This is a genomic window from Pseudomonas sp. HMSC057H01 (assembly GCF_001836405.1).
GTDB lineage: Bacteria > Pseudomonadota > Gammaproteobacteria > Pseudomonadales > Pseudomonadaceae > Pseudomonas > Pseudomonas aeruginosa.
In genome coordinates this window covers 1-41,125 of record NZ_KV828450.1, presented here as the reverse complement: position 1 = coordinate 41,125, position 41,125 = coordinate 1, and the positions used below count along the sequence as shown (strand labels likewise).

Sequence of the window (41,125 nt, the reverse complement as noted above, 5' to 3'; positions counted from 1 at the left end):
GCGGATAACGCCGCTGGCGTTATTCGCCCTACCCGACAGGCAGCGCCGCCCACAAAGTCACTGCGGGCCGTAGGACGAACAACCGCTCGCGGTTATCCGCCGGAACCTGCATGTCACCGATTGCGCCCACCCGCGATATCACGCCCCTCCTTCGAGCCTGGCCAGGCGCTCCTCCAGCGCCGCCAGGCGCGTCTCCAGCTCGGCGATCCGCGCTTCCGCATCGGCCGACAGAGCGGCCGGCGCGGCGCGTTCCGGGTCGCTGCCCATCGCCTCCACGGCGGCCTCGAGGTCGGCCTGGCTGCCGAGCAGATGCATGTAGCGCTCCTCGCGCTGCCCGGCGCGACGCTCCAGGTGCACGGCCAGGCCACGGCCGGCGAGGCGTTCCAGGTGGTGGCGGATCTGCTCGACGTCGTCGAAATCGTGCAGGCGGTTGCTGCGGGTGAGCAGTTCGCTGAGGGTCTGCGGACCACGCAGGAACAGCAGGCCGAGCAGCGCCACCTGTGGCGCCACCAATTCCAGGCCCTTGCCCAGGGTGTGCTCCCAGCGGTCGGCGCGGCTGCCCATCACCAGCCTGACCAGGCCGCGCCCCTCGAGCTGGCGCAGGCTCTGGCCGACCTGGCCGGGCGTGAGGTTCATCACCGGATCGCGGCTGGTCTTCTGGTTGCAGGCCAGGACCAGGGCATTGAGGGTCAGCGGATAGGTTTCCGGAGTGGTCGCCTGCTTCTCGACGAGGCTGCCGAGAATCCGTGCATCGACGGCGCTCAGCGGGTCGTCGACGAACGGCGAGTTGGGCTCGGTGGACATCGCTACATCCCTATGCAAGGAAAAAGGCGCCTAGCCTAGCGCGAGTCGCCGGGGATGGCACGGAGCGTCATGTAAATAAAACCCATGAGGCGAGCCCCGACCTGCGGGGCCCGCCGTCGCGCACGGGCTCAGCGTACGGCTTCGAACAGCCCGCTGGCGCCCATGCCGCCGCCGACGCACATGGTCACCACGCCGTAGCGCAGGTTGCGCCGGCGCAGTTCGCGGACCAGATGACCGACCTGGCGCGAGCCGGTCATGCCGAACGGGTGGCCGATGGCGATGGAGCCGCCATTGACGTTGTACTTCTCGTTGTCGATCTCCAGCCGGTCGCGGCAGTACAGGCACTGCGAGGCGAAGGCTTCGTTGAGTTCCCAGAGATCGACGTCGGCGATCTTCAGCCCCTTCGCCTTGAGCAGCTTCGGCACCGAGAACACCGGACCGATGCCCATTTCGTCCGGCTCGCAGCCGGCCACGGTGAAGCCACGGAAGAAGGCCTTCGGCTCCAGGCCCAGCGCCAGCGCTTTCTCCAGGCTCATCAGCAGGGTCATCGAGGCGCCGTCGGAGAGTTGCGAGGCGTTGCCGGCGGTGACCGAACCGTCCTCGGCGAACGCCGGCTTCAGCGAGGCCAGGCCTTCGAGGGTGGTGTCCGGGCGGTTGCAGTCGTCGCGGTCGACCACTCCGTCGAGCACCTGCTTCTCGCCGCTGGCCTTGTCCTCCACCGCGTAGCGGGTGGTCATCGGCACGATCTCGTCGGCGAACAGCCCGTCCGCCTGGGCTCGCGCCATCCGCTGCTGGCTCTGCAGGGCGTAGGCATCCTGGGCCTCGCGGGTGATGCCGTAGCGACGGGCGACGATCTCGGCGGTCTGCCCCATGGGGTAGTAGATGCCCGGCACCTCCCTTTGCAGCAGCGGGTTCACCAGGTGGTCGGTGTTGACGCTCTTCAGGGTCAGGGTGATCGACTCGACGCCGCCGGCGACGATCACCTCGCTGCAACCGGAAGCGATCTGGTTGGCGGCGATGGCGATCGCCTGCAGGCCGGAGGAACAGTAGCGGTTGAGGGTCATCCCCGGCACCTGGATGCCGAGGCCGGAGAGCACCGCCACGTTGCGCCCGATGTTGTGGCCCTGGGCGCCTTCGTTGGAGCCGGCGCCGACGATGCAGTCATCCACCAGCAGCGGGTCGAGGTCGTTGCGCGCCAGCAGCGCGTCGACACAGTGGGCGGCCATGTCGTCCGGCCGGGTCAGGTTGAACTTGCCGCGGAAGGACTTGGCCAGGCCGGTCCGGACGCTGTCGACGATCACCACTTCACGCATGGGGGAACCCTCGCTGTTATTGTCGGGCGGCCGCCGGGGCAGCGGCCGGATCGAGCGAGGATAAGGCGAGGCAATCGCGCGAGGCACCGATCATTCATCCGGCGTATGCGTCGCCATCCCCTGGAGAGGACGGCGCCGCATTCCGGCAGGCCTCACTTGTCCTTCTTGTACGCCGCCTCGATGGCGTCGTTGATGGTGCGCAGCACCTTGACCCGGGCGAAGCGCTTGTCGTTGGCTTCGACCAGGGTCCAGGGCGCGATCTCGGTGCTGGTACGGTCGACCATGTCGCCCACCGCGTCCACGTACTGGTCCCACTTGTCGCGGTTGCGCCAGTCTTCCTCGGTGATCTTGTAGCGCTTGTAGGGGGTTTTCTCGCGCTCCTTGAAGCGCTCCATCTGGGTCTGCTTGTCGATCGCCAGCCAGAACTTCACCACGATGATCCCGTACTCGCTGAGCTGCTCCTCGAAGTCGTTGATCTCGCCATAGGCGCGCAGCCAGTCGGCCGGAGCGCAGAAGCCCTCGATGCGTTCCACCAGCACGCGGCCGTACCAGGAACGGTCGAAGATGGTGAACTGGCGGCGCGCCGGGATGTGCCGCCAGAAACGCCAGAGATAGGGCTGCGCGCGCTCCTCTTCGGTCGGCGCGGCGATCGGCACGATATGGTACTGGCGCGGGTCCAGCGCGTCGGTGACACGGCGGATGGCGCCGCCCTTGCCGGCCGCGTCGTTGCCCTCGAACACCGCGACCAGCGAATGCTGGCGGAAGCGCTTGTCGCGGATCAGCCCGGCCAGGCGCGCCTGCTCGGCGGCGAGCTGCTCCTTGTAGGCGTCCTTGTCCAGGTACTGGCCCAGGTCCAGGGAGTCCAGCAGGCCACGGTTGTCCAGGCTCGACACCAGCGGTGCGGCGTGCGGCTGGCGCTTGGCGCGCTCCTTGGTGGCCAGCGCGGCCTGCAACCCTTCGAGGAGGATGCGGCCGACGGTCAGGGCGCGGTAGCGCTCGTCCGCGCCTTCCACCACGTACCAGGGCGCGTAGTCCCGGCTGGTGCGGCGCAGCACGCGCTCGCCGTAATGCACGAAGCGGTCGTAGACCTCGCTCTGCTTCCAGTCCAGCGGACTGAGCTTCCAGCTGTGCTGCGGATCCTTCTCCAGCGCCTTGAGACGCTCCTTCAACTGTTTCTTGGAGAGATGGAACCAGAACTTGAAGAGCAGCGCGCCTTCGTCGCAGAGCATGCGCTCGAAGCGTTCGGCGGCATCGATGGCCTGGTCCAGCTTGGCCTCCTTGATATGCCCCTCGACCCGCGCGTAGAGCATCTGGCTGTACCAGTTGCCGAAGAAGATACCGGTCCGCCCCTTGGGCGGCAGGCGCCGCCAGAAGCGCCACTGCGGCGGCCGCTCCAGTTCCTCGTCGGAGGGACGGAGGAAGCTCTGCACCTCGATCAGGCGCGGGTCCATCCACTCGTTGAGGAGCTTGACCGTCTCGCCCTTGCCGGCGCCCTCGATGCCGTTGATCAGGATGATCACCGGGAAGCGCGCCTGCTGCTTGAGCTCGAACTGCGCCTCGAGCAGCGCTTCGCGCAACTCGATGACGGCCTTCTCGTAGGTGTCCTTGTCGATGCTGTGGCCAACTTCCGCGGATTCGAACATGGAGGTCTCCCTTAACCTGAGTCCTTCAAGGTAGCGGATCGGCGTGCGGCTGTCTGCGCGGCGCCGCGGCATGTTCGCGCAGCGCCTCGCCGCTGGCCGGCAAAGCCCCGTAAAATGCGCCATCCGCTTTTTCAGGTTCTGCCATGTCCGACTTCCAGCATGCCCAGCTCGACTGGGACGAAAACGGCCAGCCGCTATCCCGCGCCTTCGGCGACGTATATTTTTCCCGGCATTCCGGGCTCAACGAGACGCGCCATGTGTTCCTCGCCACCAACCGCCTGGCCGAGCGCTTCGCCGCGCTGGGCGACGGCGAGGTGCTGTGTATCGGTGAGACCGGCTTCGGCACCGGACTGAACTTCCTCTGCGCCTGGCAGCTGTTCGAGCAGGTCGCGCCGGCCGGCGCGCGCCTGGAGTTCGTCAGCGTGGAGAAATTCCCCCTCGCCGCCGCCGACCTGCGCCGCGCCCTGGCGCTATGGCCGGAACTGGCGCCCTGGAGCGAGGCCCTGCTGGGCCAGTACCTTGCCGTGCACCCGGGCTTCCAGCGCCTGGCGTTCGCGGGCGGAAGGATCGGCCTGACCCTGCTGCTGGGCGATGCCCTGGAGTGCCTGCCGCAGCTCGACGCGCGGGTCGACGCCTGGTTCCTCGACGGCTTCGCCCCGGCGAAGAACCCGGACATGTGGTCGCCCGCGCTGTTCGCCGAACTGGCGCGACTGTCGGCGCCGCAGGCGACCCTGGGCACCTTCACCAGCGCCGGTTTCGTCCGCCGCGGGCTGATCGAGGCCGGTTTCGCCATGCAACGGGTACCGGGCTACGGGCAGAAGCGCGAGATGCTCGGCGGCACCTACCAGGGGCCGCCGGCGAACGCCGGCAAGCCCTGGTACGCACGCCCCGCGCCCCACGCCGGGCGCCGCGCGGCACTGGTGGTCGGCGGCGGCCTGGCCGGCTGCGCCAGCGCCGCCAGCCTCGCCGCGCGCGGCTGGCAGGTGACCCTGATCGAACGCCATCCCGGCCTCGCCCGGGAAGCCTCGGGCAACCCCCAGGGCGTGCTCTACCTGAAACTCTCGGCCCACGGCACGCCGCTGTCGCGCCTGGTGCTCAGCGGCTTCGGCCATACCCGCCGGCTGCTCGAACGCCTGCGGCGCGGCCACGACTGGGACGCCTGCGGCGTACTGCAACTGGCCTTCGACGCCAAGGAAGCGCAACGCCAGGCGCAACTGGCCGCAGCCTTCCCCGCCGACCTGCTGCACGGCCTGGACCGCGAGCAGGCCGAGCGCCTCGCCGGCGTCGCCCTGCCCGCCGGCGGCCTGTTCTATCCCGAAGCCGGCTGGGTCCATCCGCCCGCGCTGTGCCAGGCCCTGGCCGCCACCCCCGGGATCACCCTGCTGAGCGGCCGGGCGGTACGCTTGCGCCGCGAGGGCGACGACTGGTGCGCCTACGCCGGCGACGAATGCCTGGCCCGCGCGCCACTCGCGATCCTCGCCACCGCCGCCGACATCCGCGACTTCCCGCCCGCCGCCGAGCTGCCGCTGAAGCGCATTCGCGGGCAGGTCACCCGCCTGCCGGCCACCCCGCAAAGCCGGGCGCTGCGCACCGTGGTCTGCGCCGAGGGCTACGTCGCACCGCCGCGTGGCGACGAACACACCCTCGGCGCCAGCTTCGACTTCAAGAGCGAAGACCTGGCGCCGACCCTCGCCGAACACCAGGGCAACCTCGAACTGCTGCGGGAGATATCCCCCGACCTGTTGCAGCGCCTGGGCGCCGACGACCTGCCGCTGGAGCGCCTGGAAGGCCGCGCGGCGTTCCGCTGCACCAGCCCCGACTACCTGCCCCTGGTAGGCCCGCTGGCCGAGCGCGCGGCCTTCGACGAGGCCTACGCGGTGCTCGCCCGTGACGCCCGCCAGGTGCCGGAGCGGGCCTGCCCCTGGCTGCCAGGCCTGTACCTGAACAGCGGCCACGGCTCGCGCGGGCTGATCAGCGCGCCGCTGTCCGGCGAACTGCTGGCGGCGTGGATCTGCGGCGAGCCGCTGCCGCTGCCGCGCGCGGTGGCCGAGGCCTGCCACCCGAACCGCTTCCTGCTGCGCGACCTGGTGCGTGGGCAGCGCGGCTGAAGCCCCGGGCGCACCGATTTGCGCTACCCTTCGAGCCTGCCGCACGCGCAGGCCATACCGGACCACCGGCTGGCTCACCCGCGGAAACAGTTGATCGACGATGGATGTACTGCTCTTCGAATCCCTGGGCATCGGCGCCGTTCTCGGCCTGCTGCTCGGCCTCACCGGCGCCGGCGGCTCGCTGGTCGCCCTGCCCCTGCTGCTCAGCCTGCACCTGCCGCTGCGCGACGCCATCGGCGTGAGCCTCGGCGCGGTCGCCCTGTCGGCGCTGATCGGCGCCATCCCGCGCGCTCGCCAGGGCCAGGTGGCCTGGCGGCCGGTGCTGGTCCTGGCGCTGGCCGGCCTGCCGAGCAACGCCGTCGGCCAATGGCTCGGCCGCTTCGTCCCGGAAGGCGTGCTGATCGTCGCCTTCTGCCTGCTGGTGCTCTGGTCGGCCTGGCGCATGTGGCGCGGCGCCGGGATGAAACGCGAGGCCAGCGACCAGGCACGGAGCCTGCCGCTGCTCGGCATCGGCCTGGCGGTCGGCTTACTGTCGGGATTGATGGGCGTGGGCGGCGGTTTCCTGGTGGTGCCGGGGCTGCTCTGGTTCACCCCGCTGTCGATGATGGCCGCCACCGCCACCTCGATGGCGGTGATCGCGCTGGTCTCCGGCGGCGGCTTCCTGATCTACCTGACCGGCGCCCACCCGCCGCTGCCGCTGCTCGGCGGCCTCGCCGCCGGCGGCGCGGTCGGCGTGCTCGGCGGCAACCTGCTGGCGCAGCGCCTCGGCGGCCCGACCCTGCAACGCCTGTTCGCGCTGATGCTGGTGGCGGTGAGCTTCTCCCTGGCGGCGCAGAAGCTCTACGGCGGGTAGTTTTCCTCGGCGGCCGGGGCACCGGGGAAGCGGCGTTATGCGCCCTGCTCGACGGTCATGCCATGTCGTCGGGCGGATATCGCTGGGTCGGCGGATAACGCCGACGGCGTTATCCGCCCTACGCGGAGGTCACGCCATGGTGCAGGGCGGATAACCGCAACGCGCTTGTCCACCAGCCTGCACCGGCAAGGCATCGGCAGGTTCGCCAGGTAAAGACCGCCGACGCGACTGTCTTTCGTAGCGAACCTGGCGCCCTCACTCTTCTTCGACGTCCTCTTCCGGCAGGCCGAACAGGTCGGCCGCGCGCAGCAGCGCGGCCAGCAGGCCGTGGCGCTCCCACTCGGGCAACGCGGCGAAGCGCTCGATCACGTACTCCGGCAATAGCGGCGGCGCTTCCGCCAGGGCTTCGTGGCCGGCCGGGTCGAGGTGCAGCCAGGACTTGCGCCGGTCCTGTTCGTCGCGCCGACGATAGAGCAGGCCGCGTCCTTCGAGGCGGTCGAGCACGCCGGAGAGCGATGCCTGGGACAGGCTGACCAGCTTGGCCAGTTGCGTCGCGGTCAGTTCTCCCTCCACCGCCAGGACATGCAGGATCAGCAATTGCAGCGGGGTCAGGCCGCCGTATCGGCTGAGACGCTTGGAGTGGATTTCAGCGGCCTGCTGGAGGCGGCGGATGGCGCGGAAAATAGCGAGCGAATAGGTATCGGCAGCGGTCTTATTACTTTCAACCATAATAAATTCTTCGTTAAGGGTCCTGATAGGCCCGGAAAATTCGTATAGAACTCCTTCCAACTGTAACGGTCCTCTGTTAGGTAAGTCATGTACCCGGAAGGAGTACGTAACCCACTTCCCCAACGGAGAACCGGTAAGGAATATGTGCGGCATATCAGGAGAGTTTCGTTTCGACAACCAGGCAGCCGACCTCGCAGCGGTCGAACGCATCACCCACCACCTGGCCCCTCGAGGCCCCGACGCCTGGGGTTTCCATGCCCAGGGCCCGATCGCCCTCGGACATCGACGGCTGAAGATCATGGACCTGGCGGAAGCTTCCGGCCAACCGATGATCGATCCCGATCTCGGCCTGGCCATGGTGTTCAATGGCGCCATCTACAACTACCCCGAACTGCGTGGCGAACTGGAAAGCCTTGGCTATCGGTTCTTCTCCGGCGGCGACACCGAAGTTCTCTTGAAGGGGTACCATGCCTGGGGCGCCGATTTATTGCCCCGGCTCAATGGGATGTTCGCCTTCGCCGTCTGGGAGCGCGATCGCCAGCGGCTGTTCCTGGCCCGTGACCGCCTCGGCATCAAGCCGCTCTACTACAGCCTCGACCGCTCGCGCCTGCGCTTCGCCTCGAGCCTGCCGGCCCTGCTCAAGGGCGGCGACATCGCCAGCGACCTCGATCCGCAGGCGCTGAATTTCTACCTCAACTTCCACGCCGTGGTTCCCGCCCCGCACACCTTGCTGGAGGGCGTGAAGAAGCTGCCGCCGGCGACCTGGATGAGCGTCGACCTCGACGGCAGCTGCGAGCAGCGCACCTGGTGGACGCTGGACTACGGCCCGCGCCCGGACGAGCGCGAGCTGACGCTCGACGACTGGCAGGAGCGCGTCCTCGACGGCCTCCGCGAAGCGGTGGCGATCCGCCAGCGCGCCGCCCGCGAGGTCGGCGTGCTGCTCTCCGGCGGGGTCGATTCGAGCCTGCTGGTGGGCCTGCTGCACGAAGCCGGGGTGGACAACCTGCTGACCTTCTCCATCGGCTTCGAGGATGCCGGCGGCGAGCGCGGCGACGAGTTCCAGTATTCCGACCTGATTGCCGAGCGCTATCACACCCGCCACCATCGCCTGCGCATCGGCGAGCACGAAGTGATCGAGCAGTTGCCGGCGGCCTTCCGCGCCATGAGCGAGCCGATGGTCAGCCACGACTGCATCGCCTTCTACCTGCTCGCGCGGGAAGTCTCGAAGCACTGCAAGGTGGTGCAGAGCGGCCAGGGCGCCGACGAGCTGTTCGCCGGCTACCACTGGTATCCGAAGGTGGATGGCGCCGACGACGCCTTCGCCGCGTACCGCGCGGCGTTCTTCGACCGCGACCACGAGGAATACCTGGCCACCGTCGGCGAGCGCTTCCGCGTCGAGGACGTCGCCGGGCGTTTCGTCCGCGACCACTTCGCCAGCCCCGGCGCCGAGGCCGCGGTGGACAAGGCGCTGCGCCTGGACAGCACGATCATGCTGGTCGACGACCCGGTCAAGCGGGTCGACAACATGACCATGGCCTGGGGCCTGGAAGCCCGCGTGCCGTTCCTCGACTACCGTCTGGCCGAGCTGTCGGCGCGCATTCCCGCCCGCTTCAAGCTCGGCGATGGCGGCAAGCAGGTGCTCAAGGGTGCCGCGCGCAAGGTGATTCCCAGCGAAGTCATCGACCGGCCCAAGGGCTACTTCCCGGTGCCCGGCCTCAAGCACCTGCAGGGCCGCACCCGCGAATGGGTACGCGAGCTGCTGCTCGACCCGAGCCAGGACCGCGGCCTGTTCCAGCCGGCGATATTCGATCGCCTGCTGAGCGATCCGGACGGCGACCTCACACCGCTGCGCGGCTCCAAGCTGTGGCAGCTGGCCGCCCTCAACCTCTGGCTCAGCGAACAGGGACTTTGAAAATGGGCCCCCAACGCAGGGGCCCGAACCAGGAGCGATCATGAAAGGCCACTTGCATCTGCCTCACCCGCACAACCAGCGCCTGCAACGTATCCAGGCGCCCACCTACGAACGCCTGCAGGCGCGTCTCGCCGAAGATCACAGCGAGCCCACCGAGAAACCGCTGAGCATCCACTGCGGCTGGGGCCGCCTGCTGATCGGGCAGACCTACCCGGACGCCGAGGAACTGGCCCGCGACCTGTTGCAGGAAGCCCCCGGCGAACGCGACATCGCGCTCTACGTGGCGGCGCCGCAGCAGGTCCTGGCCCACGCCCCGCAGCAGCTCTTCCTCGATCCCTCGGATACCCTGCGCCTGTGGTTCACCGACTACCGCCCGGCGCGCCGTCCGCCACGCGGTTTCCGCATCCGCCGGGTGCATACCGAGGAGGACTGGGCGGCGATCAACCGCCTGTACCTGGCGCGCGGCATGCTTCCGGTGCAGACCGAGCGCCTCAGCCCGCGCCACCAGGGCGGGCCGATCTACTGGCTGGCCGAGGACGCCGACACTGGCGTCGCGGTAGGCACGGTGATGGGCCTCAACCACGCCAAGGCGTTCCAGGACCCGGAGGGGGGCTCCAGCCTCTGGTGCCTGGCGGTGGACCCGCAATGCAGCCGGCCGGGCGTCGGCGAGGCGTTGGTGCGGCACCTGGTCGAGCACTTCATGAGCCGCGAACTGGCCTACCTCGACCTCTCGGTGCTGCACAACAACCAGCAGGCCAAGGCGCTCTACCGCAAGCTCGGCTTCCGCGAACTGGCGACCTTCACCATCAAGCGCAAGAACGGCATCAACCAGTCGCTGTTCCTCGGCCCCGGCCCGGAGGAAGACCTCAACCCCTACGCCCGGATCATCGTCGACGAGGCCCACCGGCGCGGCATCGAGGTGCGCGTCGACGACGCCGAGGGCGGCCTGTTCACCCTGACCCAGGGCGGCCGGCAGATCCGCTGCCGTGAATCGCTCTCCGACCTGACCACGGCGGTAAGCATGACCCTCTGCCAGGACAAGGTCCTCACCCACCGCGCCCTGCAGCACGCCGGCCTGCGCCAGCCGCAGCAGCGCCTGGCCGGCAGCGCGGAGGAAAACGCCGCGTTCCTCGCCGAGCACGGTTCGCTGGTGGTCAAGCCGGTGGACGGCGAGCAGGGCCAGGGCGTGGCGGTGGACCTGCGCACCGCGGAAGAGGTCGAGGAGGCCATCGAGGCCGCCCGCCATTTCGATTCGCGCGTGCTGCTGGAGAGCTACCACGCCGGCCACGACCTGCGCGTGCTGGTGATCGGCTACGAGGTGGTGGCCGCCGCCATCCGTCGTCCCGCCGCGGTGATCGGCGACGGTCGGCACAGCATCCGCGAGCTGATCGAGGCGCAGAGCCGCCGGCGCCAGGCCGCCACCGGCGGGGAAAGCCGCATCCCGCTCGACCACGAGACCGAGCGCACCCTGCGGGCCGCCGGCTATGGCTACGACGACGTGCTGCCCAGCGGCGAACACCTGGCCGTGCGGCGCACCGCCAACCTGCACACCGGCGGCATCCTCGAGGACGTCACCGACGCCCTCCATCCGGCCCTCCGCGAGGCCGCGATCCAGGCCGCGCGGGCCCTGGAAATACCGGTGGTGGGCCTGGACTTCCTGGTCGAGGCCGCCGACCAGCCCGACTACGTGATCATCGAAGCCAACGAGCGCGCCGGCCTGGCCAACCACGAGCCGCAGCCGACCGCCGAACGCTTCGTCGATCTTCTCTTCCCCCTCAGCCGCGAGGTGCCTTCATGACCCCTCTGCCACAACCGGACCTCAACTACCTGCAACGGGTGCTGCTGGAGATGCTCGCCATCCCCAGCCCCACCGGCTTCACCGATACCATCGTGCGCTATGTCGCCGAGCAGCTCGACGAACTTGGCGTGCCCTTCGAGATGACTCGCCGGGGAACCATCCGGGCGACCCTCCAGGGCCGCCTGAATACCCCGGACCGGGCGGTTTCCGCGCACCTCGACACGATCGGCGCGCTGGTCCGCGAGATCAAGCCCAACGGCCGCCTCGGCCTGGCCCCGGTAGGCTGCTGGTCGAGCCGCTTCGCCGAGGGTAGCCGGGTCACGGTGTTCACCGAACAGGGCGTGTTCCGTGGCAGCGTGCTGCCGCTGCTGGCCTCAGGCCACGCCTTCAATACCGAGGTGGACAACCTGAAGATCAGCTGGGACAACATCGAGCTGCGTCTCGACGCCTATACCGCCAGCCGCGCCGACAGCGAGAGCCTGGGCATCTCGGTGGGTGACTACGTGGCCTTCGATCCGTTGCCGGAGTTCACCGAGAGCGGCCATATCAGCGCCCGCCACCTGGACGACAAGGCCGGGGTCGCGGCGCTGCTGGCGGCGCTGAAGGCGGTCAAGGAAAGCGGGCAGGAGCCGCCGATCGACTGCCACCCGCTGTTCACCATCACCGAGGAAGTCGGCTCCGGCGCCGCCGGCGCCCTGCCCTGGGACGTCAGCGAGTTCGTCGGCATCGACATCGCCCCGGTGGCCGAAGGCCAGAATTCCAACGAGCACAGCGTCAGCGTGGCCATGCAGGACTCCGGCGGGCCCTACGACTTCCATCTGTCCCGGCACCTGCTGCGGCTCGGCGAGCGCCACGACATCGCCCTGCGCCGCGACCTGTTCCGCTACTACCACAGCGACGCGCAGTCGGCGATCGCCGCCGGCCACGACACCCGCGCCGCGCTGCTGGCGTTCGGCTGCGACGCCACCCACGGCTACGAGCGCACGCACATCGACAGCCTCGCCGCGCTGAGCCGCCTGCTCACTGCCTACATCCTCAGCCCGCCGGTCTTCGCCAGCGACGCCAAGCCCCGGGAAACCTCGCTGGAACGTTTCAACAAGCAGCTCGAGCATCCGGTGCACATGGAAAGCTGCACCCACGTCCCGCCAGTGGACGAAGTGCTCGACAGCAGCAACAACAGCGACAAGGGCTGAGCCCGCGCCGGCCTCCCCGCCCCCGGGGAGGCCGCCCTCCTCTCCAGCCAACTGCTAGGCTGATGGCAGGTTCCCTCGCCTGTCTCATTTCCTCCGTAGCATCATGCGTGCCGACTCGTGTCCATGGAGTAGTTGCATGTCCCGACTCTGCCTGGTCCTGCTGTTGCTCTGCTGCGCGCTGCCGGCCCGGGCGCAGCCGCCCGCACCGCTGGACGGAGAGGACCTGCGCCTATCCCTGGGCGCATACGCCGAGTACTACCGCGACGCCGGCGGCAAGGCGCGCCTGGGCGACATCCTCGCCTTGCCGGCCCAGGCCTTCGCCGCCCTGCGCGGCGACCACGCGAACTTCGGCAAGAACGCCGCGGCCTGGTGGTTCAGGGTGCGCCTGGACAACCGCAACGGCGCCGACCTGGCCGGTTTCCTGGAGGTCAACTACCCGCTGCTGGACGACCTCAAGGTCTACCTGCTGACCGCCGATGGGCGCATCGAACAGCAGGAGAGCGGCGACCTGTTCGCCTTCTCCCAGCGCCCGGTGCAGGTGCGCAACTTCTGGTTCCCGCTGCGACTGCCGCCCGGCGAGAGCACCCTGCTGCTGCGCGTGCAGAGCAGCAGCACCGTCTACGTGCCGCTGTACTTCAGCACCTACGCGGCCAGCGCGGCCAGCCAGGAAACCCTGATGGGCTTCAACGGGGCCTTCTACGGGGTGCTGTTCGGGTTGTTCTGCTACAACCTGTTCCTCTTCGTCTCGCTGCGCGAGGCCACCTACGCCTGGTACCTGCTGTACAACCTCAGCCTCGGCCTGTTTTCCGCCAGCTTCGACGGCCTGCTGTTCAAGCTGCTGCCCGGACACGTGGCGCTGGAGTCGGCCGGCATCTACCTGCTGATGTACCTGAGCTGCCTGGTGTCGATCCAGTTCAGCCGCGGCTACCTCTACACCCGCCGCGACTTCCCGCGCCTCGACCGCTTCCTCCGCGGCCTGCTGCTGGCCTGCGTGGTCCTGTTGGCCAGCGAGCCGCTGGTGGGGCTGCGCGCCTGGAACGTCCTCGCCAGCCTGACGGTGATGCTGGTATCCCTCAGCCTGCTGCTGGCCGGCGTCCACGTCTGGCGCCAGGGCCTGCGCTACGGCCTCTACTACATCCTGGCCTGGGGCGCGCTGCTGCTGTCGTTCCTGGTCACCACCGCCGCCTCGCTGGGCTTCGAACTGTTCGGCCTGTTCGGCAGCAGCGTGGTCAAGATCGGCATGACCGTGGAACTGGTGACCCTGTCCATCGGCCTCGCCGACCGCATCAATGCGCTCAAGGAGGAAGGCTTCCGCTCGCGCCAGGCGGCCGAGCAGGCGCGGGTGGAGAACGAGGCGAAGAGCCGCTTCCTGGCGAAGATGAGCCATGAGATCCGCACCCCGCTGAACGGCGTGCTGGGCATGCTGCAACTGCTCCGCGATACCCCGCTGGACCGCGGCCAGGCGGCCTACGTGGAGACCATCGCCAGCTCCGGCAGCGCGCTGATGTCGGTGATCAACGATATCCTCGACTACGCTCGCATCGAGTCCGGCAAGCTGCACCTGGAGCGCATCGACTTCGACCTGGAGGAACTGCTCTCCGACACCCTGGCGCTGTTCAGCGCCCAGGCCGTGGAAAAACGCCTGCGCCTGCACCTCGGCCTGGACAGGGGCGTGCCGCGCCGCCTCAACGGCGACCCGACGCGGTTGCGCCAGGTACTGATGAACCTGCTCAGCAACGCCCTCAAGTTCACCGCCGAAGGCCATGTCGCCGTGCGCGTGCAGCGGCGCTTCGACGAGGGCGGACGCGAGCGCCTGCTGTACAGCGTCAGCGACAGCGGCATCGGGATATCCGCCCAGGCGCAGAAGACCCTGTTCGAATCCTTCTCCCAGGCCGACTCCAGCACCACCCGCCGCTACGGCGGCAGCGGCCTGGGCCTGGCGATCAGCCGCGAGCTGGTGCAGATGATGGGCGGGCGCATCGAGGTGAGCAGCGAGCCGGGCAAGGGCACCCGGTTCAGCGTCGACCTGCCGCTCAGCCCCGCCCTCGAGGCCGGCGAAGCGGACGAACTGGCGCAACTGCTGCAACACCGCCCGGCCCTGCTGGCCAGCGAGGACAACCTGACCCTGGACTGCCTGCAGGCATTGCTGGAGCGTTGGGGGCTGCGGGTCGAACGCTGCCTGCAGCCGAGACGGCTGAACGCCTACCTGGAGGACTTCAGCGCACCGCCCCTGCTGGTCCTGGCGGCGCCCTGGCCGGGGCCGCCGTCGATCTGGCTGGACACCCTCTATGCGCAACTGGAGCAAGGCCAGCGCATCCTCCTGCTATGCCCGCCGCCGCACTGCCAGGACCTGCCGCCGCACGAAGGCCTGCGCCTGCTGGCCCTGGCCCAGCCGGTGGCGGTGAAGGCCCTGCGCGAAGCCCTGCTGGAACTGTACCGGGAGCGGCGCCGACAGCCAGGGCGGAGCAGCGAGGCGGCCCCGGACGAACGCCTGGACGCCCCATGCATCCTGGTCGCCGAGGACAACCCGGTGAACCAGCTGGTGGTGCGCGGCTTCCTCGCCAAGCGCGGCTACGCGGTGCGCCTGGCCGGCAACGGGCGGCTCGCGCTGGACGAGTACCTGCGCGACCCGAACGGCATCCAGTTGATCCTGATGGATGGCGAGATGCCGGAAATGGACGGCTTCGAGGCGACCCGCCTGATCCGCCGGGAGGAGCGTGCCCAGGGCTGGCCGCGCGTCCCGATCGTCGCCCTGACCGCGCACATCCTCGACGAACACCGCCGGGCCGGAATCGAGGCCGGCATGGACGCCTACCTCGGCAAGCCGGTGGACCGGGCGGAACTCTATGCCACCCTCGAACGCCTACTCGGCCAGCCTTCGCGACAGGCATGACAGTACGCGATGCGTCGCGCTAGCATTCGCCGCCATACCGGAGTACCGCCATGCTGATCCCCCACGACCTGCTCGAAGCCGACACCCTGAACAACCTGCTGGAAGACTTCGTCACCCGCGAAGGCACCGACAATGGCGACGAGACCCCGCTGGACGTGCGTGTAGAACGCGCCCGGCATGCCTTGCGGCGGGGCGAGGCGGTGATCCTGTTCGACCCGGAGAGCCAGCAGTGCCAGTTGATGTTGCGCAGCGAGGTGCCTGCGGAGCTGTTGCGCGACTGAGTCGCGGCATCGACCCGCCTGGCGGGGCGGGTTCGCCGCCCTGCACACCCCGGAAACGCCGGACAGCGCCCCTGCTCCGCAGGGCGAATAACCGCTCGCGGTTATCCGCCGCTTATCCGCCGTCCCCCTCACTCCTTCGCCTCACCCTCCTCCGTCTCCAACGCCGCCCTGGCGATGTTCCGGCTATGCGCGCCGAAATGCCCGATCAGCTCGATCAGTTGCGCGTTCAGCACCGCATTGTCGTGGGCCTCGGGGCGTGGCTGGTTGCTCTCGCTGAAGTCCTGCGCGGCGAAGGCCGGGCGGGCGGCCAGCCATTCGCCGATGGCGGCGTCGAAGGCCGCGGCGTGGGCGTTCGACTCGGCGGCCACCACCTCGCGCAAGTAGGTCGGCGAATAGGCCGGATAGGCACCGTCGCGGCGGGTGTCGGCGTAGGCGTCGAGCATCGGCTGCGGGCGGCCGTCGCGGAGCAGTTGGCGCAGCCAGTCGAACTGGTATTTCTCCACCGCGGTATGGCGGTTCGCGACACGCTCGATGGCCGCCTGCTTTTCCTCCGGGTAGCCGAGCAATGCCTTGCCCTCCATCTGTAGCATCGCCGCCAGGCTGGCACCGGGCAGCGGCGTGGAGTGGTAGGGCTGGGTGATGTCCTGGATGTAGTGCATGCCCCAGCCAAGGAACCGGTAGCCCCAGTAGGGATGACCGTTGGCGAAGGCGAAGCGGGACAGGCCGAAGTACTGGTAGGCACGCCATTCCGGCCAGGCCCGGGCGAGGAACGGCGCGCCGCTGTAGATCACCGCCGCCTCGTGGTAGAAGCCCATGTGGAACGGCGCCTGGGAGCTGAACTCGAAGCGCGGGTCGCCGAATGGCTGGGTGCCGAAGCCGTAGCGCTGGCCGGCCTCGCCGGGGTTGTCGCTGAACAGGTTGATGTCGTGGCCGTAGTCCGGTTCGTCGGCGGCGGTGGCCAGCACTGCCAGGGGCGCGACTCGCTCGCCGGGCTCCAGGCGGATGAAACGCCAGGCGGTCCACGGCGAGAGGTTCTGGAACACCAGCACCTCCTGTGGCTTGAGGTGCGGGCGCTGCGGCTGGTCCTGCCCGGGAAGCGGCTGGATCGCCAGCGCCAGGCGGATCTCCGGGTTGACCCGCAGCGCCGCGAGGAACGCCTGGCGCAAGTCGCCGGCCTCGCCGTCGGCGGCGAAGCGCAGGGCGTCCGGACGCGCCGGGTAGTTGCCGATATGCGCACGGGCGTAGGCTTCCTGCTCATCCAGCAGGGCGGCCAGTCCGCCGCGCTCGGCGGCGAGGAACGCCTCCAGCGGCTCCACCTCGACTTCCGGCGCCTCGCGGATGGCCGCCAGCTCGCGTAATGCCAGGTAGCTGCCCACCGTATGGTTGGACCAGGCCCACAGGCTCGGCGAGACGACCCACGCCCCCAGCAGCAGGCAACGCAACAGCAACTTCATCGGCTTTTCGCTCTTGTCTCGATTCGGTGCCGGCAAGCCTACCAATGCGGGACACCCAGGGCACTGTCCTGCCTGGACATCGGAACTCTCCGATAGCGCCATCGGACCAATGTCTATCCACGCCGGGCCGGCCCCATGACCGCCATCAATGGCGCCCAGGCGCCAGGCGGCTAGACTTTCCCGACATCAGGCACGCTGATACAAGGCACCCATCTGATGCTCCAGTCCGTTTCGCCCAAGCACGACCTGCCCCTCAAACCCGAAGGCCAAGCGGCCAAGCCAGAACGCACCGGCACCTGGGCGCCGTTCTCGATCCAGGCCTTCCGCATCATCTGGATCTGCAACCTGTTCGCCAACCTCGGCACCTGGGCCCAGTCGGTGGCCGCCGCCTGGGTGGTCACCGACGCCCACGCCAGCCCGCTGATGGTGGCGATGATCCAGGTCGCCGCGGCGCTGCCGCTGGTGCTGCTGTCGATCCTCTCCGGGGTCATCGCCGACAACCACGACCGGCGCAAGATCATGCTCTGGGGACTCAGCTTCGAGATGACCGGGGCGATGTTCGCCACCCTGCTGGCCTTCCTCGGCTACCTCGACCCGGTGCTGCTGATCATCTCCATCCTCTGGATCTCCCTCGGCGGGTCGGTGACCATCCCGGCCTGGCAGGCGGCGGTCAACGAGCAGGTGCCGGCGCGCATGGTCAGCGACGCGGTGCTGCTCAACAGCGTCAACTACAACGTCGCCCGCGCCGCCGGCCCGGCCCTCGGCGGCCTGTTGCTGAGCGCGGTGGGACCGGCCTGGGTGTTCCTGTTCAACAGCTTCTGCTACATGGCCCTGATCTGGGCGATCTGGCAGTGGCGGCGCGACGTGCCCAAGCGCAGCCTGCCGCCGGAAGGCATCCTCGAAGGCGTCACCGCGGCGCTGCGCTTCACCCAGTACTCAACCGTCACCCGCCTGGTGATGATGCGCTCCTTCGCCTTCGGCCTCTCCGCCAGCGCGGTCTGGGCCCTGCTGCCGCTGCTGGCGCACCGCAACCCGGACGGCGACGCGGCGATCTACGGCTACATGCTCGGCGCCCTCGGCCTCGGCGCGATCCTCGGCAGCACCCAGGTCTCGCGCCTGCGCCAGCGGATCGGCAGCAGCCGGCTGATCAGTCTGGCCGGCTTCACCCTGGCGCTGATCCTGCTGACCCTCGGCCTGGTAGACAACCTCTGGGTCCTGTTCCCGGTGCTGATCCTCGGCGGCGGCTGCTGGATCGGCGCCCTCGCCACCTACAACTCGGCGGTGCAGATCCTCGTCCCCGACTGGATCAAGGCGCGCGCCCTGGCGTTGTACCAGACCGCGCTGTACGGTGGCCTGGCGCTGGGTTCGTTCCTCTGGGGCCATCTCGCCGAGACCATGACCGTGCACGGTGCGCTGCTGGCCGCCGGCTGCCTGCTGCTGGCCTCGGTGATCCTGCTGTACAACTCGCGCCTGCCGGAAATGGACGCAGCCAGTATTTCCCGCGCGCCGGCGAGCATGCCCGGGCAGCCGAGCTTCGTCTTCAACACGCGGCGGGGCATGGTGCTGGTCTCCATCGAATACCGGATTCCCGCCGAGCGCACCCGCGACTTCGTTCGCGCCGCCCAGCCGCTGCGCCGCCTGCGCCTGCGCAACGGCGCGGAGCGCTGGTCGCTGTTCCGCGACGTGAGCAACCCGGAGGTCTGGCAGGAACTGTTCCTGGTGGACAACTGGATCCAGCACCTGCGCATGCTCGACCGCATGACCCTGGCCGACAAGATCGTCATCGACAACGTCACCGCCCTGCATGCCGGCGACGGTCCGCCGCAGATCCGCCATTGCGTGAGCTACGAGGCCAGCAGCTACGATACGCCGCTGGTGAAGAGCGCCACGCCGCCGGGCAACGACGAGGCGGGCGCGACGGCGGGGAGTTGAGAACGGGGCCTGGCAGTCCCCTGGGGCGGACAGCGCCAGCGGCGTTATCCGCCATCCAACGCCGGCGCGGCGGATAACCGCAAACGGTTATCCGCCCTCCGAAGCGGTCAGTAGCGCGCGATCACTCCGCCGTCGGCTTCTTGCGCTTGAGCGGCGCCATGCCGTCGGCGCTGACCACCGCCGACGGCCCGGCCTTCGGCCGCGCGGCGGGCTTGCGCTTGGCCGCGGGCTTGGCGGCGGTGCCCTTCCTGTCCTGCTTTTTCTTCTTGCTGCCGGCGGCCTTGCCCGAGGCCTTGAGCTTCTTCGGCCCCTGGTAGGCGGCCTTCAGTTCCTTGATGTTGCGTCGTTCGAAGTTCTGCTTGAGGTAGCGTTCGACGCTCGACATCAGGTTCCAGTCGCCATGGCAGATCAGCGAGATCGCCAGGCCCTCGGCGCCGGCGCGACCGGTGCGGCCGATGCGGTGCACGTACTCGTCGCCGCTGCGCGGCATGTCGAAGTTGATCACCAGGTCCAGGCCTTCGACGTCCAGGCCGCGTGCGGCGACGTCGGTGGCGACGAGGATCTTCACCGCGCCCTGCTTCAGGCGTTCGATGGCCAGCTTGCGGTCCTTCTGGTCCTTCTCGCCATGCAGGACGAAGACCTTGTGCTGGTTGGCGATCAGCCGCCCGGTCAGGCGATCGGCGGAGACCCGGGTATTGGTGAAAACGATGGCCTTGGTGTAGGTCTCGTTGCTCAGCAGCCATTGCAGCAACTGTTCCTTGTGCGCCACGTCGTCGGCGGTGATGACCTGCTGGCGGACGTTCTCGTTCAGCTCGCCGACCTGGTTCAGGCGCAGCACTTGCGGCTCGCGCAGCACCTCGGCTATCACCTTGTTCAACCCGGCGCCGCTGTGGGTGGCGGAGAACAGCAGGGTCTGGCGCTCGGCCGGGCAGGCATTGGCCAGGGCCAGCACGTCGTCGGCGAAGCCCATGTCGAGCATGCGGTCGGCCTCGTCCAGCACCAGCACCTCGATGTCCTGCAACGGCAGGTTGCCGGCGTTGCGCTGCTCGAGCAGGCGGCCGGGGGTGCCGATGATGATCTCCGGGTTCTTGCGCAGGCGCGCGCCCTGCACCTTGAAGTCCTCGCCGCCAGTGATCAGGCAGGCCTTGATGAAGGTGAACTGGGCGAAGCGCTCGACTTCCTTGAGGGTCTGCTGGGCCAGCTCGCGGGTCGGCAGGAGGATCAGCGCGCGCGCCAGGGAGCGCGGCTTGTCCTCGGCCAGCAGGCGGTGCAGCAGCGGCAGCAGGAAGGCCGCGGTCTTGCCGCTGCCGGTCTGCGCCGTGACCCGCAGGTCGTGCCCCTCCAGCGCCTTGGGAATGGCCGCGGCCTGGACCGGCGTCGGCTCGCTGAAGGACAGGCTTTCCAGTGCCTTCAGCAGGCGTTCGTGGAGGGGAAATTGGCTGAACAAGGGAGACCTCGGCATTGCACGTGAAAATGGACAGGTGCATAGCCTAACGGTTGCCGCGCCGGCGCGCAGGCTTTATTCGCGCGGCGCGACGGCCAGCGCCGGCGTCGCAATCGGCTCGACGCCGGGTCGCCGCCAGGCAAGCGCGGCGCGGGCGGCGATCGCAGACTCGTTCGACGCCCGCCGCCCAGAGGAACCAGGTCATGCCCGACGCGCCCGCATCCGCCGCCGAACGCCTCGAACGGCTGCCGCTGAGTCCGTATCACCGACTGATCTTCGTGATCATCGCGCTGGCGTTCTTCTTCGACTCAATGGACCTGGCGATGATGACCTTCCTGCTCGGCTCGATCAAAGCCGAGTTCGGGCTCGACTCGGCGCAGGCCGGGCTGCTGGCCAGCTCGAGCTTCTTCGGCATGGTGATCGGCGCGGCCCTGTCGGGCATGCTCGCCGACCGCTTCGGGCGCAAGCCGGTATTCCAGGCCAGCATCGTGCTCTGGGGCCTGGCCAGCTACCTGTGCTCCACCGCCGGCGACCTCGGCAGCCTGACCTTCTACCGGGTATTGCTGGGGATCGGCATGGGGATGGAGTTTCCCATCGCCCAGTCGCTGCTGTCGGAGATGATCCCGGCCAGCCGCCGCGGCAAGTACATTGCGCTGATGGACGGCTTCTGGCCGCTGGGCTTCGTCGCCGCCGGCTGCCTGTCCTACTTCCTCCTGCCGCTGACCGGCTGGCGCAGCATTTTCCTGGTGCTGGCGCTGCCGGCGGTGTTCGTCCTCGCCATCCGCTTCCTGATTCCCGAGTCGCCGCGCTGGCTGGAGCAGGCCGGCCGGCGCGAACAGGCGGACCGGGTATTGCGCGACATAGAAGCACGGGTGATGCGTTCGCTGGGCCTGACCGAGCTGCCGCCGCCGCTGCGCCAGCCGCAGCGGGAACGCAGCCGTCCGGGCTTCTTCAGCGCCTTCGCCGAACTCTGGTCGCCAGCCTACCGGCGCCGCACCCTGACCGTCTGGGGCCTGTGGTTCTTCGCCCTGCTCGGTTTCTACGGCCTGACCTCCTGGCTCAGCGCGCTGCTCCAGCAATCCGGCTTCGCCGTCACCCAGTCGGTGTACTACACGGTGCTGATCTCGCTGGCCGGGATACCCGGCTTCCTCTGCGCGGCCTGGCTGGTGGAAAGCTGGGGCCGCAAGCCGAGCTGCGTGCTGATGCTCCTCGGCGGCGGCGCGATGGCCTACGCCTACGGCCAGACCGCGGTGTTCGGCGGCAGCCTGGCGCTGCTGATCGGCTTCGGCCTGGCCATGCAGTTCTTCCTGTTCGGCATGTGGGCGGTGCTCTACACCTATACGCCGGAACTCTATCCGACCTCCGCGCGCGCCACCGGCTCGGGCTTCGCCTCGGCGGTCGGGCGAATCGGCTCGCTGCTCGGCCCGCTGGTCACCGGGCTGGTCCTGCCGCTCACCGGCCAGGGCGGGGTGTTCACCCTCGGCGCCCTCTGTTTCGGCGTCGCCGCCCTGGTGGTCTGGGCCTTCGGCATCGAGACCCGCGGGCGCACCCTGGAGGAGCTTGCCGGCTGAGCCCGCGCGTCGGCGGAAAACCTTTGTAGACACGTCGGGGATGCGATCCGGCGCCCGATGGGGCACTCTTGGTTCCTTTGTGCGTTCCCGGCCCCCGCGTCGGGATCTCCGTTCAACCGCGGGGCCGGCCCGTCCCCCCCGCCCGCAACAAAGGAAGTCGCCTGTCCATGGACTCCACATCCCTTCTCGACCAGCTCTCCGGGTACTGGTCGGCGCTCGACCAACACCCTATCCTGCACGCCGGCCTGGCCTTCGGCCTGCTGCTGGTGGGCGCCCTGATTCTCGGCCGGGTGGCCCGCTACATCGTCCTCTACGCCGCCAACCTGCTCGCCCGCCAGCCCGCGCTGCACTGGCTCGGCGACCTGATCCGCAACAAGGTGTTCCAGCGCCTGGCACAGACCACGCCCTCGCTGCTGGTGCAATTCGGCCTGCCATGGATCCCGGAGATGCCGGACAAGGCCGCGCACTTCCTCGGCAACCTGGCACTGGCCTTCACCGTGCTGTTCCTGATCCTCGCCCTCACCGCGCTGCTGAATGCCCTGCTGGACATCTACGCGCGTACCGAGCATGCCCGCACCCGTTCGATCAAGGGCTACGTGCAACTGGCGAAGATCGCCGTGTTCGTGTTCGGCGCGATCATCATCGTCTCGATCATCATCGACCGCTCGCCGCTCCTGCTGCTGTCCGGCCTCGGCGCGATGTCGGCGGTCCTCCTGCTGGTCTACAAGGACACCCTGATGTCCTTCGTCGCCAGCGTGCAGCTCACCAGCAACGACATGCTGCGGGTCGGCGACTGGATCGAGATGCCGCAGGTCGGCGCCGACGGCGACGTGGTGGACATCACCCTGTACACCGTGAAGGTGCAGAACTTCGACAAGACCATCGTCTCGGTGCCGACCTGGCGCCTGATGTCGGAGTCGTTCAAGAACTGGCGCGGCATGCAGCAGTCCGGCGGACGGCGGATCAAGCGGGCAATCTACGTCGACTCCAGCCAGGTGCGTTTCCTCGACGAGAAGGAAGAGCGGCGCCTGAGCCAGGTGCGCCTGCTCACCGAATACATGGCCCGCAAGCAGACCGAGTTGCAGGAGTGGAATGCCGCCAACGGCGGGGTCGCCCCGCTGGCCGCCAACCGCCGCCGGCTGACCAACATCGGTACGTTCCGCGCCTACGCCCTCGCCTACCTGCAGAACCACCCGGACATCCATCCGCACATGACCTGCATGGTCCGCCAGTTGCAGCCGACAGCCCAGGGCATCCCGCTGGAGATATACTGCTTCACCCGCACCACCGCCTGGGTCGACTACGAGCGCATCCAGGGCGACGTGTTCGACTACCTGCTGGCGGTGATGCCGGAGTTCGGCCTCGGCGCCTACCAGCAGCCCAGCGGCCAGGACCTGCGCCAGGGGCTGCAAGGCATGCTCGAAGGGCGTGACGCCGGGGCCCGCTCGTTCGAGGCGCTGGCCGCGCCGAGCCGCAGCGACGAAGCCACCGCCTGAACCGAGGAAAACCGTCCATGAAACCGCACCTGACCTACTACGTCGCCGCCAGCCTGGACGGTTTCATCGCCCGCCCCGACGGCAGCGTCGACTGGCTCGACCGTTTCGCCGAGGGCGGCAACGACCACGGCTACAAGAGCTTCTACCAGGGCATCGACGGCCTGCTGATGGGCCGCGGCACCTACGATATCGTGCGCGGCTTCGGCGACTGGCCGTATCCGGGCAAACCCTGCCAGGTACTCACCCGCAACCCGCAGGAAAGCGCAGCGGAAGGCGTCGAGTTGCGCCACGTCACACCCCAGGAAGGCCTCGCGCGCCTCGGCGAACAGGGCTGCCGGCGGATCTGGCTGGCCGGCGGCGGCAGCCTGGCCGGTAGTTGCCTGGCGGCCGGGCTGCTCGACGAGGTGATCGTCAGCGTCATTCCGCAGCTGCTCGGCGCCGGCATCCCGCTGTTCGCCGGCGGCCGCGAGCGGCGCCTGCAACTGCTGGAACAACATGGCTACAACAGCGGCATCGTACAGATGCGCTACCAGGTGATCGCCGAGGACGACCCGCAATGACCGACAAGCTGCTGAGCATTTCCGCCGCCTGCCTGTTCGACGACCAGGGCAACCTGCTGCTGGTGCGCAAGCGCGGCACCCAGGCCTTCATGCTCCCGGGCGGCAAGCGCGAGCCGGGCGAAACGCCCCTCGCCGCGCTACAGCGCGAACTGCTGGAGGAACTGCGCCTGCCGATGGGCGCCTCGACCTTCGAGCACCTCGGCAGCTTCCAGGCGCCGGCGGCCAACGAGGCGAACACCCGCGTCGATGCCGATATCTACGTCGCCCGCTTGCCCCACGCCGTCTGTGCGCAGGCGGAGCTGGAGGAACTGGCCTGGCTGGTCCCCGGCCAAGCGCAGCCGGACAATCTCGCGCCGCTGCTGCGCGATCATGTCCTGCCGGCCCTGGCGCGGCGCGCGGCGGAAAACCCGGAAACCCAGGCCGAACACCGGACGCGCCCCGATCATGTGCGCTGAGCGCTAGCGCTACCGTCAACGAAAAAGGCCACCTCGGGGTGGCCTTTTCGCGTTCTCGCACCGATCGCGCGGAATATCGGCGGTTAACGCCTCTCCCCCGTGCGCAGCCTGCGGCTAAGCCTCAGAACGAAGTCCGGCGGTAGGCACGGTAGCGCGGGAACCAGAAGTTCGCCTCGATGGCGTCGTTCAATACCTCGTCGCTGGTATGCAGGGCCTTGCCCTCGGCCTGGGCCTGCTTGGCCACGGCGACGGCGATGCGCTTGCTGACCTCGCGGATGTCACCCAGCGCCGGCAACACGGCGCCCTCGCCCCGGGTAACGATCGGCGAGCAGTTGGCCAGGGCGTTGGCCGCGGCCATCAGCATGCCTTCGGTGACCCGGTTGGCCCGCGCGGCGATCACCCCCAGGCCGATGCCGGGGAAGATATAGGCGTTGTTGCACTGGGCGATGGGAATCCGCTTGTCGCCCACCTGCACCGGTTGGAACGGGCTACCGGTGGCGACCAGCGCCTGGCCGTCGGTCCAGTTGAGGATTTCCTGCGGAGTCGCCTCGACCCGCGAGGTCGGGTTGGACAGCGGCATCACCAGCGGCTGCTTGCAATGGCTGTGCAGCTCGCGGATGACCTCTTCGGAAAACAGCCCGCGCTGCCCGGAGACGCCGATCAGCACCGTCGGCCGGGCATTGCGGATCACTTCCAGCAACGCCAGGTCGTCGCCCTGCTGGCCGCCCCAGGCACCGAGATCGGCGCGCTTCTGCGCCAGGCGGTGCTGGAAGTCAAGCAGGTTGCTCATGTCGTCGGTGAGCAGGCCCCAGCGGTCGACCATGAAGATGCGCCGACGCGCCTGGGCCTCGTCCAGGCCCTCCAGTTGCATGGCGGCGATGATCTGCTCGGCGATGCCGCAACCGGCGGAGCCGGCGCCGACGAAGGTCACGGTCTGCTCGCTGAGCTTCTCGCCCTTGGCCTTGCAAGCCGCCAGCAGGGTGCCCACGGCCACCGCGGCGGTGCCCTGGATGTCGTCGTTGAAGCAGCACAGCTCGTCCTTGTAGCGCTCCAGCAACGGCATGGCATTGGTCTGGGCGAAGTCCTCGAATTGCAGCAGGACGTTGGGCCAGCGGCGCTTGATCGCCTGGATGAACAGGTCGACGAACTCCTCGTACTGCGCCCCGCTCACCCGCTCGTGGCGCCAGCCCATGTACATCGGGTCGTTGAGCAGGTCCGGGTTGTTGGTGCCCACGTCCAGCACCACCGGCAGGGTGTAGGCCGGGCTGATACCGCCGCAGGCGGTGTACAGCGACAGCTTGCCGATCGGGATGCCCATCCCGCCGATGCCCTGGTCGCCGAGGCCGAGGATCCGCTCGCTGTCGGTGACCACCACGATCTTCACGTTGTTCTTGGTGGCGCTGCGCAGGATGTCGTCGATCCGCTCGCGGTCCGGGTAGGAGATGAACAGGCCGCGGTGGGTCCGATAGATCTTCGAGAACTCCTGGCAGGCCTGGCCGACCGTGGGGGTGTAGATGATCGGCATCATTTCTTCCAGGTGCTCCTCGAGCAGGCGGAAGAACAGGGTCTCGTTGTTGTCCTGGATCGAGCGCAGGAAGATGTGGCGGTCCAGATCGGTGTTGCACAGGTTGTACTGGCTGTAGGCGCGCTCGGTCTGCTCCTCGATGGTCTCGATGTTGTGCGGCAGCAGGCCCTGCAGGTTGAAATCGATGCGTTCCTGGGTACTGAACGCGCTGCCTTTGTTCAGCAGCGGCATCTCCAGCAGCGAAGGGCCGGCATGGGGAACGTACAAGGGACGCTTGGCTGTTTCGGTCATATCTGGACTCGCTTCTACGGGCTTCACTCGGGTACGGGGACCACGAACATACCCCCGGCGCAGAGGCTTTCCAAGGCCACGGCGAACAACAGGTCATTGCCGGACCCGCAAGTATCGCCACTTGCACGGCGAAACCGGCGCGTCACATCCGGAACCGACCATTCGACGAATGGTCAGAAGGCTGGCGTCAAAATAGGTCACAATAGCCGCCGCTTTCGTAGGGGAATACGCTGGGAACGCCGATGAGTCCCCCGATTTTCCTTCGTGAAGCCCGTTATCGCCGGGACAACCTGAATGCATCCAGGCCCGGAAGCAGTTGGCCGTTTCGTTTGACGGCCTGGTCGGAAGAGTCAGGAGGGCTCGTTCCGGTCACCCAGAAGACACTCCGATGAACAGAGAGTAACCACGAACCAGCGGAAGCCTGGACCGTTATTCACGCACGCGAAGACATGCCGAAATGCGTTCACCCTTTTTGACATGCCTGTCTGTAGGCTTCGCGGCCCTTCTGGCCGCCCTCTCGACGCCCAGCCTGGCTTCCAACCAGGTCACCCACACCTTCAAGCCGTCGAAGAATTCCACCCTGTCGCCCAGCCGGGTCGTCAGCACCCGCCAGTCCGCCAACCGCTCGGTGGTCGCGGCCGCCGCTTCCGAAGTCACCGACCGCGCCTTCAGCATGATCGGCACCCCCTACCGCTGGGGCGGCACCACGCCGAAGAAAGGCTTCGATTGCAGCGGCCTGGTCAACTATGTGTTCCAGGACGTCGATGACGTCGACCTGCCGCGGACCGCCCGCGCCATCTACAACATGGACAACAACAAGGTCTCCCGCGGCAAGCTGCAACCGGGCGACCTGGTGTTCTTCCGGATCCGCAGCCGCAGCGTCGACCACGTCGGCATCTACGTCGGCAACGACCGCTTCGTGCACGCGCCGCGGCGCGGCAAGAAGGTCCGCGTCTCCGACCTCAACAGCAGCTACTGGAAACGCCACTACCTGGCCGGCAAGCGCATCCTGCCGACCACCCTCGCCCAGGTCGAAAGCACCCGCAAGCGCTGATTCCGGCGCCTGCGGCTCGCTCAGATGCCCCGTCGCGCCTGTTTCCTCAGCAGGCGCGCGCTGTCCCAGCCGGTCAACAGCACCGCCAGCCAGATCGGCGCGTAGGTCCATAGCTGCTCGGGACGGAACGCTTCGCCGAGGAACAGTACCGCCACCAGGAACAGCAGCACCGGTTCGACGTAGCTGAGAATCCCGAACAGCCCCATCGGCAGCAGCCGGCTGGAAGCCATCATCGCACCGAAGGCCAGCGCGCTGATCAGCCCCAGCATCGGCAGCAGCAGCCACAGGCGCGGCGCCTCGCGGAAGGCCTGGCTCTCGTCGCCCAGCCAGTACAGCGCGGCCAACGCCAGCGGCAGCAGGAAGAGCATCTCAAAGACGAACCCGGACAGCGCGTCCACGCCCATCCTGCGCCGCAGCATGAAGTACGGGGGATAGCCCAGCGCGGTGACCAGGGAGACCCAGGAGAACGCGCGGGTCAGCCAGAACTCGTGGAGCACCCCGGCCAGCGCGCAGGCCACGGCGATAGCCTGCAGCGACGTCAGGCGCTCGCCGTAGAACACCCGCCCCACCAGCACCATCGCCAGCGGCAGGAGGAAGTAGCCCAGCGACAGTTCAAGGGTCTTCCCGGCCAACGGCGCCCAGATGAAGATGCCCCATTGCAGCAGCATCATCGCCGCGGTCAGCGGGAAGCAGGCCAGCAGCCAGGGCTCGGCGAACAGCCGGCGCCAGGCGGCGCGCAGGGTCGGCCACTGGCGGGTGGCGACGACCAGCAGGAATACCATCGGGATCGACCAGACCACCCGATGCGCCACCACCTGCAGGCTGTCCAGCGGCTCCAGCAGGTGGACGTAGCCCGGCAGGGTAACGAACAGCACCGAGGCGGCCAGCGACAGCAGCACGCCCTGCCCGGAAATCCTCATGCACGCACCTCGCGCCGGCCGAGCCGGTTGACCCACAGCGAAGCGACGATCACCGCGCCGCCCAGGGCCAGGCGCGGCAGGTCTGCGTGCTGGTTCCAGATCAGCAGGTTGAGCAGCAACCCGACCGGCACGTGCAGGTTGTTCATCACCGCCAGGGTACCGGCGTCCACCTCGGTGGCGCCCTTGTTCCACCAGAACTGGCCGAGGGCGGTGGCCAGCAGCCCCATCCATACCAGTACGCCCCATTGCAGCTCGCCGGCCGGCAGGCGCTGCGGATCGCCGAACAGCAGCCAGGCAGGCAACGCCACCAGCAGCGCGCCAACGAAGAAATAACCGAAGCGCTGGCGCTGCGGCAGCTCGGACGGGTACTTGCGCACCAGGCGCTTGTACAGCACCTGGCCGGCGGCGAAGGTGGCGTTGGCCAGTTGCAGCAGCAGGAAGCCCTGGAGGAACTCGCCGGTGATCCCGTCGTAGCGGATGATCGCCGCGCCCAGCACCGCCACCAGCGCGGCGGCCAGGGCCCAGAAGTTGAAGCGGCGGTTGAGCAGGTCGTCGAACAGGGCCACGTGGACCGGCGTCAGCACGGTGAACAGCAGAACCTCGGGCACCGTCAGCACGTTGAAGCTCAGGTACAGGCAGACGTAGGTGATGCCGAACTGCAGCGCGCCGACCAGCATCACTCCGCCGACGAAACGCGGTTCGACGCCGCGCCAGCGGGTCAGCGGGAGAAACACCAGGCCAGCGAGAAGGACCCGGGTAAGCACGGCGAAGTAGCTGTCGACCTGGCCGGCGAGGTACTCGCCGATCAGGTTGAAGGAGAACGCCCAGAGGACGGTGACGAACAGTAGATAACGCATGGACCAGGCACCAGGATGGGGCGCCGACCATAACGTTTTTGCCGCCGCCAAGGAAGGCCGCGCGGGCCCGCGGCCAACCTCGCCGCCCCTGTACTACTTGCCGTGCGCGGTGGGCCAGCGGTATTCGAGCCAGTGCTCCATGCGCTGGCGCAACAAGCCGCTCTGCTCAGCGATGTGCAACCACTGGTCGACGTAGCGCTTGAAGGCCTCGTCGCGCGGCAGCAGGTAGGCCTTCTCGGCGAAGTCGAAGGGTTGCTGCGGATGCACGGCGCAGAGTTCCGGGTGCAACCGCGACTGCAGGCGGGCCTCGATGGCGTCGGTCATCATCAGGTCGGCCTTGCCGTCGACGATCTGCTGGAAGATCGTCACGTTGTCCGGATGCACCAGGATCCGGGCCTCCTTCAGGTTCGCCCGGGCGAACTTCTCGTTGGTGCCACCGGGGTTGACGATGGCCGTCACGCCCGGCTGGTCGATCTGCTCCAGGGTCTGGAAACGCGCTTCTTCGCTACAGAGGGTGATCGGCGTCTTGCCGTCGCGCAGGTAGGGAATCGAGAAATACGCCTGGCGCTGGCGCTCCAGGTTGATCGAGATGCCGCTCATGGCGATGTCGAAGCGGTCGTCGGCGAAATCGCGCATCAGGTTCGGCCAACTGGTCGGCACCACTACCAGCTTGGCACCCAGGCTCTCGGCCAGGCGCTGCGCCATGTCCACGTCGAAACCGGCGTAACCGCCCTCTTCCGTGCGGTAGCTGAAGGGCTTGTAGTCGCCCGTGGTGGCGACGCGCAGCACGCCGCTTTCGAGGATGCGGTCGAGGCGGCTCTCCTGCGCCTGGAGGCTGGCGCTGGCCAGCAGCGCAAGGCAGGCCAGGGCCTGGACGAGATGGCGGAATGACTTCGGCATGGCGACTCCTCGGGATGGCGGACCGCAGAGAGACTACGCAAGTCGGCAGCCGCGGCCAAATCCCGGAATGCAGGGGAACGCCCGATGACGCCGGGGCGCGGGCCGAGCATGCGGCAGGAGAAGCGGAAAAAAGTGCGCGAAACGGCTGACGACCTCACACCGCCATCGACAGCGGTACACCCTGCAGCCATTCCGGGTGGTAGCGCAACAGCATCTCCAGGCCGCGCTCCTGGTAGGCCGGGAAGCTGATCGCGACCAGCGTCTCGCCCTTGACCTTCTGCGGCGGGCCGAGGCGCTGGAGGATCACGCCGTTGCGAACGAAATAGCGCTCCATGGCCGTGGTGGTCACCGCCACCACCGAACTGGCCCCCAGGTACCAGCCGCATTGCAGGCTGGACCAGAATATCTTCATCGCCAGCTGCGGATCGTCCGCCGCGCTGGCGGCGTAGCGCGAAAGCTCCCAGACCGACGGATCGCTCGGCGGGGTTTCGCTGCACAGGTAGGCGAAGACGTCCTTGAGCAGGTAGGCGTCGGTCGTCGGCAGCAGGCGGGCGCAACCGCAGATGCCCTGGCGGCCCATGGCGACGATGTAGCGGGTTTGCGGATGGTCGAACTGGTCGAATTCCTGGTCGCGGACCCTGGAGGTGGAGACCACGTCCCAGCCCAGCTTCTCGATGAAGACTTGATGCCGGTAGCGTCCCAGCTCGGCGATCATGGCGGCGGAAAGCCCTTCCAGCGATTCAGAGAGCAATTCGATCATGACCAAGTCCCCGTGTCGTGCCGGCCGAGAAAAAAAAGGCGGCATCCCTACCCTGATACTCCTGGGCCCTCTCAGTCGGAGGACATACCAGCACACACATGAGGGGGAAGACTAAAGGAGGATGAACGGCAGGCAACCTGCCAGATCTGGTAGGGCGCGCCGGCCGGCGCGCCCTACGCTTCAGATGAGGCCCAGCGCCGCGGCGTAGGCGGCAGCCAGCGTCTTGTTCGGCGCGTCGAACTTCTTCTGGATGTTCTTGTGGTGGAAGTTCACCGTGCTCTCGGAGATGCTCAGGATGATGGCGATTTCCCCGGAACTCTTGCCGTCGGCGGTCCATTGCAGGATCTCGCGTTCGCGATGGCTCAGGCAGACCGGGTTGGACATCAGCATCGGATGCTCCAGGTCGGTCAGCTTCTGGGTCAGCAACTCGATCATGCAACGCAGCCGCAGGCGGATTTCCTCGCGCTCGAAGCTGGAGATGTTCTGCTGGTCGCGCGCCACGGAAAGCACGCTGAGCAAATTGTTCGGCGCGCGGATCGGCAGGGTCGCGCCGACACAGAGGCCCCAATCGCGAGCCTCGTTCCAGAGCATCCGGCTCTGGTCGAACAGGCTGTCGCTCCAGACCACCATTTCCGAGGAGCGCAGGCCGTTGAGGATCGCCGGATCCACGGCCCCGTAGTTCTGCATCTGGTATCGCTCCAGCCAGGCCTTGGGATAGGTGCCATGGACCTCGGTCTTCGGCCGGGTGAAGGGAATCGTGTGGCGCACGCCATAGGCGTAGTAATCGAAGCCCAGGCGCCGCACTTCCTTTTCCAGGACGGCGAACACGCCCTGGCTGTCGTGGATCGGCTGCATCTCGCTACGCAAACCGTCCCACCACAGCAAAAAGCCTCCGTCATTCCTCATTGCAGTAAGCCCTGATCGATAAAATGCATCACAGCAGAATTGGCCCGGGGTATGACGCTGTCAAGCGCGCAGCCTTGCCGATACGGCAAAATCATGGCAACCCTATCTGTTATGCCAGCACCGTTCAGGACGCAGCCTTCAGCCATCGAGCATCCCCCTCCCTATGACAACGTTCGACCACCTGGGCCGCTTTACCGCAAGCGATACTGTGCGGTTGTGACAATTCCATGAAACGCCGACAGGCCGCCGCCATGGCCGGGTCCTCGAGCAAGCGCCACAGCGCCCCGCGCAACTCCTGCTCGCGCAACGGCACGCCCAGGCGCATCCCGCAGCCGAGCCGGACCAGCCGTTCGGCATTGTCGAACTGGTCGTGGGCACAGGGCAGCAGCACCTGCGGCACCCCCGCCGCCAAGGCTAGGCTCATGGCGCCGATACCGCCCGGATGGACCAGCCCGGCGCACGATGGCAGCAAGGCTCCCAGTGGCGCGTAGGCGCGCTGCAGCACGTGGTTCGGCAAGCCGCGCAGCGGTTCCTGGCCGGCGCCGGTGAGGAAGATCCCACGCGCGCCGAGGCGTTCCAGCGCGCGCAGGGCCATGGCGTAGAAGTCGCCCTGCAGGTGTTCGGTCGAGCCCTGGGTGAACACCAGCGGCCGGCTGCCCTGATCGAGAAAGCGTTGCAGTTCGTCGTCGAGCGGGGTCCCCGGGATACTGCCGTCGAACAGCGGGAAGCCGGTCATGTGCAGGGGTTGCGGCCAATCCTGCTGGGGCGGCGCGAACCAGGCCGGGAACAGGCAGACCACGCCCTGCGGCGAATGCATCCATTGGGTGAAGATGCGCTTCACCGGCGTTTCCAGGCCGACCTTGCGGCGCACCGCGTTGATCTCCGGCGCGCAGGTGCGATCCAGCTTGAAGCGCTCGATGCAGCGCCAGAGCAGCTTGCGCATCGCCAGCGGCATCTGCTCGGGCACGTTGAACTTGGGGTGTACCGGCGGCAGGTGCGCCGACAACAGGGTCGATGGCGAGACCTGCGCGGACAGGTAGGGAATCCCGTACTTCTCGTGAGCGATGCGTGCGCCCAGCGCCCATAGCGAGCCGACCACCACGATGTCGTCATGGCGCTGCGCCGAGACGTACTCGTAGACCGGCTCGATCATCCCGGCGATGGCTTGCCAGAGCACGCCGAAGGACGTCTTGGGGTCCCACAGGCGCGGATCGCCCATGGTCCGGCGGTAGGTCAGTTCGTCGCTCAGCGGGACAAACGCGATGCCGTGCTGCTCCACCGCGTCGCGAAACACCGGGATGGTGCAGAGGCTCACGCGGTGCCCGCGCAGTTTCAGGGTCCGGGCCAGGCCGATGAAGGGAAATACGTCGCCGGCCGAGCCGATGGCGATGAGGATGGCGTGCATGGGGCTACTCCGTGCGTTATGCGACCGCAAAGCCCGGCCAGGCCGGGTCTTCGCAGGTCAAGGGTTCAGGCGTAGCCGATGGCCATCTCGTGGAATCCCGCCGCGCGTTCCGCCCGCTGCGGCTCCGGTTGCTTCAGCAGGTGCTCGAGCAGGGCGCGGTGCACGCGTACCGCGGCCAGCTTGGACTCCAGGTCGAGGAAATGCCCGGTGCCCTCCACCCGCGAGAAACTGCAGTGCGGCAGGTAGTCGCGGAACTGGCGGGCGTCCTCGGCGGTGGTGTACTCGTCCCAGCTGCCGTTGATGAAATGCACGTGGCTCTGGATCCGCTCCAGGCAAGCCAGGTAGCCCCGATCGTTGAGCGCCAGCACCTGGTCGATGTGAAAGCGCGCCTGCTCGTATTCGCCGGTGGCCAGCGAAGCCATGTGCTGATGGTTGCTGGCTTTCAGGCGCGGCGGCAGGTATTTGCCGACGGTCTCGTTGAGCAGATGGCCGATCGCCGACTTGTCGTCCAGCTCGATCAGCGCCTGCGCCCGCCCGACGTAGTCGAGCATCGCCTGGTTCAGTCCAGGGGCGAATGCCATCACCACCGAGCTGCGGATACCGCGCGGATTGCGCGACAGCGCCAGCAGCGTGGAGATACCGCCCCAGGACGCGGAGACCAGGTGATTGACCTCGAAGCGCTCGATCAGCGCCAGGAGGATTTCCACCTCGTCGTCCTTGGTGATCAACCCGCGCTGCGGGTTGTGCTGCCGCGACTGCCCGGCGAAGGGCAGGTCGAACAGCACCACGTTGAAATGTTCGGCCAGGCACTTGCAGGTCCGGGCGAACGAGGCGGTGGTCGCCATCGCGCCGTTGACCAGCATCACCGTGCTGCGCCCGGGATCCTGCCCAACGCGCTCGACATGTACCCGCAGGCCCTTGCAAACCGATACCAACAGACTTTCGCGCCGCATCTCACACCTCCCAAAAATTTTCGAACAGGCAAACAGCTATCGCTGCCACGGGTATCCCGGCATTACGTAGAGTTCGTTCTTATTGTTCGAACGGCAGACAAGTAACTCAGCGGCCATCCGCGCGGACCAGCCACGGCGGATGCGTACCCCTTCAGGCGAGGGGCTTGTGTGGGTCTTGCAGATCGGCCTGCGCAAACGATTGGCGTCCGTGTTCACGCGTAGCCGATGAACACTTTTTAGCCAATTCGAAAGCTAACGGTAACTGCCAGATTTCACAGGACGGGCGGTCGCCTGCGCATAAGCCCCTGCCCGCCCGCGATAAGGCGTGCCAGAGCGGCCGGCGGGGAACAGCGAGGGGTTGGCGGAAAAGGCATGAAAAAACCGGGCGCCAGGCCCGGTTTCCGGTGTCGAAACGCTCTGGCGTCAGGCTTTTGGCAGGGTCACGCCGCGCTGGCCCTGGTATTTGCCGCCACGGTCCTTATAGGACACTTCGCAGGCCTCGTCGGATTGCAGGAAGAGCATCTGCGCCACGCCTTCGTTGGCGTAGATCTTCGCCGGCAGGTTGGTGGTATTGGAGAACTCGAGGGTCACATGGCCTTCCCACTCCGGCTCCAGCGGGGTGACGTTGACGATGATGCCGCAACGCGCGTAGGTGCTCTTGCCCAGGCAGATGGTCAGGACGTCGCGCGGGATGCGGAAGTACTCGACGGTGCGCGCCAGGGCGAAGGAGTTCGGCGGGATGATGCAGACGTCGCTGTTGATGTCGACGAAGCTTTTCTCGTCGAAGTTCTTCGGATCGACCACCGCCGAATGGATGTTGGTGAACACCTTGAATTCGGCGGCGCAGCGCACGTCGTAGCCGTAGCTGGACACCCCGTAGGAAATCACCCGGCTGTCGTCCGCGCCGCGCACCTGGCGCTCGACGAACGGCTCGATCATGCCGTGCTCCTGAGCCATGCGGCGAATCCACTTGTCCGATTTGATGGTCATGGAGGGTGTCCTGTCGAAAGCTGCGAAAAATGATCGCGAATCTTACCGGGGCCGCCGCCCCAGGGCAAAGGCAGCCGTCGCCGACGGCTGCCCGAGCGCCTCAGTCGTCGCTGATGCTGATGTTCGGCAGGCCGACGCTGGCCCGCTCGCTGAGAACGATGCGCGCGCCGACATGGCGGGCGATTTCCTGGTAGAGCATCGCCAGTTGGCTTTCCGGGTCGGCGATCACCGTCGGCCGGCCGCTGTCGGCCTGGGTGCGGATGGCGATCGACAGCGGCATGGACGCCAGCAGCTCGACGCCGAACTGCGCCGCCAGCTTCTCGCCGCCGCCCTCGCCGAACAGGTGCTCGGCATGGCCGCAGTTGGAGCAGATGTGCACCGCCATGTTCTCCACCACGCCGAGCACCGGGATGTTCACCTTGCGGAACATCTCCACGCCCTTCTTCGCGTCGAGCAGCGCCAGGTCCTGCGGGGTGGTGACGATCACCGCGCCGGCCACCGGCACCTTCTGCGCCAGGGTCAGCTGGATGTCGCCGGTGCCCGGCGGCATGTCCACCACCAGGTAGTCGAGGTTGTCCCAGGCGGTCTGGGTGATCAGCTGGATCAGGGCGCCGGAGACCATCGGCCCGCGCCAGACCACCGGCGTGCTGTCGTCGGTGAGGAAGGCCATCGACATCACCTGCACCCCGTGCGCCTCCAGGGGCTCGAACCACTTCTGCTCACGGACCTTCGGCCGGGTGCCTTCCGGCAGGCCGAACATGATGCCCTGGCTGGGTCCGTAGATGTCCGCGTCGAGGATGCCCACCCGCGCACCCTCGCGGGCCAAGGCCAGGGCCAGGTTGGCGGCGGTGGTGGACTTGCCGACGCCGCCCTTGCCGGAAGCCACCGCGACGATGTTCTTCACGTTGCCCATCACCTCGACCTGCGGCTGTGCCTTGTGCGGCTGGATCACGCAGTCGACCCGGACCTCGGCGCGAGCGACGCCGTCGAGCGCCTCCAGGGCCATTTGCAGGGTTTGCGCCAGGCCGTTTCTGAACAGCCCGGCGGCGTACCCCAGTTCCAGGCGCACCCGCACGCGGTCGCCCTGGATCTCCACCTCGCGCAGGCAGCCGGCGCTGACGGGGTCCTGGTTCAGATAGGGGTCCTGGTACTGGCGGAGGGTGGCTTCCACCGTTTGGCGAGTGATAGCGGACATGGGGGATTTCCTGAGGGTTAAGCGGGGAATCGATGCCGGTCATCCTACCCGAGTGGCGCGCGGATGAAAAAAAACCGCCGCTTCTTTATAGTGACCGATCCGTTTAGCTCTCAGCCGATAAGCCGAACCCATGTCCGAACCACGCAAGATCCTCGTTACCAGCGCCCTCCCCTACGCCAACGGTTCCATTCACCTGGGACACATGCTGGAGTACATCCAGACGGACATGTGGGTGCGCTTCCAGAAGATGCGTGGCAACCAGGCCGTCTACGTCTGCGCCGACGACGCCCACGGTTCGGCGATCATGCTCCGCGCCGAGCGCGAGGGCATCACCTCCGAGCAACTGATCGACGCCGTGCGCGCCGAGCACATGGGCGACTTCGCCGACTTCCTGGTGGACTTCGACAACTACCACTCGACCCACTCGGAAGAGAACCGCGAGCTGTCCAGCGCGATCTACCTGAAACTGCGCGACGCCGGGCACATCGACACCCGCCCGGTGACCCAGTACTTCGACCCGGAAAAGCAGATGTTCCTCGCCGACCGCTTCATCAAGGGCACCTGCCCGAAGTGCGGCACCGCCGACCAGTACGGCGACAACTGCGAGGCCTGCGGCGCGACCTACGCCCCGACCGAACTGAAGGACCCGAAATCGGCGATCTCCGGCGCCACCCCGGTGCTCAAGGAATCGCTGCACTACTTCTTCAAGCTGCCGGACTTCGAGGCCATGCTCAAGCAATGGACCCGCAGCGGCGCCCTTCAGGAGTCGGTGGCCAACAAGCTCGCCGAGTGGCTGGACAGCGGCCTCCAGCAGTGGGACATCTCGCGCGACGCGCCGTACTTCGGCTTCGAGATTCCCGACGCTCCCGGCAAGTACTTCTACGTCTGGCTGGACGCGCCGATCGGCTACATGGCCAGCTTCAAGAACCTCTGCGCGCGGCGTCCCGAGCTGGACTTCGACGCGTTCTGGGGCAAGGACTCCAGTGCCGAGCTGTACCACTTCATCGGCAAGGACATCGTCAACTTCCACGCGCTGTTCTGGCCGGCCATGCTCGAAGGCGCCGGCTACCGCAAGCCGACCGCGCTGAACGTGCACGGCTACCTGACCGTGAACGGCCAGAAGATGTCCAAGTCGCGCGGCACCTTCGTCAAGGCGCGCACCTACCTCGACCACCTGGACCCGGAATACCTGCGCTACTACTACGCCTCCAAGCTCGGCCGCGGCGTCGAGGACCTCGACCTGAACCTCGAGGACTTCGTGCAGAAGGTCAACTCCGACCTGGTCGGCAAGGTCGTCAACATCGCCAGCCGCTGCGCCGGCTTCATCCACAAGGGCAACGCCGGCGTGCTGGTCGGCGCCGATCCTGCGCCGGAGCTGCTCGCCGCCTTCCGCGAGGCCGCACCGGGCATCGCCGAGGCCTATGAGGCCCGCGACTTCAATCGCGCCATGCGCGAGATCATGGCCCTCGCCGACCGCGCCAACGCCTGGATCGCCGAACAGGCGCCCTGGGCGCTGGCCAAGCAGGAAGGCCAGCAGGACAAGGTCCAGGCCGTCTGCGGCCTGGGCATCAACCTGTTCCGCCAGTTGGTGATCTTCCTCAAGCCGGTGCTGCCGAAGCTGGCCGCCGCCGCCGAAGCCTTCCTCAACGTCGCCCCGCTGACCTGGGCCGACCACCGGACCCTGCTGGCCAACCACCAACTGAACCCGTTCCAGCCCCTGATGACCCGTATCGAGCCCGCGAAAGTAGAAGCCATGATCGAAGCCTCCAAGGAAGACCTCGCCGCCGCCGCATCCCAACCCGCCGGCAACGGCGAGCTGGTCAAGGAACCCATCGCCGCGGAGATCGACTTCGACGCTTTCGCCGCGGTCGACCTGCGCATCGCCCTGATCGAGAAGTGCGAGTTCGTCGAAGGCGCCGACAAGCTGCTGCGCCTGTCGCTGGACATCGGCGACGCGAAGCGTAACGTGTTCTCCGGGATCAAGAGCGCGTATCCCGACCCGAGCGCCCTGGAAGGCCGCCTGACGCTCTATGTGGCCAACCTGGCGCCGCGCAAGATGAAGTTCGGGGTGTCCGAGGGCATGGTCCTGGCCGCCGGCCCGGGTGGCGAGGAGATCTACCTGCTGAGTCCGGACAGCGGCGCCAAGCCGGGCCAGCGCGTCAAGTAACGCAGACCACGAAGCCATGGAGGGCTCGATAGAATGAACGCATGGAAGCTTGCCGCCGGCGTCCTGCTGGCGGCGCTCTACGGATGCTCCGCCGAACACGCCGAAAGCGTCTCCGGCAATGCCGGTTTCCAGGGCGAGACGGGCAAACCCGGCACCGCCCTCGCCTACGAACACCGCGTCGGCATCCGCCTTTCCGCCGCGCGTATCGACGCGCAACTCGCCGCCAGCCGCGACGCCTGCAACAGCGAGCGCTTCGGCCAGTGCGACGTGCTCGCCATCGAACAACGCGGCGGTATCGGCCATTACGCCGAACTCACCGTGCGCATCGTCCCGGACGGCGTGGAGAAGCTGGTCGCGGCCGCTGCCCAGGGCGGCACGCTGGAAAGCCGGCAGACCCGCGCCGAGGACCTGGCCCAGGCGGTCGCCGACACCCGCCAGCAACGCGAGCGCCTGCAACGCGAGTACCAGACCCTGCAGCAATACCAGGGGCGCAAGGACATGAGCGTCGGCGACCTGCTGGCCCTGGCCAAGGAAATCGCCGCGGTGGAAGCCCAACTGGCCGACAACGCCCAGGCCGGCGCCCAGCAGCAGCGGCGCATCGCCACCAACCTGCTGACCCTGAGCTTCAGCAGCGAGGCGCAGCCGGACAGCCGCCTCGGCCAGCTCGCCACGGCCGCCGGGCAACTGCTCGACGACCTTGTCGATGGCACCATCGCCGCGATGAAGTTCTTCGCCTACAGCCTGCCGTTCCTCGTCGTGCTGCTGCCGCTGGGCCTGTTGCTGCGCGGCCTGTGGCGCTGGCTGCGGCGGCCCGGCAAGAACGAGGCGCGCTGAGCCCAGGCATACGGGCGGACCGGGAGGGTCCGCTCTTTCGCCCAGGACCGCCTGACGGGCCTGGCAACTCACAAGGAGGAAGACCGATGACCGCCACCAGCGACCTGATCGAGTCACTGATTTCCTATAGCTGGGACGACTGGCAGGTGACCCGCCAGGAAGCCCGCCGGGTGATCGCCGCGATCCGCAACGACAACGTGCCCGATGCGACCATCGCCGCACTCGACAAGAGCGGCTCGCTGATCAAGCTGTTCCAGCGGGTGGGCCCGCCGGAACTGGCGCGCTCGCTGATCGCCAGCATCGCCGGGCGCACCACCATGCAGCGCTACCAGGCACGCAATGCCTTGATCCGCAGCCTGATCAACAATCCCCTGGGCACCCAGACCGACAACTGGATCTACTTCCCCACCATCACCTTCTTCGACATCTGCGCCGACCTCGCCGACGCCGCTGGCCGCCTGGGCTTCGCCGCGGCCGGCGCCACCGGGGTGGCCAGCCAGGCGATCCAGGGTCCGTTCAGCGGGGTCGGCGCCACCGGCGTCAATCCGGCCGACCTGCCGTCCATTGCCTTCGGCGACCAGCTCAAGCTGCTCAACAAGGACCCGGCGACCGTCACCAAGTACAGCAACCCGCTCGGCGACCTGGGCGCCTACCTGAGCCAGCTTTCGCCGCAAGACAAGCTGAACCAGGCACAGACGCTGGTCGGCCAGCCGATCAGCACGCTGTTCCCCGACGCCTATCCGGGCAACCCGCCGTCGCGGGCCAAGGTCATGTCCGCGGCTGCGCGCAAGTACGACCTGACGCCGCAACTGATCGGCGCGATCATCCTCGCCGAGCAGCGTGACCAGACCCGCGACGAAGACGCCAAGGACTATCAGGCGGCAGTCAGCATCAAGAGCGCCAACACCTCCATCGGCCTCGGCCAGGTGGTGGTCTCCACCGCGATCAAGTACGAGCTGTTCACCGACCTGCTCGGCCAGCCGGTGCGCCGCGGCCTGTCGCGCAAGGCGGTCGCCACCCTGCTGGCTTCCGACGAATTCAACATCTTCGCCACCGCCCGTTACATCCGCTACGTCGCCAACCTGGCGTCGCAACAGGACCTGCGCAAGTTGCCGAAGACCCGCGGTGCATTTCCCTCCATCGATCTCCGCGCCTACGCCGGCAATCCGCGCAACTGGCCGCGGGACAATGTCCGCGCGCTGGCCTCGGAATACACCTCGCGTCCCTGGGACGACAACCTGTCGCCGGGCTGGCCGATGTTCGTCGACGATGCCTACGCCACCTTCCTCGACCCTGGAATGAGGTTCCCATGAAGACAGTCGCCCTGTTTCTCGCCAGCCTCGCCCTGCTGGCCTGCACCGCGGAGTCCGGGGTGGACTTCGACAAGACCCTGACCCACCCGAACGGCCTGGTGGTGGAGCGCCCCGTCGGCTTCGACGCGCGGCGCAGCGCCGAGGGCTTCCGCTTCGACGAAGGCGGCAAGCTGCGCAACCCACGCCAACTGGAGGTCCAGCGCCAGGACGCGCCGCCCTCGCCCGACCTGGCGAGCAGGCGTCTGGGCGACGGCGAGGCGCGCTACAAGGTAGAGGAAGACGACGGCGGCTCCGCAGGCAGCGAATACCGCCTGTGGGCAGCCAAGCCGGCGGGCGCGCGGTGGATCGTGGTCAGCGCCAGCGAGCAGAGCGAGGATGGCGAACCGACCTTCGCCCTGGCCTGGGCGCTGCTGGAGCGGGCCAGGTTGCAATAGAACCGCTCTCTGCGGAGTGCCGGACGCTCCGTGGAACCTCCGTCGATCCGGGCGGAGCAGCATCCTGCTCGGGTTGCGGTAGCGCTTTTTCGCTCAGTCTGCGCCCATCGGATTTTCCCTGACATATTTTGTTTCATAGTACTGAGACTCAGGCGCGCCGCGGTTTTCCGGCGATGTGCGCA

34 protein-coding genes are annotated in these 41,125 nt (G+C 67.7%); 17 read left to right on the top strand and 17 right to left on the bottom strand.

Annotated features, from left to right (window positions below; translation table 11 throughout):
* Positions 1 to 138: 138 nt before the first annotated feature.
* The 4 genes from HMPREF2581_RS11810 to HMPREF2581_RS31970 form a co-directional block, all read right to left on the bottom strand.
* Positions 139 to 804 carry a YceH family protein gene (locus HMPREF2581_RS11810; protein ID WP_003138197.1) on the bottom strand — a complete coding sequence of 222 codons (666 nt, stop codon included), beginning with the start codon at positions 802 to 804 and terminating at the stop codon, positions 139 to 141.
* Between the two features lie 128 nt (positions 805 to 932).
* Positions 933 to 2,117 (bottom strand): thiolase family protein, encoded by a 1,185-nt coding sequence (locus HMPREF2581_RS11805; protein ID WP_003102299.1) that lies wholly within the window; start codon positions 2,115 to 2,117, stop codon positions 933 to 935.
* A 152-nt stretch (positions 2,118 to 2,269) separates the two neighbouring features.
* Entirely contained in the window at positions 2,270 to 3,760 is a 1,491-nt protein-coding gene (gene pap, locus HMPREF2581_RS11800; RefSeq protein WP_003091935.1) for a polyphosphate:AMP phosphotransferase, read from the bottom strand.
* Positions 3,761 to 3,785: 25 nt separating this feature from the next.
* Complete coding sequence (locus tag HMPREF2581_RS31970; RefSeq protein WP_003091936.1) at positions 3,786 to 3,905, bottom strand: hypothetical protein; 120 nt, start codon at positions 3,903 to 3,905, stop codon at positions 3,786 to 3,788.
* Between HMPREF2581_RS31970 and mnmC the strand changes: the two genes are divergently transcribed.
* Together mnmC and HMPREF2581_RS11790 are read left to right on the top strand one after the other, a co-directional pair.
* On the top strand, positions 3,904 to 5,868 hold the full coding sequence (gene mnmC / locus HMPREF2581_RS11795) for a bifunctional tRNA (5-methylaminomethyl-2-thiouridine)(34)-methyltransferase MnmC2/FAD-dependent 5-carboxymethylaminomethyl-2-thiouridine(34) oxidoreductase MnmC1 (RefSeq protein WP_003138195.1): 1,965 nt from the start codon (positions 3,904 to 3,906) through the stop codon (positions 5,866 to 5,868). The two genes, HMPREF2581_RS31970 and mnmC, sit on opposite strands and share 2 nt — an antisense overlap.
* Before the next feature lie 100 nt (positions 5,869 to 5,968).
* Entirely contained in the window at positions 5,969 to 6,721 is a 753-nt protein-coding gene (locus HMPREF2581_RS11790; RefSeq protein ID WP_003117537.1) for a sulfite exporter TauE/SafE family protein, read from the top strand.
* Between the two features lie 255 nt (positions 6,722 to 6,976).
* Here the strand turns inward: HMPREF2581_RS11790 and HMPREF2581_RS11785 are convergent, their stop codons facing one another.
* Positions 6,977 to 7,450: a MarR family winged helix-turn-helix transcriptional regulator gene (locus HMPREF2581_RS11785; protein WP_003091943.1), complete on the bottom strand. Its 474-nt coding sequence runs from the start codon at positions 7,448 to 7,450 to the stop codon at positions 6,977 to 6,979.
* Positions 7,451 to 7,592: 142 nt separating this feature from the next.
* On the opposite strand from HMPREF2581_RS11785, the gene HMPREF2581_RS11780 reads away from it, so the two are divergent.
* From HMPREF2581_RS11780 to HMPREF2581_RS11760, 5 genes are all read left to right on the top strand, one after another.
* Positions 7,593 to 9,362 carry an N-acetylglutaminylglutamine amidotransferase gene (locus tag HMPREF2581_RS11780; protein WP_003106635.1) on the top strand — a complete coding sequence of 590 codons (1,770 nt, stop codon included), beginning with the start codon at positions 7,593 to 7,595 and terminating at the stop codon, positions 9,360 to 9,362.
* A gap of 40 nt (positions 9,363 to 9,402) precedes the next feature.
* Positions 9,403 to 11,160 (top strand): N-acetylglutaminylglutamine synthetase, encoded by a 1,758-nt coding sequence (gene ngg / locus HMPREF2581_RS11775; RefSeq protein ID WP_003111433.1) that lies wholly within the window; start codon positions 9,403 to 9,405, stop codon positions 11,158 to 11,160.
* A complete protein-coding gene (locus tag HMPREF2581_RS11770; RefSeq protein ID WP_003111432.1) occupies positions 11,157 to 12,353 on the top strand; it encodes an osmoprotectant NAGGN system M42 family peptidase in 1,197 nt (398 codons plus the stop codon). Before ngg ends, HMPREF2581_RS11770 begins: the two co-directional genes overlap by 4 nt.
* Positions 12,354 to 12,489: 136 nt before the next feature.
* A complete protein-coding gene (locus HMPREF2581_RS11765; RefSeq protein WP_023098939.1) occupies positions 12,490 to 15,246 on the top strand; it encodes a hybrid sensor histidine kinase/response regulator in 2,757 nt (918 codons plus the stop codon).
* Positions 15,247 to 15,296: 50 nt separating this feature from the next.
* A complete protein-coding gene (locus HMPREF2581_RS11760; RefSeq protein ID WP_003091959.1) occupies positions 15,297 to 15,527 on the top strand; it encodes a YheU family protein in 231 nt (76 codons plus the stop codon).
* Positions 15,528 to 15,655: 128 nt separating this feature from the next.
* Here the strand turns inward: HMPREF2581_RS11760 and HMPREF2581_RS11755 are convergent, their stop codons facing one another.
* Complete coding sequence (locus HMPREF2581_RS11755) at positions 15,656 to 16,981, bottom strand: phospholipase C/P1 nuclease family protein (protein WP_003130162.1); 1,326 nt, start codon at positions 16,979 to 16,981, stop codon at positions 15,656 to 15,658.
* A 216-nt stretch (positions 16,982 to 17,197) separates the two neighbouring features.
* Here HMPREF2581_RS11755 and HMPREF2581_RS11750 point away from each other — a divergent pair, with 216 nt between their 5' ends.
* Positions 17,198 to 18,913: an MFS transporter gene (locus HMPREF2581_RS11750; protein ID WP_003138189.1), complete on the top strand. Its 1,716-nt coding sequence runs from the start codon at positions 17,198 to 17,200 to the stop codon at positions 18,911 to 18,913.
* A 121-nt stretch (positions 18,914 to 19,034) separates the two neighbouring features.
* Here HMPREF2581_RS11750 and HMPREF2581_RS11745 read toward each other — a convergent pair whose 3' ends face one another.
* The gene (locus HMPREF2581_RS11745) at positions 19,035 to 20,375 is read right to left on the bottom strand and encodes a DEAD/DEAH box helicase (RefSeq protein WP_003138186.1); all 1,341 of its coding nucleotides are present in this window, start codon (positions 20,373 to 20,375) and stop codon (positions 19,035 to 19,037) included.
* 185 nt (positions 20,376 to 20,560) lie between these two features.
* Here HMPREF2581_RS11745 and HMPREF2581_RS11740 point away from each other — a divergent pair, with 185 nt between their 5' ends.
* The 4 genes from HMPREF2581_RS11740 to HMPREF2581_RS11725 all read left to right on the top strand — a co-directional run bounded on the left by HMPREF2581_RS11740 (position 20,561) and on the right by HMPREF2581_RS11725 (position 24,439).
* Positions 20,561 to 21,928, top strand: coding sequence for an MFS transporter (locus HMPREF2581_RS11740; protein ID WP_003091973.1), 1,368 nt, complete (start codon positions 20,561 to 20,563; stop codon positions 21,926 to 21,928).
* A 167-nt stretch (positions 21,929 to 22,095) separates the two neighbouring features.
* On the top strand, positions 22,096 to 23,424 hold the full coding sequence (locus HMPREF2581_RS11735; protein WP_003091979.1) for a mechanosensitive ion channel family protein: 1,329 nt from the start codon (positions 22,096 to 22,098) through the stop codon (positions 23,422 to 23,424).
* Between the two features lie 17 nt (positions 23,425 to 23,441).
* Complete coding sequence (locus HMPREF2581_RS11730; RefSeq protein WP_003111057.1) at positions 23,442 to 23,984, top strand: dihydrofolate reductase family protein; 543 nt, start codon at positions 23,442 to 23,444, stop codon at positions 23,982 to 23,984.
* A complete protein-coding gene (locus HMPREF2581_RS11725; RefSeq protein WP_003138184.1) occupies positions 23,981 to 24,439 on the top strand; it encodes an NUDIX hydrolase in 459 nt (152 codons plus the stop codon). Before HMPREF2581_RS11730 ends, HMPREF2581_RS11725 begins: the two co-directional genes overlap by 4 nt.
* Before the next feature lie 121 nt (positions 24,440 to 24,560).
* Here HMPREF2581_RS11725 and HMPREF2581_RS11720 read toward each other — a convergent pair whose 3' ends face one another.
* Positions 24,561 to 26,255 carry an NAD-dependent malic enzyme gene (locus HMPREF2581_RS11720; protein WP_003091987.1) on the bottom strand — a complete coding sequence of 565 codons (1,695 nt, stop codon included), beginning with the start codon at positions 26,253 to 26,255 and terminating at the stop codon, positions 24,561 to 24,563.
* Between the two features lie 457 nt (positions 26,256 to 26,712).
* On the opposite strand from HMPREF2581_RS11720, the gene HMPREF2581_RS11715 reads away from it, so the two are divergent.
* A complete protein-coding gene (locus HMPREF2581_RS11715; RefSeq protein ID WP_003103763.1) occupies positions 26,713 to 27,309 on the top strand; it encodes a C40 family peptidase in 597 nt (198 codons plus the stop codon).
* Positions 27,310 to 27,329: 20 nt separating this feature from the next.
* On the opposite strand, the gene rarD is transcribed toward HMPREF2581_RS11715, so the two are convergent.
* From rarD to apbC, 9 genes are all read right to left on the bottom strand, one after another.
* Positions 27,330 to 28,229, bottom strand: coding sequence for an EamA family transporter RarD (gene rarD / locus HMPREF2581_RS11710; protein ID WP_003138181.1), 900 nt, complete (start codon positions 28,227 to 28,229; stop codon positions 27,330 to 27,332).
* Positions 28,226 to 29,086, bottom strand: coding sequence for a carboxylate/amino acid/amine transporter (locus tag HMPREF2581_RS11705; protein WP_003092000.1), 861 nt, complete (start codon positions 29,084 to 29,086; stop codon positions 28,226 to 28,228). Before HMPREF2581_RS11705 ends, rarD begins: the two co-directional genes overlap by 4 nt.
* Positions 29,087 to 29,179: 93 nt before the next feature.
* Entirely contained in the window at positions 29,180 to 29,986 is an 807-nt protein-coding gene (gene pheC, locus HMPREF2581_RS11700) for a cyclohexadienyl dehydratase (protein WP_003138179.1), read from the bottom strand.
* 154 nt (positions 29,987 to 30,140) lie between these two features.
* The gene (rhlI, locus tag HMPREF2581_RS11695; RefSeq protein ID WP_003138177.1) at positions 30,141 to 30,746 is read right to left on the bottom strand and encodes an acyl-homoserine-lactone synthase RhlI; all 606 of its coding nucleotides are present in this window, start codon (positions 30,744 to 30,746) and stop codon (positions 30,141 to 30,143) included.
* Between the two features lie 180 nt (positions 30,747 to 30,926).
* Complete coding sequence (gene rhlR, locus HMPREF2581_RS11690; protein ID WP_003119559.1) at positions 30,927 to 31,652, bottom strand: quorum sensing system transcriptional regulator RhlR; 726 nt, start codon at positions 31,650 to 31,652, stop codon at positions 30,927 to 30,929.
* 124 nt (positions 31,653 to 31,776) lie between these two features.
* On the bottom strand, positions 31,777 to 33,057 hold the full coding sequence (locus HMPREF2581_RS11685) for a glycosyltransferase (RefSeq protein WP_003092007.1): 1,281 nt from the start codon (positions 33,055 to 33,057) through the stop codon (positions 31,777 to 31,779).
* A gap of 65 nt (positions 33,058 to 33,122) precedes the next feature.
* On the bottom strand, positions 33,123 to 34,010 hold the full coding sequence (rhlA, locus tag HMPREF2581_RS11680; RefSeq protein ID WP_003092013.1) for a 3-(3-hydroxydecanoyloxy)decanoate synthase: 888 nt from the start codon (positions 34,008 to 34,010) through the stop codon (positions 33,123 to 33,125).
* 423 nt (positions 34,011 to 34,433) lie between these two features.
* Positions 34,434 to 35,000 carry a dCTP deaminase gene (gene dcd, locus HMPREF2581_RS11675; protein ID WP_003092017.1) on the bottom strand — a complete coding sequence of 189 codons (567 nt, stop codon included), beginning with the start codon at positions 34,998 to 35,000 and terminating at the stop codon, positions 34,434 to 34,436.
* A gap of 100 nt (positions 35,001 to 35,100) precedes the next feature.
* The gene (gene apbC / locus HMPREF2581_RS11670; protein WP_003092020.1) at positions 35,101 to 36,195 is read right to left on the bottom strand and encodes an iron-sulfur cluster carrier protein ApbC; all 1,095 of its coding nucleotides are present in this window, start codon (positions 36,193 to 36,195) and stop codon (positions 35,101 to 35,103) included.
* A 130-nt stretch (positions 36,196 to 36,325) separates the two neighbouring features.
* Here apbC and metG point away from each other — a divergent pair, with 130 nt between their 5' ends.
* The 4 genes from metG (at position 36,326) to tsi3 (ending at position 40,943) form a co-directional block, all read left to right on the top strand.
* Positions 36,326 to 38,362 carry a methionine--tRNA ligase gene (gene metG / locus HMPREF2581_RS11665; protein WP_003092021.1) on the top strand — a complete coding sequence of 679 codons (2,037 nt, stop codon included), beginning with the start codon at positions 36,326 to 36,328 and terminating at the stop codon, positions 38,360 to 38,362.
* A 33-nt stretch (positions 38,363 to 38,395) separates the two neighbouring features.
* Positions 38,396 to 39,196 (top strand): DUF4349 domain-containing protein, encoded by an 801-nt coding sequence (locus HMPREF2581_RS11660; RefSeq protein ID WP_003138174.1) that lies wholly within the window; start codon positions 38,396 to 38,398, stop codon positions 39,194 to 39,196.
* 86 nt (positions 39,197 to 39,282) lie between these two features.
* Positions 39,283 to 40,509 carry a type VI secretion system effector muramidase Tse3 gene (tse3, locus tag HMPREF2581_RS11655; protein ID WP_003138171.1) on the top strand — a complete coding sequence of 409 codons (1,227 nt, stop codon included), beginning with the start codon at positions 39,283 to 39,285 and terminating at the stop codon, positions 40,507 to 40,509.
* Entirely contained in the window at positions 40,506 to 40,943 is a 438-nt protein-coding gene (tsi3, locus tag HMPREF2581_RS11650) for a T6SS effector muramidase immunity protein Tsi3 (RefSeq protein WP_003138169.1), read from the top strand. The genes tse3 and tsi3 overlap by 4 nt, the downstream gene beginning before the upstream one ends.
* Positions 40,944 to 41,125 lie beyond the last annotated feature (182 nt).

Coding starts and splice junctions, on each gene's coding strand:
- ngg (WP_003111433.1), top strand. CDS start 9,403: ATGAAAGGCCACTTGCATCTGCCTCACCCGCACAACCAGCGCCTGCAA.
- tsi3 (WP_003138169.1), top strand. CDS start 40,506: ATGAAGACAGTCGCCCTGTTTCTCGCCAGCCTCGCCCTGCTGGCCTGC.
- rarD (WP_003138181.1), bottom strand. CDS start 28,229: ATGAGGATTTCCGGGCAGGGCGTGCTGCTGTCGCTGGCCGCCTCGGTG.
- HMPREF2581_RS11805 (WP_003102299.1), bottom strand. CDS start 2,117: ATGCGTGAAGTGGTGATCGTCGACAGCGTCCGGACCGGCCTGGCCAAG.
- HMPREF2581_RS11765 (WP_023098939.1), top strand. CDS start 12,490: ATGTCCCGACTCTGCCTGGTCCTGCTGTTGCTCTGCTGCGCGCTGCCG.
- rhlA (WP_003092013.1), bottom strand. CDS start 34,010: ATGCGGCGCGAAAGTCTGTTGGTATCGGTTTGCAAGGGCCTGCGGGTA.
- pap (WP_003091935.1), bottom strand. CDS start 3,760: ATGTTCGAATCCGCGGAAGTTGGCCACAGCATCGACAAGGACACCTAC.
- HMPREF2581_RS11715 (WP_003103763.1), top strand. CDS start 26,713: ATGCGTTCACCCTTTTTGACATGCCTGTCTGTAGGCTTCGCGGCCCTT.
- HMPREF2581_RS11770 (WP_003111432.1), top strand. CDS start 11,157: ATGACCCCTCTGCCACAACCGGACCTCAACTACCTGCAACGGGTGCTG.
- HMPREF2581_RS11730 (WP_003111057.1), top strand. CDS start 23,442: ATGAAACCGCACCTGACCTACTACGTCGCCGCCAGCCTGGACGGTTTC.
- rhlR (WP_003119559.1), bottom strand. CDS start 31,652: ATGAGGAATGACGGAGGCTTTTTGCTGTGGTGGGACGGTTTGCGTAGC.
- metG (WP_003092021.1), top strand. CDS start 36,326: ATGTCCGAACCACGCAAGATCCTCGTTACCAGCGCCCTCCCCTACGCC.
- HMPREF2581_RS11810 (WP_003138197.1), bottom strand. CDS start 804: ATGTCCACCGAGCCCAACTCGCCGTTCGTCGACGACCCGCTGAGCGCC.
- apbC (WP_003092020.1), bottom strand. CDS start 36,195: ATGTCCGCTATCACTCGCCAAACGGTGGAAGCCACCCTCCGCCAGTAC.
- dcd (WP_003092017.1), bottom strand. CDS start 35,000: ATGACCATCAAATCGGACAAGTGGATTCGCCGCATGGCTCAGGAGCAC.
- HMPREF2581_RS11785 (WP_003091943.1), bottom strand. CDS start 7,450: ATGGTTGAAAGTAATAAGACCGCTGCCGATACCTATTCGCTCGCTATT.
- HMPREF2581_RS11735 (WP_003091979.1), top strand. CDS start 22,096: ATGGACTCCACATCCCTTCTCGACCAGCTCTCCGGGTACTGGTCGGCG.
- tse3 (WP_003138171.1), top strand. CDS start 39,283: ATGACCGCCACCAGCGACCTGATCGAGTCACTGATTTCCTATAGCTGG.
- HMPREF2581_RS11755 (WP_003130162.1), bottom strand. CDS start 16,981: ATGAAGTTGCTGTTGCGTTGCCTGCTGCTGGGGGCGTGGGTCGTCTCG.
- HMPREF2581_RS11660 (WP_003138174.1), top strand. CDS start 38,396: ATGAACGCATGGAAGCTTGCCGCCGGCGTCCTGCTGGCGGCGCTCTAC.
- HMPREF2581_RS11720 (WP_003091987.1), bottom strand. CDS start 26,255: ATGACCGAAACAGCCAAGCGTCCCTTGTACGTTCCCCATGCCGGCCCT.
- pheC (WP_003138179.1), bottom strand. CDS start 29,986: ATGCCGAAGTCATTCCGCCATCTCGTCCAGGCCCTGGCCTGCCTTGCG.
- HMPREF2581_RS11740 (WP_003091973.1), top strand. CDS start 20,561: ATGCCCGACGCGCCCGCATCCGCCGCCGAACGCCTCGAACGGCTGCCG.
- HMPREF2581_RS31970 (WP_003091936.1), bottom strand. CDS start 3,905: ATGGCAGAACCTGAAAAAGCGGATGGCGCATTTTACGGGGCTTTGCCG.
- rhlI (WP_003138177.1), bottom strand. CDS start 30,746: ATGATCGAATTGCTCTCTGAATCGCTGGAAGGGCTTTCCGCCGCCATG.
- HMPREF2581_RS11780 (WP_003106635.1), top strand. CDS start 7,593: ATGTGCGGCATATCAGGAGAGTTTCGTTTCGACAACCAGGCAGCCGAC.
- HMPREF2581_RS11725 (WP_003138184.1), top strand. CDS start 23,981: ATGACCGACAAGCTGCTGAGCATTTCCGCCGCCTGCCTGTTCGACGAC.
- HMPREF2581_RS11745 (WP_003138186.1), bottom strand. CDS start 20,375: ATGCCGAGGTCTCCCTTGTTCAGCCAATTTCCCCTCCACGAACGCCTG.
- mnmC (WP_003138195.1), top strand. CDS start 3,904: ATGTCCGACTTCCAGCATGCCCAGCTCGACTGGGACGAAAACGGCCAG.
- HMPREF2581_RS11685 (WP_003092007.1), bottom strand. CDS start 33,057: ATGCACGCCATCCTCATCGCCATCGGCTCGGCCGGCGACGTATTTCCC.
- HMPREF2581_RS11790 (WP_003117537.1), top strand. CDS start 5,969: ATGGATGTACTGCTCTTCGAATCCCTGGGCATCGGCGCCGTTCTCGGC.
- HMPREF2581_RS11760 (WP_003091959.1), top strand. CDS start 15,297: ATGCTGATCCCCCACGACCTGCTCGAAGCCGACACCCTGAACAACCTG.
- HMPREF2581_RS11750 (WP_003138189.1), top strand. CDS start 17,198: ATGCTCCAGTCCGTTTCGCCCAAGCACGACCTGCCCCTCAAACCCGAA.
- HMPREF2581_RS11705 (WP_003092000.1), bottom strand. CDS start 29,086: ATGCGTTATCTACTGTTCGTCACCGTCCTCTGGGCGTTCTCCTTCAAC.